Below are 57,671 nucleotides of genomic sequence, written 5' to 3'. Positions count from 1 at the left end.
GATTGGTCTGACCGTCTGCGATCACCGCCAGCATAAGGGGCTCAACAACCGCGCTGAGAATTCGCACCAGCCAATTCGACGACGAGAAAAGATCATGAAGCGATTGGAATCAACTCGGCAGCTTCAACGCTTCGTTTCCATTCATGATCCCATTGCCAATCTCCACCACTTTTCACGCAACAAGTTAACTTCATCCGACCATCGCGCTCGTCGCAACGCTGCGATGGATACGTGGCGCGAAATCGCATGCGTACAAGCGGCATGAGATCAGCTACAAAGTCGCAAATGCGCCCAAAGCAAAATATATCAGGTTAAGTTTACGGTGCCGTCGAGCGTATCGAACTGATGAGCGACCATCAGTGGCTGGAGGTGGATGACGTGATCGAAGTACGCTGGAACCGCAATCCGCCCTTCAAGGTGGACGATCCCAATGCGACACTTGCCGATGGCGTCGATACGCTAACCTGGAAGCCAAATTTCACGGCGGCGGCAAATGAAGATCCGAAGGGCTATCATTCGCTCTTGACCGACGTGGTTCCGGCGCTCGGCGGCGCGTCGACCGCTGCCCCGACAATTCATGATGGCGTGATTGCCATGGAATGGCTCGAGACATTGCGGCGGGAACTTGCTTTGTAGAATCGATGAATTGCTTCAGTTACAAATGCTCTCGGCAAACATCCCAGGATAGGTTCCTGGGATGTTTGCTGCTCGACTCTAGCGCGTAGGAAGTCTGAAGATTTTCAGCACAATGACTGTCATTCTGGTGTGTATGCGACATAGATCACACCAACCGAAGTGAGTAGCCGCGAACTCATCCATTAAGCTCGGGTTAGCGAGACGCACTTGGCGCATATTGCCAAGGGTCGACGCACACGACACCAAGCGGTTTGAAATGAGCGACATTGCGTGTGACAACCTGCAGGCCGTGTTCCAGGGCAGTCGCAGCAATCATCGCATCTGCGGATGGGCGCCTGTCCGCAGTGGGGAGCATGCCTGCTCGAATTGCGATATCAAGATCGAATGGGATGATGCGACCTGCGAAGCTGGTCAGAACGATTTCATTCAGCCATTTTTCCAGATCGGATGCGAAAGTTGGGTCCCTTTTTTGCTCACGCTGGATGCCAAATCTGATCTCCATGATTGTAACCGACGAAAGGGCTGCATCCTCCACATCGAATTCACGCATAAAATGCTGAAACGCCTCATCTTGTTTTTCTGGTCTTCTTGCTGCCGAAATGACGTTTGTATCCAGCAAAAATGGCATCAGAACTCAACGTCCCGACCATCGAAGTCTACGCGTGCGGGATCAAAATCTTTGTCGCTGACTGTACCAGGATCCCGCAGAGCCTCAAAAAGACTCTTGGGTTTCTTCCAGTGCGCTTCAAATTCGGCATAGCGCACGAGCACATAACTTGCCTCGCCATGGTCGGTTATAACCACGGGGCGCTCGTTTGCTTCCTTCTTCGCTCTGCTCGGATTCTGATTGAAGGATGCACTGGTCATATAGGACATTCGCATGAGAGACTCCATGTAGTATGTTTTCTAACAAATATACTACTCTCTGCGCGATTGCAAGACCAGAATGTCTACGAAGGTTTTGGGGCGCTGTCACCTTGTTTTTGGCTTAACGAATAATCGATATCGATCATGGGCATGCGCCAGCCCATTGCCAATTACAAGAACCACCGTTTGCCGCCAGAGATTATCGCCCGTGCGGTCTGGCTCTATTACCGGTTTCCGCTCAGCCTGCGCCACGTTGAAGAAATGCTGCTGGAACGCGGGATCGCTGTCTCCTATGAGACCATTCGCCGATGGGGCAGAAAACATGGCCCCGGCCATGCCCGGCGCATTCGCCGAAAGCCACCTTCCACCAATGATGTCTGGCACCTTGATGAAGTCGCGGTGCGCATTAATGGCAAGCGATGCTGGCTGTGGCGGGCGGTTGACCAGGACGGCTTTGTGCTCGACGAGATTGTCCAGAACCGCAGGAATACCAAGGCTGCCAAACGATTACTGACACGTCTGATGAAGAAGCAGGGCATGGCGCCGAAGCGGATAATCACCGACAAGTTGCGCTCCTATGGCGCAGCAAGGCGTCAGGTCATTCCAGACGTCGAGCATCGCTCTCACAAAGGTTTGAACAATCGCGCTGAGAACTCCCATGTACCGTTTCGAAAGCGGGAACGAATGCGACAGGGATTTCGATCCGTAGGCAGCTTGCAACATTTCGTTTCGCTGTTCTCTGCTGTCCGCAATCTCTTCGTTCCAGATCACACAAAACAATCTGCTACCCAAATCCGCAATCACAGACTGCAAGCCATGGCTCAGTGGAAAGCCGTCAGCGGCCAGATTGTCTGAAACAGTCAGCACGTGCCTTATTGCGCCTGTCCTGCAAACAAGGTGACAACGCCACGTTCGGAGCAGATTCCAATTGAGATGGGTCTGGATAGGTGGATGCGCCTTTGGCACTGTGAACTTCCTACTCCTGCTAACGACTGACATTCAAATTTTGCGCGTCGAACGAGTCAATCGCTATATTCATTATAGTCAGTCACAGTAATTCAACATACTTCTCCTTAGGCATTCACCAAAAATCATGCATAGTATCAACGTCCACTTATAATGTTGAATACATGCACCAATCAAATTAGGCTATTGTAAGAATTCTCAAAGGTACTTTTCTTGGTGCCATAGTGGCTACACAGGGCGGCTGCTGGATACAACATGTCTAAAAATTTAGGCCATGTGTGGACGACAACCTTGGATGGCAGTACACCCCCCAAATCTAGAGCAGCATCGACATCTGCTGGAGCAGAATAGCAGGGGAAGAGCAGGAATGGGGCCGAGCTTATAGAGACGCGCCCTGCCGTTCCGGATGCGGCCGTGGCGACGGCGAATGTGGGCACTTTGAAAATCGACAGATCAAGCAGTGGGTGTTTGGCGCCCGGAAAATGGCGTGCCGCGAGCACGGAGAGGATTGTACCGGCAACGAGGATGGCGACGGCAATATAGAATTCATAGATGCCGTGCGGAAAGACTCAAGGCTGGAGACGCTTCGCCAACATCTATCCATCAAGAACCAGGATGGTCGCATTGATTCAGTCAGCTTTGACGGTACTATATGGAAATGCTGAATCCGACTTCGATGTTCGCTGCTTGCGAAAAAAGCCCGATAGATGTCGATAGTCCACAGAATTTTTACAGCTGCAGCTGCGCCGAAAAACCCTGTAAAATCAACAGGCTAACTTTTTAACGGTCCCGTTAGCGGCGTATGAAGTGGAAAAATAAATTTTCGATAATAAAAACAAAAGCTTAGGGCAAAAAAAGTAATAGAGTGGGAGTAGAGGGAAATCGGCGGCAATAGCGTAGTTTCGGCAGGCTATCGCCGTCCGCTAGCGTTTCGCACCAATTGCCTTTGATCGTCTCCGGCGCTCCTTCCAAACAACTTGCAAGACTGAAACGCGGTTGACGTTGCAAGTAAAGCGCTTTCAATACGGCGTAGGGCTCGAGCGTATCACCGCGTGCAAATAGGCGGGTCTGCTCGCGCCTTCAGTCGATGACGTGGCGAGATTTCTTACGTTCATGGTTACACTCAGATCATTCAACGCAATTGTGCGAGCCGTCGTTGACTTTATCCAACCAACATACTGCGTAACCGAGCGAACATGCGCTGTCTCGCGATAAGTTTGCGGAGATAATGGGCGGCTGTCGCGGCGCTCACGGTCGCGCCGAAATGGCAATAACAGATAACTTTGTGTAACTGATTGTCAGTCAGTTGGAAGAACCGCCTTGCTTCGCCGTAACTGTCATTTTCCAAACCGGCTGCGCGAAGGAGGGTATCCTCGAAAGCAACCGAGATTGGTGAGCTGTCGGCCCGCATGACCCCGCGCGCTTTTGCCGAATGATACTCGGTCTGGTGCAGCGTCGCGAGACGCCGGATTGGGTTCTGTTCAAGGAGTTCAGCCCAGCGTTCAAGTCGTTTGCTGCGCGACATGACGTGGCGCGGGTAGTCCTGACCGACCTCGGCGATGACTTGCAATTGCTCGAGTGCATGGTGTTTCATTTTAGCCTCCTGTCGATGATGCGACATCAACCAACTGTGATGAAAAATGTTCCGGCTTCGCGCGGTGGACGATGAAATAATTCGGAGGACAAAACAGGTGACACAATCCATACGCCGCTCAAAGAGCGGCGTTGCCGCTCATGATTTCGCATCAGGCATCAATAGCGGCGTGGCGTGGACATCCCGAACCTGCTGCATTCCATCGCAATTCGCCGAGATCCAGGGGAACGTTGACCGCCGGGCCGCGTTTCTGCCGATGGGCTGAGTCATTTCGTATGCTTGGTCAAGGCCGCGCTACGTGAAAATCGCAAGGTCAGGGGCGGGGAGGCGATCGCTGAAAGGCCCGACGGAACGCCAAGCCGTAGCTTTTGGCATGTCTTAAGAACTCGATGGTTTCGCTCTGATCATGACATATCTTGTCGGCTTCCAGACCAGCTATTCGTGCCTGCGGGATCGTTATACGGGCCCGCCCTCGCCATTAGCTACCGCCTAGCTTTTCCTGTATTTCGGGATCTCCACGCCGGGATTTGATTTTTTCGATTTTGTCCCGCAGATCAGCGATCTTAACGCGCCGTCCCAGATCATTTTTGCGCGTGCGCTGGACGAACTCGAATATTCTTCGCCGTGCCTGCGGCTCATTGAATCAATCGCTGCGATAATGGGATCGGGGAATCCTTCGGACCGTAGATTATCCAGGCTCCATCCTGTCTTCTCGACGATGTCATGCAGAACACCAACTATTCTTTCATTGTTGTCGTGCAACGCAAGCATGACTCGCAAGGGATGCTGCATGCGACTTTGCAGCGATCAATGACTGGCACCGTGAAAAGATTTGGTCACAGGGCTCGCGCTGGTCGAGGGCGGAAGATGTCGATGGACGCAACGAAGAGTTGCACGTTGACCGGCCAACGTTAACACATGCCGAAAGCTACGCGCCGAAAATTATGATCAGTGCAAAGGTTTGCAACATAACCGTCTGGGACACCCTTGGCCCCAAAAACGCCTTAGCCGCGGCATGTCTCCACAAGTGTCCCAAAGCCCCCTATTTATAGGGGTTGGGACAATGGAACAGCGATAGGGCGGGGGCGGTGAAGCAGGAGAGAGGACACCCAAAAAATGGGAGTTCTCGGAATGAACTACATGCAGATGAAGACATTGAAGCTAGGCGATATTGTATATCAAAAAGCTGGCAAGGCGCATGGCTCGGATCAGGACATGGGGCCGCTCTGCGTCGTGTTGGCGATTACCGCTAGAGGTGGCGTCCTGCTGGCCGACACCCTGACCAACGCGCGGTACTGGAGCCCGTACCAGAGACTTTACCTCTACCCAGCAACGGAGGCCCATAAGGAGCTTTTGTGGCGGCGGGTGGGGTTCTCCCCGCCGTAAACTAGAGTTTCTCCTAGCCCGCCTTGCCGGCGGTTTTCTTTGCATGGCCTGTTTTGGTATATTAATCGACCGGAGGAAGTTAGATGCTACTGAAAAAGCTCACACTCTCGCATGATGAAAAGAAGGGTAACTGGGCGCTAAAGGAGGATGGAAAGGACAGGGCGCTACGGCGCTTCGATACAAAGGCTGATGCACTAAAACGCGGGGTTCTGGAAGGCGCTCTAGGTAAAGATGGCGGTTCCGTAAAAATCCAAAGGAAAGATGGTGTCTATCAAGAGGAACGCACCTATCCACGATCCGCTGACCCGCGCAGTTCGAAAGGATAGGTACTTATGACACCCTCAGCCGCATCGTAGTAGGTCGTGGCGCATCTGGCGTCCCGCAGACCAGACGACGCACCAGTGCCAGTTGTTACACCAGCCGCAACACCAGATAGGTCACGATCACGGCGAGGATGACGAACACGATGATTGCGTCCATTTGGGGCTGATCTCCAAAAAGGCGGGAGAAGACGCGCTGTGGGGGATTGCTGCTATCTTCCTCCCAAGGAAGCTGACTGCGAGCTTTGGGGCATGGATCAGTCAGCCTGAGCAGAATAAAGCCTCAGCGATGCGTCGTCTGTGTGGCAATTTGACTTCCCAATTTCCGTGGGCACGCCCCGGGCGTTTCACAAGGTCTCTGGAATGTGAAGGGAATCCTTTGCTCTCGCTCATCCGCCTGGCCTCCGAAGGGCTTCGGGAAGAACGCGGTCGCCGAAATCGACGGCGGACCGCTGGATGATCCGTCCGGTCTCGTCGTGGATGAGCTGGAAGCGTCGGTTTCCCAGAAAGAATGTCAGCCGTGAGCGCCCAGCATCTGCGCCCTCTCCACGCTCATGCCTGCTGGTTATCTTGCCGTCACGAATGAGAGGCTGGACGGTCGAAGGGTCAATACCAAGTCCCTTGCCTATGAGCGCCGCACCTACATGGACTTCGCTGTCTTCAAATTCAATTGTCGCCATTTTCAGTTACTGCTGCAGCCTTGTTTCAAGGATGCTTGTTCTACCACAATTTTCTGCAGGGCGGGCATTCGAGGCTCCGCTGGCAAATACTGATCACAATCGCGGACGATCTTTAGAGCGTCATGCTCACGCCTCAAAATAGAGGTTTCTCTTGGAGTATCGATGTTTTGTTCCCGAGGCCCATTGTTCAGCTGACGTGAGGCCACCATGGTTGAAGCAACTGTCCGCAATTTCACCATTAATTTTGGCCCGCAGCATCCGGCGGCGCATGGTGTGTTGCGTCTGGTGCTTGAGCTCGATGGCGAGGTGGTCAAGCGAGTCGACCCCCATATAGGACTGCTTCATCGTGGCACCGAAAAGCTGATCGAGCACAAGACATACCTGCAGGCGCTTCCCTATTTTGATCGGCTCGATTATGTCGCACCAATGAATCAGGAGCATGCCTTTTGCCTGGCGATAGAAAAGCTGCTCGATTTGGCGGTTCCCCGGCGCGGCCAGCTTATCCGCGTGCTCTTTAGCGAGATTGGGCGGCTGCTCTCGCATCTCCTCAATGTCACCACCCAGGCCATGGATGTAGGCGCCCTTACCCCACCCCTATGGGGTTTCGAGGAACGTGAAAAGTTGATGGTGTTCTATGAGCGTGCGTCAGGGGCCCGCATGCATGCCAATTATTTCCGGGTGGGCGGCGTGCATCAGGACCTGCCCCCTGAGCTCCTCGACGATATCTGGGCGTTTTGCGATCCATTTCTGAAGGTATGCAACGATCTCGAAGGGCTGTTGACCGAAAACCGCATTTTCAAGCAGCGTAATGTCGGCATTGCCGAGATCAAGCTCGATGACGCATGGGGATGGGGATTTTCGGGCGTCATGGTGCGCGGCTCGGGTGCGGTCTGGGACTTGCGCAAGGCGCAGCCCTACGAATGCTATGCCGAGCTCGATTTCGATATTCCCGTTGGCAAGAACGGAGACTGCTATGACCGCTATCTCGTTCGCATGGAAGAAATGCGCCAATCGGTTCGCATCATGCAGCAGTGCCTGGAGCAGCTGCGGCTGCCCGCAGGGCAGGGGCCGGTCGCGGCCCAGGATCACAAGATCGTGCCGCCGTTGCGACGCGACATGAAACGCTCGATGGAGGCCATCATCCAGCATTTCAAGCTCTACAGCGAGGGCTATCGCGTCCCTGCCGGTGAAGTCTATGCCGCCGTCGAAGCGCCAAAGGGTGAATTCGGTGTCTACCTCGTTTCCGATGGTTCTAACCGCCCCTACCGATGCAAGATACGCGCTCCCTCATTCGCCCATCTGCAGGCAATGGACTTTCTGAGCCGCGGCCACATGCTGGGCGATGTCTCGGCGATCATCGGCACGCTCGACATCGTGTTTGGGGAGATAGACCGATGATGGCGCTTTTATCCGGAACCAATCGCCGCGCAACAGGTTGATCAACCTGAAGCCGATGGAAGGAAAAAGCGATGGCCAGATGCGATCAATGCGGGAATGACTATGATAAGACTTTCGAAGTGAGGGTTGCCGACGAAACCTACACGTTCGACAGCTTCGAATGTGCGATCCAGAAACTTGCCCCCACATGTCCACATTGCGAATGCCGGATCATTGGACATGGCGTCGAACAGGACGAGATCATTTATTGCTGTGCACATTGCGCCGCGGAGGAAGGGCTGACCGGACTGACCGATCGCGTGCCCTGAGTGACGCGTTACCTTCCAAGATCTGAACGCTCAGATGGGGGACGAGATGACGGCCAAAAATCCGCATTTTCAACCGATCGTTTATTCCCAGCTTTCGACCTGTTTAAGGTGCGAATAGCGCGGAGTAAATTGGGCAAGCCGCTTCGCGGCTGCGCTCTACTCGTTGCGCTCGCGCAGCCTGCCGAGAAGCGGTATCCGCCCAGTCGGATGTCGATCGCACTTGCAATTATTTCTTAGACTAGGCCGCGCAGGTAGATGATATCCATGATATTGCCGAGCAACGTGTCCACGCTCGGCGCTTCAGAAATCGGATTCGGGACTACAAATGGACGCCGGCGATGTCCCTTTTTTTTCCTGTCATGGAAGAATTTTGCCCCGCCCCAACGCGGACAGGGACCTGGTGCCGTGTAACCGGCATTTCCGTGTCATTCGGCAGTTCGACCCCGGTATACGCATCCAATTACGACCCAATCACGCGGCTAATTCCTTAATTTAATCAATTATTAATGGTGGGGGCTATTGTTTAGTGTTTAATGGGGTTCAGACCCCACGCCGAATAACAACTATAATTGCAGCTGCTGCGGAAGATGGACCGATTTCGCGAAATTGCTAGGGTTTTGCAACCCTTGTCCGATGCTCGCGGAAAGCTGGCTATTTTGTTGCTATCGTAGCGAGCGCAGTGACAGGCTTTCCATCCACAAGGATCGGTTGGTGATGATCATTGGCCAGGAGGATGCCGATAACATGGGTGCCGACGGGTGATGGGCAATGGCCGAACCGAGCTTTGATTAGATCGCCGCCGAAATCACTGTTCATGCTGTTGTAGGGCCGACCGGGGATGTTGCAGGTGTCGCCGTCAGGGTCCATTTTCATGTGGATGTGACCGCATTGCTTGTCGTCGCCACATTGTCCTGCCGCAAGGATTTTGAAATTGCTTCTGACGACGACACCGATCGATTTTTCCGTGTCGTCACCAAGCACGATCACCGAATTTACTTTGGGCCAAACGATTTCGAGAGTCGGTTTATCTTGCGCAACAGCGGGTATTGCCGTTGCGAGCAAAAACAACGTGAGACCATATTTTAGAGCGGACCGAGGCATCAAAATCTCCATGAAAAATTAAGTAATCACTGCTTACATTGCGGCGATGTCATCGTCAACCCCGAAGTAACTGGTGATTACATTTGTTCTATATGATAGAGGTTAGGACATGACAGATGCTCACCCACGCGGCCACGACTCCCACGAACCCAAGCGGTATCACCACGGCAACCTAGTGGAGGCGTTGGTTTCCGCCACTGTCGCCATCATAGAAGAACGCGGCATCGAGCATGTGTCCGTTCGGGAAGCGGCAAAGCGCGCGGGCGTTTCGCCCGGTGCCCCGTTCCGGCATTTCAGAACTAAGACAGCATTGATGACGGCAGTTGCCGAACAGGCAATGACCCGGTTGAAAGAGGCGGTGGCTGAAGCAGTGGCCGAGACTGCCGAACAAGACCCGCTTGCGGCCTTCGAAGCAATTGGCCGAGGCTATCTGCGATGGGCGTTATCCAATACCACCCATTTCGAGATCATCAGCTCGCGTTCGCTCATTGATTTCGACGGCTCAGAAAGCCTGCGTCGGGACAATGAACAGATACGGACACTCATGATCGATCTTCTCGCCCAAGCCCGTGATCGGGGTCAGCTTCGCCAAGGTTTGGACTTCGATCATCTGGTGCTCGGGGCCAGAGCGCTTGTTTACGGGCTGGCGCGGATGGCGGTCGATGGCCACTTTCCCGAATGGCACGGGTCCGAGCCTCCCAAGAATGCGGTGCAGCACGCCTTGAGCACGTTTATTTCTCAAATGAGAAAAATTTGATCGCGCTAACAACCTGTTTGGTTCGGTCGCGAATTGTTGCACTATTTCTGAATTTCGTCTGACAGCATAAATCAGTCGCTGTGACCTTCATCGATAAGTGGCGTGAAATCTTCAGAGCTATGTGGCACCGCTGGCGGCATAGCTTGAAAGATCACTTTGCACACAGTCTCTAGGAATTTCCGCGACGACGGTAGGCCCAGTTGGGATGAACGCCGCCGTTGAAACCAAAACGATGGGACAATTATCCTTGGCCCCTAATCAGCAACCAAGAGCTTGGCTCTCGGTCGATGAACTCTCTTCGGACATGCGCCAGAACGTTTCTCTGTCCCGCGAATGGGACCATCCGAAGAGCCTCATCAAAAGTGACCCATCGAAATTCGCTATGTTCCGCGTTCAATTGAACTTCGTCTTCCGGCCGCGCAAAACCCACGAAAACTGGGAGAAGGCTAATCGTCACCAACGGCAAGATAGAATGCATTGGCGATCCGCTGTGGCTTTCGAACGGCGCAGTGAACCACGTGCGTGAAATGGCACTTGCGGAAATCTCACCTTCGCAGAATTCAGGTTGAAAAGAGAAGTGGGAACCACCCGATAACGGGCAAGGGTTAATCAGACGGGCGGTTGCGCGCAGAATGCCTTGATTACCGATGCAATACCCAAGACGATCGACACAGCAAGAAGAGAAATCCAGACGGGAATCCTTGAACCGCGTGGTTTGTCGCCGTCATGCATCACTACGCTCTTGATCTGGAAAACGAGTCCCGGCAGGGAAGGTTTCCTTGGGGGCGCCGGGACTCGTCATGCCTGATTTGGTGTGGGTAATCGGGCATCTTTTGTTAGTCGATTCGCATAGGTGAGGCGGTTCAAGAATTGTTCGATGCTTTAACAGTCAGGATGCATCCGTTGTTTTAGTTGTGAAAAGTCTGCTGATTTGCCGTGAAATTACGGCGGTCAATCTTGCCGGTCCCTTGGCCACATGCCAGGCCCGGTCGTTCTGGTCTATAAAACTACGCCGGGGCAGGTGGATCGGGCTTTGTTATGGCGCTATGCCATTAGGCCTAGTTGATCTATTTCACCAGCGTTGTTGATGATTTTCGGCGCGTTCTGGGTGTTTAGCTAAGCCATCAGCGATCCGACGCAGCATGTTTGCTGCCAGTTGCTCGCTCGCGGTCCTACCACAAATCCATTTGACTCGTATTGTCCGCGGGCAGACAATTGACCGTCGGGACTGATCCCGGCAGGTGATGCTCGGTCGTGTGTGTGGCACACCTAAAGGCCGAGCCTCACTGCCCTTTAGAGGATGCCAATGCCAGTAGGTGACAAAAAGCTCGACATCTATTTTAAGATGAGGCGCCGGAGATTGCTGCGGAGCCAAAAATTCCCACACGATTTTCTGACAAGTACCAAGGCGACCACATTTGCGCTGGGCTGGCAGCGGAACGTTCTTTCACCTTCATAGTTCGTAGCCGCTCGAAGAGCGTGGGCCCACAAAGCATTGTTTGGAACCATTGTTGCTGAAATGAGTTTTACCAATGTCGGGAAAGCGTTGAGCGAGTTCAACAGTCATCCCGATAAGGGGCTCAGTATCGTCCATGGGAAAAAACCGTGTGCAATCTGGGCCCCACTGGCTATGGCCTCCATTCTTAGCCCATCAAATCCATAGCCGCACTCAGAGGTTTGGTCAGTTTCTCAATTAGCCAAACCTCTTCATCTGTGAGGTGAGCGAGCTATGACAGATGATTTTGACGAAGACGAAGAAGAAGCGTGGGCGGTGTACAATTCCTTCGGGCCGTATGCGGGAATATTTCTCACTGGCGTAGCATTGGCAGCGCTGCTCAGTTATTTGGCGGCTTCTGTTTGACCCCAAAACGAATTATTGCAACCCGCGATTGATTGATGCTCGTAGGGAACTGCTGCAAAATACAGACGCTGGTACCGGCACGAGGCTCGGCGTTGCGCATTCCTGCTTTGTGCGTGCGTCGGGCCTCACCTTTTGCGCGCTGACGTGTGGCGGGAGATTCATGGAACGAAGATGGAACGAGCTTTTGGCGTTGTCCTCGCGTTCTTTCTCGTCGCTTTGATTATCTTCCTGGTGGTGCACTTCGTCGGCTGGGCTTTTTAGGGCGTTGTCACCTTATCCTGGCTTAAGGTTTGCAGGGTAGAAGTGGAGGTATGAAGCAAGCTCGCATCAGCTATAAGAACCATCGCTTTCCGCCACAGGTCATTGCGCATGCGGTTTGGCTCTATTTCCGGTTTCCCTTGAGCTTGCGTCTGGTCGAGGAAATGTTGCTGGAGCGTGGCATTGTCGTTTCCTACGAAACCATCCGACGCTGGGGGAAGAAGTTCGGTCCGGACTACGCACGTCGTCTTCGCCGCAAGCAACCGGGGCCTGCTGACATCTGGCATCTCGACGAGATGGTCGTCAGCCTCAATGGCAGAAAGTACTGGCTATGGCGTGCCGTTGATCAGGATGGTTATGTGCTTGACGAGATCGTCCAGAACCGCCGCAACACCAAGGCCGCGAAGCGCTTGCTCACACGGCTGCTGAAGAAACAGGGCATGGCGCTTAAGCGGATGATCACTGACAAGCTGCGGTCCTATGGAGCAGCAAAGCGCCAGGTCATGCCGGATGTCGAACATCGATCGCATAAGGGCCTTAACAATCGGGCGATCGATCAAGCCAAGCACCACACACTTTGAGTAAGAACCCTAATTAAATGGCTAGCGACAGCCGCTTGAGATTGAAAACGTCCGTCGCACCGATGCTTCATCGAAACTCTATGACAAACAGGGTAACGAACGGTCCTCCCCAAAGCGTGCCTAGTATGATGGCTGTTAGGAGATACCTGGCCAGGATACGACAAATAGATTTGAGGTAGATCATTGAGCTGCTCTATTGGCTGTTCGCCGAACGGCGCCTCGATCTTCAACATCAAATCTGAGATCAATATCTCCTTTGGGCATGTTCGCCCCTATGCCGAGGGATCGGGATGGATTTTCGTCCGAACGTGGCGTCTGCATCGTTCGAGAAAGCCAGCGCGTCAGACTATCGATGTACGACAAGGTGACAGGCACCACGATCAGGGTCAGGATCGTCGAACTGATGAGTCCGCCGATGACGGCATGCGCCATCGGCGCTCGTTGCGCGCCCCCGCCAGCAGCCGCCATGGCGAGCGGAATCATGCCGAAGATCATCGCGAGCGTTGTCATGATGATCGGGCGGAACCGCACGGCACCCGCATTAACCAATGCCTCGTCCAGGGAAACACCTCGTTGACGCTCCCGGTTGGCGAAGTCGACCAACAAGATGCCGTTCTTGGTGACAAGGCCCATGAGCATGATAAAGCCGATCATCGAGAACATGTTGATGGTGCTTCCGGCGACCAGCAGACCGATCAATACGCCCACCAGTGACAACGGAAGCGCAGCCATGATCGCGATCGGCTGGGTGAAGCTCCCGAACTGTGACGCCAGCACGACATAGATGAAGATTACTGCCATTGTCAGCGCCTTGAACATGTTGCCGGCCGTTTCCTGCATGTCTTCAGAATCCCCTCCGAACTTTATACGGTAGCCCGCTGGCAGATGTTGCTCTGCAATCACCGCCTCCAGTTCGGCCGTGACGTCCCCCACGGCGCGGCCCGAGACATCGGCCGAGACCAGAACTTCCCGGGACATGTCCAGGCGATGGATTTCGGAGACAGCCGGGACAACAGCGATGTCCGCGACCTGATCCAGCCTGACCATGCGCGGGCTGCCGCTCGCATCAGCATTCGGCACGGTCATCATCAACTCGCCAATGACCCCAGCGTTGGCGCGCTGGTCGGGTGGAAGCCGGACGACAACATCGTAGGTCTCTCCGAGCATGTCGGTCCAGTTGGAGATCGCTTCGCCGCCAACCAGCGGAGAGAGCATCCCGGCCAATTCAGACGCACCAATGCCCAGATCACTAGCCTGCTCACGCTTGAGTCGTACTGAAAGGATGGACTTCGCCTCTGAGGCACTTGAGATGACGTCGACCATCCCTGGAATCCGGCGCATACCGGAGACCAGATCCGCTGCAATCCTGTCCATCCCCGCTCGATCGTCGCCCAGCACGCTCAGTTGAATTGGACTGTCGCCGCCCCCGAAGCCTTCCTGGACGATAGCGATCTCGATGCCCGGTATGACAGAAAGGCGCTTCCGGATCGGATCCGCCAGCATGACCGGCGTTCGTTTGCGGTGCTCCTGAGGCACAAGCCTGACGAGAACAGCAGCTTTATGTTTGCCCACGGTGTTACCAGTATTGATGGCCGAATAGATCGAAGCAACTTCCGGAAACTCGCGTAGTGCGTTCTCGACCTGATGAACTTTGGCGGTAGTGTATTCCAGCGAGGAGCCGACTGGCGTCGTCACATTGACATGGAACCGTCCTTCATCCGCAATGGGGATAAACTCAGTGCCCATCAGGGGAACCATAAAGATGCTACCGACGAAGACGCCGACGGTCAGCATCAGGGTGATCAAGCGATAGCGCAGCGTCCAGCGGATGATCTGGCGATAGCGGTCGGCGAGCTTTTCGAAACCATGATCAAAGCGCGCAATAAGTCGTCCGATCGGTCCGCGCTTTGCATCGGGCTCAGCATCAGGGTCGTACCACACGCTGGAGAGCATCGGGTCGAGGGTAAAGGCGACGAAGAGCGAGATCAGCACAGCGGCAGAAACTGTCACGCCGAACTCGTAGAAGAAACGGCCGACAAGGCCTTCCATGAACGCGACAGGCAGGAAGACCGCCACGATGGTGGCGGTCGTCGCCATCACGGCCAGTCCTATTTCATTAGTGCCGTCGAGAGCCGCCTTAAGATGCGTCTTGCCCATGCGAAGATGGCGCGTGATGTTCTCGCGGACCACGATCGCATCATCCACCAGGATGCCGATGGAGAGCGTCAAGGCAATCAGGCTGAGTGTATTGAGTGTAAAGCCCAGGGCGTTGATGACAGCGAGTGTACCAATCATGGCGATCGGCAGCGTCAGCCCGGTGATCACCGTGCTTCGCCATGAATTAAGGAAAAGGAAAACGATGGCGACGGCCAGCGCCGCTCCTTCGATCAGTGTCGACTGCACCTGACTGAGCGATTCCCATATGGGTGTTGAGGCATCCGTGATGATTTCAAGCTGCACGTTTTCGGCGCGAAGGTCGGCGTTCAGTTGAACGAGCTTCTTCCGCACGTCCGTCACCACCTGCACGGTATTCTCACCCTGAACTTTGACGATGTCGATCGCGAGCGCTGTTTCGCCATTGTAGATGGCCCGGCTTTCAGGATCCGCTGAGCCGTCCTTCACGGTGGCAACATCGCGCAGATAGACCGGTCCGTCGCCGCGTCGGGCGACGATTATGTCCAGAAAGTCCTCAGGCTCTGCAATTCGACCCTGCACCTGAATGGTGCGCTCGGCGAAATCACTGATCACGCTTCCGGCAGGCCTGTTCTGGTTGGTGGTTCGCAAAACGTTGATGAGCTCGTCGACGCCGATGCCCAGCGCGCGCAGCCGTAGTTCATCGATATTGATGTGAACCTGCCGCTCCTGGCCGCCAACCAGCGTGGCCTGTCCAACCCCGGATACTGTCGTGAGCTGGCGTACCACGCGCTGGTCGGCAATCTTTGTGAGCTCCGGCACCCCAAGCGATGTTGAAGTGATGGCGACCGAAAGTATCGGTTCGTCCGATGGGTTGAAACGCGACACTATGGGCTTGTCAGCCTCTTTTGGAAGGTCCGCTCCAATGGCTGCTACCTTGTCGCGAACGTCTTGCGCCGCGGCTGCGCCCTTAACCTCGAGTTTAAACTGCGCGGTTACGACGGATCGACCCTCGTAAGAGGTGGACGTGATCTCATCAAGGCCGCTGATCGTGTTCAGCGCCTCCTCGAGCGGTCTGGTCACCTCCATCTCGACCGTTTCGGGGGTTGCGTCAGGATAAGTCGTCGTCACCACAACAATCGGGACGTCGACATTCGGAAACTGGTCGAGCCCAAGGCGTTGGTAAGAAAATGCACCGAGCACAAGCAACACCACCATCATCATGGTGGCGAAGACAGGGAAATTGACAGAAATGCGCGTGAGAAACATGTCAACCTGCCTTGGAGATCGTGATGGCAAGATTCGGCTGGAGCTCGTGCAGCGGTACAGTCACAATCGCATCGCCATCCGCTAAGCCTTCAGAAATCTCGAGGGTGTCTCCCCCATTCCACGTTGACGCGACTGTCACAGGCTGGCGAATGAGATGACCGTTTTCCAGCTTGAGGACATAGTCGCCCATCTCGTCCTTGCGGATTGAGATCGCTGGTATGACGATCGCATCCTGATTTTGGCGGACCAGAATCGAACCACTTGCGAACATCCCGCCGCGCAGACGGCCGTCATGGTTGGAGAGCTGGACATAGACTGGAACAAAGCGCGTGCCGTCGTCAGCGACTGGAGCAATCCGAGCCAGACGCCCAATGACCGATTGCCCATCAATCCCATCGATCTGCAGTTCTACCGTCTGTCCGACGGCAACACGCGGCACATCACGCGTGGAGACCAGGACCTTTGCTTCCAGAACGGTTGCATCGACGATGGTCATAAGTTCTGCGTCTGCGCCGACGCGTGAACCCTGATGAGCCGCGCGGGTTGAGACGGTTCCGTCGAACGGTGCCAGAACTTCGGCGTCATGCAATGCGGTACGCGCAATGTCCGTCTGGGCTGAAAGGCTCTGCAGCCGGGCGGTTGAGGCGGCAACCTCGCTTCTTGCCTTGTCGAGTTGCTCCTTAGGCGCGATGTTCTTATCTACAAGTTGTTCGATCCTGTTGAGTGACTGCATGGCGAGGTGCATCTGCGCCTTTGCAACATCGCGATCCCCTTCACGCTGTTTAAGAATGGATTGGAGATCGTCCGTGTCGAAGCGCACCACCACCTCTCCCGCCTTGACCGACTGCCCCTCGCTTGCACGGATCTCAATGATTTTACCTCCATCCTTTGCACGCAGGACGGCACGATTGGTCGGCTCAAGCTCCCCACTAACGCGCAACTGTTCCATCATTGAAGTGGGTTGGATTTTAGCTATCTCCGAGGGTGTCAATTCGAACGGTTTATGGACCTGGCTTGCCGCTGCTGCCTCCACAACGTTCTTCACACGTTCGTTGGCATCGACTGTTCCGCGTGCAGGATCGATATACACGACGGCAAGATAACAGCCTCCGAGAAACATCCCTGCTTTGGTCAATCTCATCGTCCATTTAAAAGCCATAGCTGCTATTCCTCGGATGTGGAGCTGGAACATGAACACCAGTTGGTGGTTGCATCGCATTTTCGCGATGGGATGCTCTCGTTGATAGGCGTCCACAATTGCAGCAGCATTACCTGGCCGCCTTTGAAGCTCCGCAATGCTGCGGCAATCTTGGTAGTGGACAAAGAGAGCGGAAAAAGCGGGAAGACAATGAGAATTCTACTGATCGAGGACGAGAAGGAACTGGCAGATGCGCTGTCGGTGGCACTGAGCAAGCATGGGATCGTCACCGACCACACGATGCATCTTGCTGATGCAATCGAATTGACGCGCCAGAATGTTTACGATGCGATCCTGCTGGATCGCCGCTTGCCCGACGGTGAGGGGTTGACGTTTATCCCCCAGTTGCGGCGGACAGGAACGGACACGCCGATCATCGTGCTGACCGCGCGTAATGAGCCGATGGAGCGGGTCGAAGGTCTCGACGTTGGTGCCGACGATTATCTGGGTAAGCCGTTTCTTGTCGAAGAGTTAATGGCTCGCTTGCGGGCCGTTTTGCGACGACCGGCAAGTCTGGCGGAACTTCAAATCACAGTGGGTCGAATGATGATCGATCCCTTGCATTTGAGCGTCACCGTCGAATCGATCCCGCTCGATCTGCCCAGACGTGAACTTCTGGTCCTGGCAGCGCTGGCCAAGCGGAAAGAAAAAACCGTCCTTCGATCGACGCTTGAAGCGGCGGTCTACAATTATGAAGAAGAAATCCAGTCAAACGCGCTCGATGCGCATATTTCCAGGCTGCGCAAACGACTGCTTGATGCAGGAGCCGGCATCGCGATCCACAACATCCGGGGTGTCGGATATCTGCTGAAGGAAGAATGATGCGCGCAGCAAACACGTCGAACCCGTCACTTTGGTGGAAGCTGAGCTGGCAGCTAAGTCTCGTTTTCGTGGCCGTGATTGCCGCAGTGATCATCGGGCTTTGCGTCTACGGTGCAATGATCCTCTCTCCGAACGTCGCCGTGGAGGACAAAATCAGCGCCGTATTGGCAAAGGCCGTGGAACGCGATCCACAAGGAAAGTTTCGACTACGCGATACGTCGGAGCTGAGGTCGCTAAAAGAGCAGAACAGCGGACTTTGGTACGTCGCGGCAACAATAGACGGTGCTTCGGTATCCTATGGTACCGTACCTGCTCCCTACGCTGAGCTCGCGCATCTGGCGCACCTATTCCAGGACGCAGACATTCGGGGATCGGCCGGTACAAATGAGATTGCATCGGTCGAAAACGTGGAGACTGCTGTGGGTGAGGTCCGAATTCTGTTTGGCGGCTTCGCTGACAAAGGCTGGCCCGTTCTTGCCATTCTTGCCGGTACTTACCCAATCTATGTCTCTTTGATCGTAGTTGCCTTGCCAGCGATCTTCCTTGCCGTTCCCCGAATTGTCAGGCACGCCCTTGCAAAGGTGAGCGACGTGGCTCGCAAAGCATCAGAGATCGAACCGCGCCGGCATGGAACACGCCTTCCGGTGGACGGTATTGCCAAAGAAGTCGCTCCGCTGGTGATTGCGTTCAACGGAACTCTTGAGCGGCTTGAGAGTGAGTTTCAGAAACGCCAGCGCTTCCTGATCGATGCAGCCCATGAGCTTCGAACACCCATCGCCATCATGCAGACGCGGATCGACGGGATGCCCGAGGGCCAGGATCGCAGGCGTCTGTTGGATGACGTTGCGCGTTTGGCTGAGACAGCCGAACAACTCCTCGATTTTGAGCGCAACGACCAGGCGACCGATCTACATGAAATGGTCGATCTCGTCGAAATCGCACGAACGGCCGTTGCCGACCTCGCGCCCCTGGCGATCGCGGCTGGCTACCAGATATCCTTTCAAAGTGAAGTGGAAAGCGTCGAACGCAAAGGCAGTCCTTTCGCTTTACCAAGAGCGATCAGCAATCTGGTTCGCAACGCAATCGACCATGGTGGTAATGCTGGAATGATCACGATTTCGGTCTCGGCGGACGGTCAGATCAACGTAGCCGACGAAGGTCCTGGCATACCGGCCGAACATCAAGACCTGGTTTTTGAACCATTCTATCGCGTTACCCCCAAAAGCAAAGGCGCAGGTCTCGGTCTGAGTTTGGTGAAGCAGGTCGTCACAAATCATGGGGGTCAAGTCAGCATCAAAAGCGGCTCGTCCGGAACGCAGGTAGTGATCCAACTCTGATAGAAATCCTGCGAAGCAAGTTGGACCGTCAGTAGAGTTTCCCCTAGAAGTCGTTGCCTCTCAGTGGCAAGTCCTTCGAACTTTCAACAGATGCTACGTATCGGCGATCCTCGCAATAATCTGTAATGCTGCGGCAATTCTTCGCTCGCACTGTCGCTCCAGAACATCCACAACGGAGCCCAGAAAACGTGCGCAGCAATCCATCAATTAAATCACCCTTCCGACTTGTCGGGTCCCCACCTTCGTTACCGTTGAAATTTATATGTCTAGCTTTGCCCATGGCCTTAGCAGTCACCGGATGTGCCTCGGTGCCTTTGAAGGAAGGCGGCACCCTGACCTCATACAGCAATCTTGGCGCGCCCAATGGAAAATTGTCCAAGAAACGCATTTACGTCGATGGGCAACATCTCGCCGCCGTGAAGACGGCAAGCATCGTTCCAACGACTTTCGCGTTCAGCGCCGCATCCCGGGTGAAATTGGAATCCGACCGCTCGCTAGTATCAAACGCACTGGACCGGGCGCTCTGTGTCAAACTCAGTGACAAGTATCAAATGGTCCCAACTGGCCAGCCGGCCGATCTGACGATCCGATCCGTCGTCACCGATATTGTTCCGACGAACAAGGCAATGGCGGGAGTCGCAACGGCCGTAACCGTAGGCAGCGGTTTTGTCTTGCCCGTCAGTGTACCACGCCTGCCCGTCGGCCTTGGAGGACTCGCCGTTGAAGCGGAGGCAGTTGATAGCGGCGGCGTCCAGCGCGCGGCAATGGTGTGGGCGCGCGGGGCAAATTCCATCCAGGACAACCCTCGCGTTTCGGAGGTCGGGGACGCATATAGCCTCGCTTCAAAGTTCGGGAGTGACTTTTCCCGAATGCTCATCGTCGGCAAGGAGCCGAAAGGACTGGACATCTCTCTTCCTTCGAGGCAGCGGATGCAATCCTGGCTTGGCGGTAAACCGAAGTACGCCGCGTGTGAGGAGTTTGGCCGAGCGCCTGGGTTAGCGGGGGTCGTCGCGGCCAAGTACGGTGCGCCGCCGCAATGGACCGACAAGAAGCCCAAACCGCTCGTGACACATTGACGTATTATACGCGCAGGTGGGTATAGTTTCTTCAGAGCGACTATGCTTTCACAAGTTGCCTGTGGAGGAACGGCGATCGCACCCTCCAGCCATCAGCCCGCTCAGCCAGGCTGATGAACGGACAGAGCAGTGCCGGCGGCACCGTAAAGTTAAAAGTCCGATTCTGATGTCATAGTGAGTGTGTGCACATTTATGGCTTTGGTGGTGATTTCAGGTGGCATTGACGCCGGCGATTTCGCGCCAAACCTTCATCGCCTGGTTGCGCAGATCGCGATGCTCAGACGATGAATATTGGTTGCGGGGAAAGCGGTGAAGGTTGGCAATGGGATCATGTTGGGTTGGACGGCTCCCAACGGCATCGACTGTGCCAGAATGAGTTCGTTGAAATCTCAATCGAAGGAGACCGTCCGTGAAACAGATTATCCGCATTGGTATAGATACGTCAAAGAGCGTTTTCCAATTGCATGGCGTGAATGCAAACGAGCAGCCGGTTCTTCGTAAGAAGCTGTCTCGCAGGGAGATGGTGAAGTTCTTCGAAAAGACGCCGCTGACCACCGTTGCGCTTGAGGCGTGCGGCGGTTCGCATCATTGGGCGAGGTTATTAAGCTCGCTCGGCCACGAGGTGAAGCTGATCGCGCCGCAGTTGGCAAAGCCGTATGTCAAACGGGGCAAGAACGATGCTGCAGATGCGGAGGCTTTGTGTGAGGCAATGAGCCGCCCGACTATACGCTTCGTGCCAGTGAAGACAGCGGACCAACAGGCAGCTTTGATGCTGATCGGCGTGCGAGAGAGGTTGATCCGCAGTCGCACACAGCTTGCCAATGCCATTCGCGGCTTTGCCATGGAGTTCGGCATCGTCGCCGCCAAAGGCATGTGCAAAATTGGGCCGTTGTTAGAGCGCATTGCCGCCGATCAATCGCTACCGGAACTAGCACGTGAACTCTTCGCCATGCAGGGCATTGAGTATCGAGAAATGCTTGCAAAAATCAAAACGGTCGATGAGAAACTCATGGTGCTGCATCGTGCTGACGAGTGTAGCAAACGTTTGACCGAGATCCCAGGCGTCGGCCCGATTGGCGCATCGCTTTTAATGATGAAGACCCCGGACCCGAGAATGTTTAAATCGGGCCGTGACTTTGCAGCCTGGATCGGGCTGACGCCGAAAGATCATTCGACCGCGGGCAAGGTCAGGCTTGGTATGATCACGCGTGCTGGCGATGAGATGTTGCGAAGCATATTGGTGGTTGGTGCTACTGCTCTTCTTCAGCATGTCAGAACAGGCCGAAGTCAACATGCGTCTCGATGGCTTCTCGAACTCCTTCAGCGGAAGAGACCAAAACTGGTTGCAGTGGCACTGGCTAACAAGATCGCCCGTGTTGCCTGGAAGCTTATGGTGAGCGGCGAGACGTACCGGCGGCCAGAAGGACAAACACAGGCAGTATAAGAGATTGGCCATCACGGTGAGCGGGAACCAAGTGCCACCGTGTTGAGCTGATGCTGTGAACTTGCAAGAGAAAAGCAGACGGTGCGATCGATCGATCCAAGATGCGGGAAACTCCGTTCCATCCATTGGCCTTCAAAGGTCGAGATCGTGTTTGGAACTCGCGTCGCGGAAACCATCTTGGCCAGTGGTCATGTGCAGCCACACACAAAGGCCGCACATATGGAAGCAAGCGATCTGATCAAAATATCTGCAGAAAACGCTTGCAAGTGGGAGCCGTCCACATATGGATGGAGACAAATCGCTGAAGCTGCCGTGATGATTTGAAGCGTTTCATGATCCTCTCGTTGTCGCATCGGCTGATGTGAATTCTCCGCGCGATTGTTCAAACCTTTATGCTGACGATGATCGCAAGATGTCAGGCAGATCTGCCTGTTGGCTGCTGCATAGGATCTGAGTTTATCCGTTACCATAACGCGTGGCGCGTGACCTTGTTTCTTGAGCAGTTTGCGGATCAAGCGTTTGGCTGCCTTGGTATTTCCTGCGGCTTTGCACCAAAACGTCGAGGACGAAACCATCCTGATCGACGGCCCGCCACAGCCAGTGCTTCTTGTCGTTGATCGTGATGACAACCTCGTCAAGGTGCCATATGTGGACGGCCCCCTCCTTGCAAGAACTCTTTGATGATTTGATCGGATCTCTTGCGTTCATATGTCCGGCCTTTTGGTGCGTTCACACATGAACGCTGGCCAAGATGGGTTCCGCGACGTGGGTTCCAAACACTTGATCGGCCACGTTGGGCCACTGGCACCTACGGAGTGTACCGCGTCTCGGATCGATCGATCACACCATCTACTCGTTTCCTGCAAGTTCACGCATCAGCTCAGCACGGTAGCGTCTGTATCCTGCTCACCGTGACCGACTGATCTCTTCACGCCGCGCAGGCCAGAGCCGGTCGCGCAGCATTGCCCTTGTAAGCCTCGCCGGTCACCATCATTTTCCAGGCGATCCTGGCGATCTTGTTGGCCAACGCGACAGCCGCGAGTTTTGGCGGCTTGCGCTTGAGCAACCCGATGAGCCAGAGCGAAGCGTTCCTGCCTCTTCCCGCTCTCACCTGTCGAAGCAACGAGGTCGCACCCACGACCAATGTTTTGCGCAATGCCTCATCGCCGGCCCTCGTAATGATACCGAGCCTGACTTTGCCAGCAGTCGAATGATCCTTGGGCGTCAGGCCCATCCAGGCGGCAAACTGCCTTCCGGATGTGAACTGTTCCGGTGCCGGCGCTTTCATCACCAGCAAGACCGCGCCGATCGGTCCGACGCCAGGAATCTTTGCAAGACGGCGACAACATTCATTGTTGCGATACCAGGCCATCAGCTTTGCCTCCACCTCTTTCAGGCGCTCACCCAACTGCGCAAATTCCTCAGCGAGGGACGCGAACAGCTCACGCGCCACAGCCGGAATGCTTTCATCAATCATGATGCGTTCCAGAAGGAGCGGAATATGAGACATGCCTTTGGCCGCGGTCAGCCCGAACTCAGCTGCATAGCCACGAATCGTATTGGCAAGCTGCGTCTGTGCGGCGACAGCGCGCTCGCGCATGCCCACCAGCATCAGCGCGGCTTGCTGATCCGCACTCTTCACCGGAACGAACCGCATCGTCGGGCGGCTCATCGCCTCGCATAGCGCTTCGGCATCGGCCGCATCATTCTTGCCGCGCTTGACGTAGGGCTTCGCCAGTTGTGGTGCGATCAGCTTTACCTCATGTCCGAGCCCCGTCAGCAACCGCGCCCAGTGATGCGAAGCGCCGCAGGCTTCGATCGCAATCACGGTCGGTGGGCATGTCGCAAAGAAATCCACCATCTCCTTGCGGCGCATCTTCTTGCGCAGGATCGGTTGCTCGGCGGCGTTGACGCCATGCAATTGAAAGACGTGCTTTGACGTATCCATGCCAATACGGATAATCTGATCCACGGACGGCTCCTTTGTTTGAGATCGTTAACGACTCACTCTGGCACATTTCGATGCCGTTCGGGGGCCGTCCACCCCAACACTTGTCGCCAAGGCGTGGTGTGCGCCGGCGGATCTTGTTGGCGCAGTCCCGCCCGAATTTCTCCGCCCATGTGCTGATTGTCTGGTGCGTGACGATGATGCCCTTATAGGCAAGTATATCTTCCACCATGCGAAGGCTGAGCGGGAAGCGGAAATACAGCCATACCGCCTCGGTGATGATTTCGACCGGAAAACGATGGCGATGATAGAGCGGAGCGCGCGTCAATTTCGACATATCCATTTATCGCGCTATCAAAACCTGCTTTCAATAACTTTACGGTGCCATTGCGGCACCTCCGCTGAATTGTCTTAACGTCAGCGAATAAATAATGGCAGTGGTTCGCGCAAAAAGAGCCGGACTAAAAAAGCGTCATTGAAAGGTTCACGACTTCCCGCAACGAAACCTATTCGCGAAATTCTAGATATTAACGGCCTCCAATTCGCTTTCAATTTTCTGTCGGTTGCCGCCATGTTTTGCGATCAGCTCAAGTGCACGGTTTTTGCTCAGGTCATATTTGGTCACGAGATATTGGACCTCGTAGTCTTCACTGGACGAGACTTTCGTGCGATCCTGATTATCCCTTTTTGATTTGTTGTCTGCCATTTGAGTACTCCTCAATTTGCTGGCTAACCTGCAAAACTGTGCTCAGTCATTTTCGTTCCATGCGGAGTGGTGAAGTGGTCATTGGCTAGCTCAAAACAAGCAGTTCGAATCCGACGTGCCGCAACCAACTCAACGATGCATCACCCAAGAAGGGTATTTGCACCTGGGTTACGTGAGTGCGGATCCCGCCCAGTAACCCCGCCTGGTGATCCTGTGCGAGAGCCTAGAACTGCAGCCAAGCTAATCGTAGATCATCATTAGGAGGTTTGTTACGATTATCAAGCCGATGGCTGTAAGCGACATAAAGGCAATGAGGTCATTCATTGACAGCACCCTCCGTGGATGCGGATACGATGCAATTATAGGCCTTAGGCTAATCTGGAGAAATGGTCTTTTGTCGCTGCGCCTTCGAGTCGCTGTTCCTGATAAAAAGAGCCGGACTAAAAGGCCCGGCGCAATTGCGAAGGTTGAAAGCCTCCGGAGGGGAACAGCCGACGCGGAAAAATGGGAGGCGTCCGAATCGGCTCAGTCAAGTGTAGTGCGTCATCAACGTACGACAATCACAAGTTGAAAAAGCTTCAATGCGCTGCACTCATTGGTCGGTTTCAAGGGTAAGGAATATCACTCAGCGGTAATGGCATTCGGCCCGCAGCATTTCACGCGGATGGCACTTCCAATTTAAGTTCGGGCATGGCTCCCGCAAACGTCGTCAGTAGGCCACCACCATTCAGCAGCCAAGGCACTCACCTCGGTTTTGGGCGCAAGAAAAAACGCCATAGCGTATAGAGCGAAATGATGTATGTGAGGCCGCCGACGAACGGCATGCCATAAACTGCAGCAACTATGTCGGGTTGTACTTAAACGTAAGAATGCGGCCGTTCGTGTGAATCGGTGCACGTAATTAGGGTCTTCCTCAAAGTGTGTGGCGGTTGGGCGGGTGGAACGGCAGCATTCTGGCTCGTAGCAGTTCAGCGCCTACGCGACCGTACATTGCGCGTTTGAGGGTCTTCAGCCTGTTAACCTGCCCTTCGATCTGGCCGTTGCTCCAGGGTTGCTCAACGGCATTCCTGACAGCTTCGAGATCTCGGTTCAGTGTTCGGACGAAGCGCTGCATGGCATAGATGCCCGTCTCAAATGCATCGTCCAGCCAGTCTTCCAGCTTCGAAACATCTTTGCTCCGGAGATTGCCCTGAAAGCGCATGGCAAGGGTGCGCATTACGGCAAAATCTCGCGAGGCTTTTTTCAGGGCATCGACCTTTGCCGCCTGATCTGCTGTCAGCAACCCTCGCGGCTTGACGCAAAGTGCAGCAGCGACACATGGCCGGTCGCTGAATCCAAGACGCGGGTCGGGGCCGGTGGCGCGACGATCGTGGGCGCGGAGGGAGCGATGTCCATTTTTGCACTGTTGGCGCGTCGCCACGTGGTCAGAAGCCGCTCCAGGTTCGAGAAGCTGCCGGTGTAGCCGCGACGTTTGATCTCGTCGAACAGATCGCGGCCTCGGACACAACCATCGTTCCAACGTCGCGATAGATACTCCTGGAAATACCGGGGCGAACTCGGTCGCAGAGCGGCTGGGCGTCGATCCGAAGTGCATCGAACTTGAGCCATTTTGCAATGCCGCGGTGATCTGGAGCACGACAACTTGGTCACATACTGATCAAATGGTCTAAAGATATCCGAAATACCTCGCCCACTGTTGAATGCACCAGAGGCCAAGTGTAGTGTTGAAAATCCTAACGGAGGTCCAAAGGTGTCGGCTCAGTCGTTCTGCCGTACCTTCGGTGGAGGTTATGGCTGACGAGACCCACCCGATCCGGCGGTTGCAACTCATGCTGCGCGACACATGCCGCACGGACGACGCACGTGCAGAGGCCAAGCGCGCGGCGCAGGAGGCGGGGATGAAGGTCAGCGGCGAGGGTAATGCGTCCTTATCAGCGCGCATGTCGGACGCCGAGTTCAGGAAGCTTTTTCCCGCTCCTTCCGGCTCCGGTGACACTCTGGCGGTGCCGGAACGGCTCAAACCTTTTGTCGAGTCGATCAGCGAAGCACCGGAGCATTTGTCATTCGAATAGCCGGGGGGCGAAGAGATGAAGGCGTATGATCCCAACGACTTGAATACCAAGCCTGCCCGCCGTGATGCCGTAGGGGAGCAACTCCGAGTTGCGATCACATTCAATCGGCCGGGCAGTCAGAGCGGCCCCACGAAATTCGGCGCGCGGATGTCGACCGACACGGTTGCAGCGTTCATACCCGATCCGGCCCAGGCCGACCTCGCTCTTGCCGACCTCGCGCGGCGGGGCTTCAAGCTTACCGGCCGTGGGTCGCTCTCCGCTTCAATGCGTTGCACCCGCTCCGAATTCGAGGCACTGTTCCAAACAAAGCTCGAACGCATGAGCGCGCCGGGCGGATCAGCGGCGCAGTTCGGCTCGGTGCTCTATCCGCCCGATGGAGCGCCGTGGAATCCGGACCCTGCGCTGCAGGCGCTACTTGACGACGTCTACATCCAATGGCCGCACATCTACATGGCGAAGGCGAAAGGCTCCGCCAGAACGTCCGGCAAGCGCAAGGCAGGTCCGCGGAGGCCTGGACCACTTAGCGGCACTCTCCCATCGGCGGTGCCGCCCGCGCTCCCCTATTTCCATCTCGCAGCCCCCGCCGACATCGCCCGTCACCTCAATGCGACGCCGGCACATCTCCAGGGGATTATCGGCAAGGGTGTCCGGGTCGCTATGATCGACAGCGGCTTTGCCCATGGTCACCCCTATTTCAAGGCGAACGGCTATTCCTCCTCGATCATCCTCGCCCCGGGCGCCGTTGATCGCAGCGTCGATGGCAATGGCCACGGCACCGGCGAGTCGGCGAACATCTTCGCTGTTGCGCCAGGCGCGACCTTTATCGGCGTGAAACTTGACAATGAAGTTGATCCGAGATCGGGCGCCTCGGTGCTCGAAGGTCTTCAGGAGGCGCTCAAGCATGATCCGCACGTGATCTCGGTGAGCCTGGGCTATGATCTGCGCGCGATGGGCAATGCGCCCTTGCCGAGCCTGCCGAATAGCCTGGTTGCGCTGGAGGCCGAGATCCAGGCTGCCGTCAAGCGTGGCATTGTAATCATCTTCTCCGCTGGCAATGGCCATTATTCATTTCCGGGCCAGATGCCCGACGTCATCTCGGCTGGCGGGGTTTTCGTCAATCAGGCCGGTGCCATGCGCGCGTCCGACTATGCCAGCGCCTTCACAAGCCAGATATACTCGGGACGAAGCGTTCCCGATGTCTGTGGCCTGGTCGGTCTCCTGCCCCATGCCAACTACCTAGCTCTCCCCATTCCACCGGGTTGCGAGATCGATCGCGATGGCGCCGCCTTTGACGGCACCCGGCCCGCCGACGGTTGGGGAGTGTTCAGCGGAACCTCGGCCGCCGCACCGCAACTGGCTGGCTTATGCGCGTTACTGCTCCAGGCCGACCCCAAGGTCTCTCCGCGCGACGTCAAAGCCATCCTGCGTCGCACTGCGCGCGACGTGACGACGGGCAACGCCAATCCCGCGAGCGACCCCAACGGGGCAGGGGTCGCGGCCGGCGTCGGGGAGGATGGTGCGACCGGTGCCGGCCTCGTCGATGCATTCGCGGCCGTGGAGCAGCTTCTCTGATCATGGCGGACTGGGCGCACGGTCCCCCGACCGCCTGAACAACAACCAACGTGGGGGCAAGCACATGACCAAACGGTTCTTCGAGGGGCCGGGGCAACGATGCAAGGGCGTGTTAAAATCGCCGCCGCCGGGCGACTCAGAGATGGTTGAACCGGCCCCACGTGTAGGCACCACACCGGTGATCCCGCCCGACTCGGTGCCCGACCAGCCACCGGTCCCTGATCATCCCTAACGGCACGTGTCGCCGATCAGAGGATCAGACAGATGAATCGCGGTAGTCCGAGCCCTGAACGAATTGTCACCGTCTTTGGCGGTACCGGCTTTTTGGGACGCAGGATCGTCAGACGGCTCCTGGAAAAAGACTTCACCGTCCGCGCTGCATCCCGACATCCGGAACGGGTGGCCGCGCTTTTCTCCTCGGATGCGAGAGGTCCGGAAGCCATACGGGCGGATATCCTGGATCCCGGCTCGGTGGCCCTGGCCGTCGCCGGTTCGCACACTGTCGTGAATGCCGTTAGCCTCTATGTCGAACGTGGAAATCTAACCTTTGAGCGCGTGCATGTGGACGCAGCGGCGGATCTCGCCGCAGCGTCCCGCAACAGCAAGGTTGAGCAATTCATCCAGATCTCGGGAATCGGCTCCGATCCTCGATCGGAATCGAGTTACATCCGTGCACGCGGGCGAGGGGAACACGCCGTGGTGAGCACATTTCCAAGCGTCATCATCCGTCCGTCCGTCATGACAGGACCGGACGACGCTTTCCTTATGGTCCTGGTCAGGCTGATACGCCTGCTGCCGGTCTATCCGCTGTTCGGCGATGGCGCAACGCGGCTTCAGCCGGTCTATGTGGGAGACGTCGCGGAAGCCATAAGCTGTCTGATCGATCGCAATGACCCCGGAGGTTCCTCCATCTTCGAATTCGGCGGCCCGCACGTCTACACCTATGAGGAACTGCTTCGGGAGATTGCCTTGCAACTCGATATCCGTATCAGGCTGACACCGATGCCGTTTGCCGTGTGGAACGTCTTGGCGCGCGTGGCGGAATTCTTTCCCGGCGCTCCCCTCACACGCAACCAGATCGATCTCATGCGCCATGACAACGTGGCAGCAGCCGACCTGCCTGGTTTGAGCGAACTCAACATCGTACCGCGCGCCATCCGCGAGGTGATCCGCATGATCGAGCAAGCGAACAGATCAGCTGCATGACACAGACAAGAACAGGTCACGGTCTCCGCACCTATATCGACGGTTGTCACGAGGACGATAAGCACACTGATCACCATCCCATTGATCCGATCACCGGCGTACCCGTCGCGTGAATTATGGAACTTGGCCCAATCGGCCCGAATTCCTATATGCCTAGCGGAAAGCAATTGGAGGAAGAATGTCATACCACGTGCAGTTCATGAAGGATGATACCGAAGTCGGTTCGACGCCGTGGCCCGGCAATTTGGAATCGGCCAAGAGGTTCGCCAAAGAGCAGTTGGGAATTAAGAACACAACATTGGGCGCGACATCGGCCCGCGTCTTTGATGTCTCTACGCAGACGGTCGTATACACGTTTCCGGAGAATTGCCCACTGGACCTAAAGGCCAGAAGCGCCCCGCCGACGTGATCGGCAATGCCGTGAAGGTCATGCGTATTGCTGCCAGCCAAGAAGCCGACAACGTGATTGACGATGGCAAAGACCCTGCCGCCAAGGCTCTCGGCGCGAAGGGCGGGAAGAAGCGCGCCGAAAATATGACGCCTGAGCGGCTCGCGGAGATCGCGCGGAAGGCGGCAGAAAAGCGATGGAAAAAAGATAGCTAAATCATACCCAGAATACCGCTGCCTTGTGCCGGCGACGTCATTCATGGAGTATACTGACGAGCCCAATCCCTCGACAGGCCGGAAGTTTCCGATATGGTTTGCGCGAGATGATGGTCGGCCTCTTTTCTGGACCCGCTGGCGCGGTGTGCGCAAGAAGGTCGACGATGAGCATGAGCTTTTCGGTTTCCTAACAACCAGGGCGCGTCCGAGGCCGAGCCGATCTGGACGGAATTCCTGCGCAAACTCACACGCCGGGGCTTGAGAGGCGTGAAGCTCGTCGTTTCCGATGCGCATGAAGGGCTGAAGGCCGCCGTCACCAAGGTCTTGAGCGCCACATGGCAAAGAGGTTCATTTCATGCACAATGTTCTGGCGGGCGCGGGAAAGAGCGGCAGACGCGTCGTCTCCGCCTTCATCGTAACCGCCTTTGCCCAGGATACACCGGAGGCTGCCAGCCATCAGTGGCGCAGCGTCGCCGACCAGATACGGCCAAAAGTGCCAAAGCTCGCCGCCATCATGGATGAGGCTGAGAACGACGTGCTCGCCTACATGACCTTCCCGAAAGAGCACCGGGCCAAACTCCACAGCACCAATCCGATCGAGCGCCTCAATGGCGGGATCAAGCGGCGTACCGAGGTTGTCGGTATCTTTCCCAATGACGAAGCGATCGTTCGTTTGGTCGGCGCGTTGTTGCTGGAACAGAACGACGAATGGGCCGTGCAACGATCGAGATACATGACGCTGGAAACAATCGCTCAGATGAGCGATGATCCGCAAATCAGCTTGCCCGCTGTAGCCCGCTGATCCCCTCCGGCCACGCCGGAAAGCACGGCCTCAGCCGAACGCTAGACCACGCCTCGGGACACGATCGCAGGCCCGGATGGTTTCGCCGGATGCAAGTCCGCCGACCATGTCGGAACACCGGGGATCAAAACCCTCCGGGGAAGCCGCCGCCGACAGGCGGCTCAGAAATTGTTAGACCGGCCCCCGGGGACAGGCACGACACCCGTGATTCCGCCCGACTCAGTGCCCGATCAGCCGCCCGACCCTGATCATCCCTGACGCCACATGCCGCCGATCGGAGTCGACGGGAAAGGTCTCCTCCGCTCCATGCTCCATCCGATAGTGATCTCCTCCCGTTCTTCAAAGTGCCGCCGAACGGGCGCAAAGAGGGACACAAAAAGAGGCAATTCTTCAACCGATTGGAACAGTCCCCTATGCCGAGGCCCTTCCGTTTGCCCATCATGAAACAAAATCGCAGCTTCCTGGTTTCCCTAGTATCCTAATGTTAGATCGCCTCGTTTCCCGTGGGGCAGGAGATACCCATCGCGGTGGGTCAGGGTGGTGAAAGGCTTTATGATGGCCAGACAGATGAATCGTGGCAGCCGGACCGCAGAACGAATTGTCACTGTTTTTGGCGGAACCGGCTTTCTGGGACGCAGGATCGTCACGCGGTTCCTGGACAAAGACTTCACCGTCCGTGCCGCATCCCGACACCCGGATCGCCTGGCCGCGCTGTTCTCCTCTGATGCAAGGTCTCCCGGAGCCGTCGGAGCGGATATACTGGATGCGTCCTCTGTCGCCTCGGCCATCGGCGACTCATATGCCGTCGTGAATGCTGTCAGCCTCTATGTCGAACATGGAAATCTGACGTTTGAGCGCGTGCATGTGAAAGCAGCTGCTGAGCTCGCCGTGGCGTCGCGCAATGCCAGGGTTCAGCAATTCATCCAGATTTCGGGGATCGGCTCCGATCTCCGATCGGATTCGAGTTACATCCGGGCACGGGACGGCGTGGCAGATCCATTGAAGGCAAGCAAAACCAAGGCAGAAACGACCGCCCCGGCAGCTCCGGCGAAATAACTACCTTGGGTAACGAAGCCCGGGTTCCCTTCCACACCAGTCAAAGCGAAAGGATAACAAAATGGGCGATCCGATCACGCCTCCAAGGCCGGAACCAGACCCCACGCAGCCGGATGAACCACTGCCGATGCCGGACGACGATCCGTTTCCCGCGCCCCTTAAACCGCCATCGAAAGAGCCTTTGCCCGACAGTCCGAAGATTGGCGGCAACACTGATGTCCCGCATCCGCGTGACGTATAGCTTGCTGCGGCGACAACAAGAACGCTGGCGCACCGCATTGAATGAGGCGCTGCGGCGCAGGTACGCCGACAGCTGGAGAGTCGTGGCGGGGGCGAGATTTCGCCATCGAAGGAAGCAGCCGATGACGTAGGTACACCCTCATGCAACCTGGCAACGAAACGTCCGGCGTGGCGTTCCGCCGCGCGCATCGGCCCATTTGCGTATGGCTTCATGATCAGTGGTTCATTGAGGCGGGGTGTCGGGCATCTTCTTTTCTCCTTTCATACAACGCACCGCGCACTAGTGCCGCCAGAAAAGGTTCCGCTCGCGGGAGCTGCAATTCAATAGGGGCTGATCAAACACGGAACTATCCCGTTCGTTCGGGGTTACGAAACAAAGATTCAGCGAAAGCAAATCGTCTGATGGTGAGGTCGCATAAGCGCGTGGTCATTGTTTCTGGTAGGTCTGCAGCTGATTTTTCCCGTGCCCGGCGGGAATCCATATCGCGTCGATATTAAAGGAGGTCCCAATGGCCCTGACGTTAATGAGTCCTGCATTTGCAGATGGCGAGCCAATCCCCAAAAAATATACCCGAAATGGTGAAAATCTGTTTCCGCCCTTGAAGTGGACCGGTGCCCCGGACGGGACGCGCAGTTTTGCTCTTGTGGTTGAAGATCCCGATGCGCCAAGCGGGCTCTTCCGACATTGCGGCATGTTCAATATCCCGCCAACGAAGGATGGTTTGCCTGAAAGCGTCGATACATCTCCGGACCAAGGACCGCGTTATTCAGAAAACGACTTCGGCAATGCGCGTTATGATGGTCCGCAACCGCCCAAAGGTCATGGGGTTCACCACTACCACTTCCGGTTGGCCGCTCTCGATGTTCCAAACTTGACGATTCCGGGGACGGCCGGTGTCAAGGTGATGTGGGTTGAAGCAAACAAACACATTCTCGCGAAGGCAGTTCTAACCGGGACGTTTGAAGCATAGTAATCCTGTAGCCGCTGATGAGCCCCTTTGTGAAAGGCGAGACGTTCCATTCGGAGTTCAAGGCCCATGGCATAAACTTGCTGCGTTCGATTCCGAGCGGAGCCTTTATCGGCATTTTCAAACGAACATGTGTCAACGGCAAATGAATTCGAACAAAACGCCCGATTCAGAGACTACATGAAGGACTAAGTGTCTTTGGCGGTTCGATTTCGTCCGATCTCCTAGGACAAGACTGATCATTTTGACGTTTGGCAGAATCTAAGGCGATTATGGAAACGATGAGTTGACCGGCAACGGTGGTGTCGATGCTGGGTGCGACGGCCGCTAACGAATGTCAGCCTGCAAAGTTGGCGGCGGCAGCCGTCAATAGCGAAGGGTCCCCCGTTCGGGCTGCCACAGACTCAGATCATCAATCAACACCACTATGCGTTCCATGCCGGGCCGCTTGCACATGTCGACGGCCACTTCGATTGCCAAAGGTATATGAACTAATTCACCAATGATTTCTGAAAAGGAATGTCCGGATATTTCTACTGGGCAAGTTACATAACCCTCCGGCTCACCGGCTCCCTCTACTATGGTAATGGTGACTGCCCCAGGTGTGCCGCTTTCATACACGCGATCAAAGATCATATTCGATTTCATTGGCTTCTCCTCAACCGAGGGTACCCAGTCATGTCCCGTGGTGGCAAGCCAGACTATCGCGGCCAAGAGGCGTTGGTCAGATGGACAGTTCCACTCAGATCGTTGAAGAAATCTGGCATGGCAGAGCCGACAACCGCAAACGCCTCTCGAAAAGTGACGCAGGCCTGGAGCAATTCGCCAAGCTTGACCAGGCGAGCAGTGGCCTCAGAGTTCTGCTGCAGTTCAAGGTTCAAAATTGCCAGTTCCTCGACGCGCTGGTTAACCGTGCGCTCCGCCCGTCGCAGTTCACTGACGTCACTGAAACTCAGCACCGTACCGCCGTCAGAGCGATTGAGTGGGCTGCAGCTCGCGATCACCAGCAGTTGCGAACCATCCGGCCTAACCAGGCGTATCTCGCTTTGGTGTCGACGGCCAGTGGCCAGAGTCATGTCGACAAGCGAAGTTCCCGGCGCGAACGTTTCTCCAGTCGTGCTTTGCATCTCGATGATCGATTGCCATTCTTGTCCTTCGATCCTGTCGTGTCGCCGCCCGAGGATTTCAGCTGCTGCAGGATTAACGGTTGCTATCTGTCCCTTGCCGTCGATGACTGTGATACCTTCAGCCACGGTCTGGACAATATCTTCGATGTAGGTTTTTTGATCGACAAGATGCGTGCGAGAAGATTCAAGCTCGACCGCCATGGTGTTGAATCCCTGTGCCAGTGGCCCGAACTCATCCTTGGAGGTGTGGTTTATGCGAGCCCCGACATCACCTCGCGCCAAGGATTGGATGCCTTGAGTGAGCCCGGCCAAGCCGGCGTTGAAGCCTCGTATCAGGAAGAAGGCGAAAGCTCCCGCGACCAGCACTGCAGCCGCGGTGCACAGGCCGATGAGCCACAGAATGTCGTTCGTGCGACGTTGCGCTTCGCGCAAGAGCGGCGTGTATTCGAGCAGTACGGCACCAATGATTTTATTCGGCGATTCCCCGACCGGCACCACAATGAGCTCAACCCCTTCGGGCGCATCATTACTAATTTCGGCAAACTCCCGCACAATGCCATCCTCGATCGTCCGGGTAACTTCGTTGCCGCGATCGTGATTGAAGAGTGTGCCAATGTTTTGCTCTTCGCCGCCGATGTCGGCCAAAATGACCTTGTGGCGATCAACCACGACGAAGTCGCGCCGCGAAAGACGATGTTGCGACGTCACGAATTCGCGCAGTGCATCGGGCCTTTCGAACAAAGAACGAGGCTCATCAGAGGCTTTGAAGACAATTGTTCCGGCCAATTGTCGCGCGACGTTTGTCGCCTCGGTCAGCGCGACAGATCGGGTCAATATTATCTGGGAATAAATCGCAATACCACCGACTAAACCGATCAAAACCGCGGCGAGTCCAACTGTAGTGATGATTTGGGTCTTGATATTCATTTGCTCAGCCTAGTGTGCCGGATGCGGTATTACGCGCTGAATTTATTCAATATGCTGAAAAAACCACAGTTATTTCTTACGACGTGCCGACAGGGGCGGCCGCTCATAGTATTCGACAACAGATTGGGGGAACTCCTCGCCTACAATGCCGAACGCTCCGCCCTGCGCCAAAATAAGCCGCGCGGTCTGGAACATAGACGGCATTTCGTAGATCGACGGAAAGCACCTTTGTGCGATCATTCAGAATGCTGATGACGGCATGTGTGGTCCCAGTCTTGGCCTAAGTGTCCATTCCTTGAACGTCGAAGTGTTGTCGACGCCAGCATTGGTCCTGGTATCGGGCGCGGTCTAGCGAATCCCGATTACCCTCTTTAATACCCCTATCGGGGATCCGCGTCTTCAGCGTCTACCGTTGGGTAGAGGCTGCTAATAGTGGTATCGCACAAGCTCTCACTTGCGATTTTGTATGCCAAGGGTTGGGGACATCCTGATCTCCGCGACGGTCAAGATGGCGGTCAAGGACGTCAACGTCGCCTGATTTTTGAGTGTCGTCATTGGGATCATTGGATCGGATAGCGACGATTTTCGCTTGCTCGAGGCCGACACCGTTCGAGGTCGACGTGAGCGCACTCTGAATTGAGGTCTCGAATACTGATATCGACCGGTATGTTACGTTTTGAAGGATCGTGTTCGCCCAAAAGCTCGTAGCAGCAGGCCGAGAGAAACAGCTGTTTTGTCGATTTCGGGTACGTCCTGCGAATAGTCACCCGTATAAAGCTTGAGAATGAGTTGATCGCGCGTCGACCCGTTTGGCTCAAAATGAAGGTGCAGATAGTCTTTAAGCTTGTCGCCAGGACGGCTTATGGCCCTTTTCCGCCGTGTAATTTGCCTGAGTTCCACCTGGAAAGCCTCAAACCCGTTGAGTGCAAGCGTGATCGCCTTCGAGGCGAAAAGCGTCCCATTGGGGACCGCAACGACGGCTTTGTCGAGCGCGAGACTGACCAAATGGCCAGGAACGCCATCGAGGCGAACGGTCTCTTCCACCTTGAACGCATGGAACAGCCGGCGCGGCTTTTCGAAACAGATCAGGGAAGCAATGACGAGTACAACAATGTTTATGACTGACCAGCACGCTGCAACGAGCGAAAACTGGTCGCCCCTATTTATCCATTCGGGCATGATGTTCAGCAATAGACCGATAGCGGTAATGGCGAGCAGGGCAGCAATCCAGGCGAAGCTGTATTTGTCAAACTGGTTTTCCTCATTGCCGGTGCCCTTGGGGGTAACCTTGAAGGGCTTGCCGAAGGGCCGAATGAGGCTGGAAACGACAGTCGGCAGCATGCGAAAGGTTGCAAATGTGCCGATAGCGCTTGATACGACAGGCAGATAGCGCGTCGGCGTAATCCATATCATCAGCAGAAAATAGGCGGCGAGAACTGGTAGCTGATGCGACAGATATTCCGAAACGCTGGTGAAATACAAGGGAAGGGCGCCGATCCAGAGATAGACCACCGGCACAATCAATATGGTCAAGCGCACGGGATACTGAACAATCCAGGACATTGGCAGAAACATGATCCGCTGAAACAGGGACAATCCCGGACCACGCAAGGGACCATTGTGAAGATAGAGAGTCTGGATACCTCCCTGGCACCAACGCTCGCGCTGAATGAAATAGCCTGTCAGATTCTCTGCGGCGAGTCCCATCGACAGGCGTTCGTTGAGATAGCGCGTCTTGTAGCCCTTGTTGAGCATGGAGAGTGTGCTCAGCAAATCCTCCGTAATCGATTCAGTTGGGAAGCCACCAATGGTGTCCAGGGCCTCACGTCGTGCAATTGAGCACGATCCGCAACAGAAGCTGACATCCCAGGCATCGCGGCTTGGCGCCATCTCATCGAAGAAGAGGCGTTGCTCGTCCGGCCAGATGTTCTCAAGGCCAAGATTTGATTGTACCGGATCGACATTGAAGAAGTGCTGTGGGGTTTGCACGATGCCAATGCCCGGATCGATAAATAGAGGCAATGTGCGCTGCAAAAAGTGACGGTAGGGGACGAAATCCGCATCGAATATTGCAACAAAATCACCTGAGCTGACCTTCAGGCCATTGTTCATGTTGCCGGCTTTGGCATGGGAGTTGTCAGGCCGTGTGACGTGAATAGCCCCCTTTTCCTCACAATAGACTTTCAGCCAGTCGCGGCGCATGTCGTCGAGGACGTAGACCCTCAGTTTGTCTTTGGGGTAGTCGAGGGCAAGCGCGCCAATGATCGTCCGTTCCAGGACGTCCAACGGTTCATTATACGTTGGAATGAAAACATCGACTGTCGGCAAATCCCGTTGATGTCCGCCAAAGAACGCTGGTGCAAGCGCGTCAGCTTCGGCACTTCGATCCACGTACCGGCTCATCAATATGAGGAACAGGATAACTTCGGAAAAAGCCAGAACTTCAATGACAAAGACAAACCAGACCCAGTAAAAATTGCCGCCATCGTTCGGGTAGGGCAGAACGGTTTCCGTAAAGCGCCACCACAAGTAACGGGCCGCCACGGCGAACACGAAAATACATGTGACTGTCCGGGTCCATGTATGGTGACGCGACCAGCTGAAAGGGCCGAGCAGGAAAAAAGCAACCACGAGAATGGTTGGTGCAAGGACTACGAGATGCTGAACCATAGGCCTTCCAACCAGCGTGTCCATTTGACACTGCGTTTGGCAAAACGCACCTGAACGGTTCGCCCCACCTGGCAGAAATTAGCCGAGTCGGTGTTGAGCGCCGAGGGCGTGAGGCCAACCCTGATACGAGCATTGCGCTCTTTGGTTGCCGGCAAATTCGCCGCCAGAGCATTTTCCTCGACGACCGCTGCACTGCCACGTACCGACAGAACCGTGCCCTTTAAGACATCGCCACGTCCAAGAAGCCGTATTTGCGCCTCCCGTCCGGGAAAAATCTCATCGTAGTCGATTTCAGGAACGAGGATGTCGACAAAGAGCTCACGGCAATCAAGGATTCGCATGAGTTCATTGTTGAGGATGACGTTGGAGCCGTTGATTACACTGCTACGCCAGACAACGCCGTCAAAGGGAACGGGGACGATTGCCGTTTCGAGGCTCTCAACGCGTTTTTCCTCCTCGACCATTTGTTTCTCAATCTGTACAGCCCGGGTTTCATTTTCCGTTATGCGCGTATCGATATCGCTGATGCGCACGATGACTTCGTCCTGCCGTTGACGCGAATACGGTACGTCGTTCTGACCGTCGCCCGAAACGAAAATGCCTTTCCGTAAGGCCTCCAGCTTCTGTTCGAGCTGCTCAACGCTCATGTTGCTAATTGTTACCAGTCCGGTTGCCGTGATTTCTGCCGCCTGTGCAAGTTCGACAATGTTGGACGAAACAATCCCCTGCGATCCGAGTTGCCGCCGACGTTTAAGATCGGATTGCGCTGCGATGTTCTGGGCCTCTGAGGTTTCGACGCGCTTGCGCAGGATCGAAATATCCTGCTGGATGCTCGCTATTGTCGCTTCTTTATAAATATTCAAGCGAGTGGACAATTCGTCCCGAAGCTGTGCCAACTCGCTGCGCTCACGGCGAAGAGCTGTTACCCGGTCGAGCGCGGTCTGGCGCTCGGCGCTCAACGACGCCAGAACCGCTCGGTTCACCCGCTCGTTGTGAATTAGTAAAAGGGGCTTTCCTTCGACCAGCGGTGTACCGACCTTCGGCGTTGCCTGGGCGATCGTGCCGTCAATAGGCGCGTTAATGATGGCAAAACGGGCATTCACAGTGCCATCGAGGCTTGTATAACCAGTCAGCCCAGGCAACAGAACAATAAGTGCGAGTCCTGCGAGCAATAGCCCGACCGCGATGCGCAGAAGACGGTGGTTCCAGATCATGCTCGATATCCAATGATCCCAGTTGCCAAGGTTATGGCGACTACCAAACTCTCTCTCAGTTCTCACTCTTTCGTAACAGTTGAATCACACTGAACCGTTAATCAGCGAATGATTTATTGGAATGAGGAATTCGCGTTCGGCGAACGCAGGTTTCTTTAGCAGCTATCCGTCACTCCCTCCTCAACCCTAAGTGGCTTCTCCGACGGTTTCTTCGTGGGCTGCCGTCGCGGGCTGCAAAATAAGGTCTGCTTGAGACCACACGATAGGTAGTATCTAAAAGCAAAACGCAGTGAACGGATCGCAAAGCAAATTATCTAAATCTTTCGATGTAAAAATGAGACGGAAAAATGGCTATTATGCGGCAGCAATGAGGCAGGCATGGGCAACTGGGCACCACGTGTGCAAGCGTTCCCAGTACGTTTTTCATCGTCCAGATCTTTCGAATCCGAACTCAGTGGTTATCCCACCGAATAGTATCGTGAGGTACCCCGGAAGGGGCGACGTGAGCAACGCGTAAATGGCTTTGTTGGAGTGGAACGTGGGGCGCCGCAAACTCTCAAACCCGAAGACCGCGAGGAGCTTCTCGGTATTCCCGATGACGAAACCAGCCTGATGCTGTATTACACTCTCACCTTGGCCGATCGGCTGGAAGTGAAGCTCCTGCGGCGAATCCATAGCAAACTTGGCTTCGCCCTGGTTGCGCACGGCGCCCGATGCACCAGGTGCGGACAACCTGCTCGGCCTCCAACTGTCGCCTTCATCTTATGGATGAGCGACCACGAAACTGGTTGTTGCTGCCTACTCGCAACATGCCGTCCGAACGTAGGTGTTCCCCACCGTCATGAATGCGTCCTCCGGCACGGTTCCGTTTGCCTTCATCTGCTTCAAAACCTCTGCAGCACGCTTTGCCGGATACGAATTCGGAAGCGTCACGGCGAACCAGTGGTTGGTCGCCAGATAAGCCATCAGAGGAACGGTTGCATTGCGAATGTAGTTTTGCGCTTCAGGGTAATTGTTGAAGCTCGCAATCTGAATGTATCGATCGCCGAAACGACCGTTGACGAACTGATCCACCTTCACCCAATTGTGGTGCAGATAGCCTACTCGGCCGCCGACGCTTACCATGTACCAGCGGTCACCTACGCTCAGAATCGTCACGGGGTCGCCATTGCGCACAAGCCCGCGCTTGGCGCTCGCCTGGCTGGCGTCGGCTCGCAAATACTCTGTCCCCTCTGGATGTCGCACCTTGCCCGTCTTGGCCAGAGGAATTTGAAATCGAGCATCGAGCGAGGGGAGGGAACTGTCCGGCAATGCCCGCGTACCGGGCTGCACCGCCACAGTCGATGGTGGTGGCAAATTTTCCTGCGCGGCCACGTTCGCTGACGCGTTGTCAATCGGTGTGGTGACACGGTATGCAGCCATTTCACTTTTGGACAGGTAACGAATGTCGTCACTATCATACTGGAGCGATAGTTGAAGCAAACTCGGGTCGACATCCATTTCCGTCATATAAGAGATTATTTCGGCCGTTATTTGCTGAACGTAGGACACGGCACTGTTAATATCCATGCCGCTGCTGTCAGAGAAGGACGATTTGTGAACACCGATAGCTCCTGGCGAAGCAAATCGCCAGGTTCCTCCCAAGAACGCCAGCGCACAAGCGGATGCGCACTCGACTTCCCTCGGCTGAAAGGTTGCAAGACCTAACATTCGGATTAACCGGCCCAGTTCCATCGCTTTTGGGATATTGCCGCCGGGTGAGTCGAATGAGACGAAGATTGGGTTGTGCTCTTTGGCCAGCAGGGTGAAGTCGGAGAGATCCTGGTTGTAGTCAAAATCTCCGGCAACGAGGACATAGTGAGTGCCGCTGGATAGTCGACCCGGTGTGAAAGTCAGAGCCGCAGACGCGCCGGATGCCCATGAAATTAGGATCAACGCACCATACGCGAACGTCTTCAGCCCCCAAGCCACCCTGCTGCATCTCATGATTTGACTAGCCCCAAAATACTTAAAGCATCTTCCACGGCCCCCAGTCTAGCACCTGATGAAAAACCACCAATACAGTTCATCGAACTATACGGATATGAGCGCCGGGAGGCCCACCATACCCCATAAGCCGGATGGATACCTCGAATAGACACCTTGTACGCGCGCTACACGAGCCTGAGAATTCCTTATAGCTCGGGTAAGGGTAAGGGGAGATGACACCAGTTCGTTTTGCATTCTTGACCGCGGCGGGTGTTGGGTTGCCATCCACCGGGCGAAACGGCAACGGCTGAGCCGAAGTAGTTGGGTTCGACCGGACGAGATTTGACAGCGTTTCGCAGTAGAGAGGAGGATGCGCAGGTTGCGTTTGCTGGCGCCATCTAGAATTGTGAGAGTAAGAAAACCGAATTCAGCGAGGCAACCGGCAATACTGCAGGCTTTTCTTGATATTTCGACACCTGCTCTATCTGCTGCATCGGATCATCAGTAGCCTCCCAGCCAGTGGATTGGAGTTTGGCCGAGCTTGCCATAAGGTCGGGGTATAGCCTCTGTTTCCGATCGCTTTTAGCGGTCAATTTTGCGGCGATATCCAAAAGCGCTTCCGGGACGGAAAACAACCGGGGACTGTGTCCCATTCCACGGCGCATGGCTGCCACCATTTCCCCTATGGTCAGAGGCGACTTGTCCGCAACAAGGAATGGCTCGCCATCCGTCTTTGGCTCTTTTAGACTGTGAATGATCGTCGCGCAGAGAGCGCCATGATCGAGAAGGGATCTTTTGCCCGGCAACCCTTTCAGCGGGAGCGAGCAAGCCGCGTGAGCTTGGCAAGATTGCCGGTCGCAGCCGGGCCATAGACCAGAACCGGCCTCAGGATCGTGTAGTTCCGGCGCGGCATGGCGGCGGCAATCTCAGCCTCTGCCGCGAGCTTTGCCCGACCGTAATCATCCGTTGGTTGCGGCGGGTCGCTTTCGCGCATGACGCCGTCGAACACGCTGCCGCACTGCGCCCGGATCGACGATGTGAAGACGAATTTCCCAGTGATCTTTCTATGGGCAGCCTTAGCCAATTTGGCCATGAGAATGCAATTGGCAGCATGGCACTCTTCGGCGGATACTGCCCGCTTGGCGTGGTGGACTGCTGCCAGATGCACGACATGGTCAACGTTTTCGAGAATGGCTTCGAAGGCGCTCAAGGGCTCGTCCGGAGAAGGGAGGCGAACGTACTATGAAGCGCCACCGACAGGGTGTCGCGACGTACTGATTACTTGGTTGCCTGCCGCCACCAGTTGTTTGACCAGTTCGGCGCCGATAAATCCCGATGCTCCGGTTACGAGAACCACTTCGTCGTGTTGCTCTCTGTAGTCGTGTTCGGTTTGGTTACCAACCGGATTTTCCAAAACGAGAGACTTGTTATCTTCAACCATTCCAGAGTTCCTTAACTGCTGAAATCAGTTCAGCAGTGTCTCTGGCCACCCCTTATCCCTAGGGCTCGTGAACTCGACGGTGAGATGGCCACTCACCGTCCTTGTATATCTGAACGGACCTCTGCGCGTGACGCGCGGTGTTACTTCTATGAAAACAGCGACTCGAAGCCCGCTGTTGGAAAGGTCTCTCAGCAGATCTTATTGACGAGCATCCAGCAATGCGTCGATGCGATCGACCTGCGCTGCGGTCAACGTGCGGCCAAAGGCGCTTTCGAGCTGTGCAACGGCATCATCAAGCGCTTGCTCGCGGAGTGCAGGATCGGTCAGCGCCAAGGCCTCTTCCCGGCTGCGCTCGTAGGTCGCAATCTTGCCAACCGCCGAGCTTGATGCGGCCCGTTCCCTCGCCCGCGCAGATGCATGGGCAGCATTCAAAGGACCCAAGCTATTGTTATCGTCGTCGGCGTCCAGAGAGGCCTTGTCGATCTTGGATTTATCGTGGGCATTGATAGAATTACCGCGGTCGGACGATTTGCCATGGTCTCCGCCATTGTTGCCGTTTCCACCACCCTTACCATTGCCACCACCATTGCCGCCGCCGTTTTTGGCGAGGGCCGGACCAATGGGATTGAAATGATCGGTGGTTGAAAAAACTGCGCCGATGACAAACAAGCCAAGACAGGCTGCTGCGATAAGACGACCCTTAAATCGAACCATGGTCCACCTCCTCAATAAACGCCTGGAAATTGGCACGCCGACACGGACGTGCCGACGCTCCACTAATTAATGTTTGATTAGGGAATGAGAAATCGGACTAAAGTCCTACCAGTAAAAATCAAAAGACCTATGCAAAGTCCGACGCCGGACAAAGTGAGGCCTGACACGGTGTGAAGGGGTCAAGGCTGGCGTCAGACCCCTACCGAAGAGGCCACGGCTCCCCGGCGCTTATGGACTATGATTGTTTGAAAAAGTTCCTCAGGGCGAGGGTCGGCCTGCGGCACCGCTGACTGGAGCTACCGAGGTGAATCCCCGTTGACCGCAGATACGCCAACTCAATTTGCCGGCAAATCCTGCTGTCCGTTTTTCACAAAGCCCAATAGAAGTTCCAAAAACATCCTATCGCGCATCGCCTGGGTCGATTGGGCTTCATCGACCATGCTTTCTGCTTTCACTTGGATCAATTGGTAGCGTTCGCCGCGCTCGATACTACTTATAGTGGCCTTGGCGTTGACTAGTTCCCGGTCAATCTAGGGTCAGGACCTATTAGTATGATCGAAATGGCGCCTGAAACGGCAAGAAGATGCGAGGAGAGACGGGAAGGGCGGGGTCTTCCCCCGTCCGAGCGGCTCGACATTGCAGCTTGCAGCCGTTTCGGCGTCCGGAGGATATGGTCTTTTCGCCGGGCAACATCGTCGCAAAGGACTTGAAAATGGATAGACATTTCCATCGCCTTTGCTCCTTGTATCCAAACAGATGGCCTCATACCATTTCGACCAGATTAACAGGGTCCTGACCCTAGTTCTCCGGTTGATGGGCTTTTTATGATAATAGAATGATCGGCATGTATGAAGATATCGAACCATGACCAACTATGAACTGCGAGCGATCAGGCACAGACTGGGGCTAACGCAGGCTGAGTTGGCTGACGTTGTCGGATACCGTTTGGGTGGATTGAACCATAAACAAAGCTCGAGCCTCGGGAACGCAAATTACCAGAGGTTCGAGCCGTTGTCGGCCTGATGTGAAACGAAGCATGCCCTCTTTCAGGCCATGTCGACGCGGGGGGTGCCGGCGCCGTTAAAATACTCTCACAGCAGGAATTACAACATGGACCAAAGACCCATTTTGTAACGGCAAAAGTCCTAGTGAAGATACCGAGGCCGACTAACCCGCATCATCAATATATCAACGGCACCCGGTCTCGGGTGCGTGGTCTTACCGCCATACGCCAAATGGACGCGATATCGGCCGTTCGGCAATCGGTCGATGGTCTGTCAGGGCGTGTAGACAGGATTTTGGAGAACCAGGCGAAGACGACGCCGACGCGCGCCTAAGTAATAAGGTCGGCCGGAGATCCACAAGCCTGAATGGTGAGGCCCGGCTGAGGAAAGGGGACGGGCCGAGCCTCCGTTGCAGTCGCTGCACATACAACGTAGCAGAAGACTGTAGTTCACGAGTGTCGCTGTCAAATCACATTGAGGCGAGAAACGAGAGATGAAGTGAGGCCCGGGTTGGCCACCGTCGGTGCCGGGCCTCACTGTCAGGTAGGCTACCGTCCCCTCCCGACAGGGGCAGAGTGTAGTTCGATAAATCAGATGTCAACCGCTAAGCCGGGGCCCGTTATTCATCGCCCGACTACAATTCTGGAACTTTTGTGCCTTTTGCATTGTTCAAAGTCGTGTACTTGCTGATGGAATAGGCTCCTTTTGACCGTTTGAGCACCTCGGATAACCTCTCCGGTTCACGCTTGGTCTTCTGTGTGTGTTTCTTAATGGATTCCATAAGATGGTCCGGCGCAGTCGACATTCTCCGGACAAAGTGCTGTGACGATCCTCCCATGGCGGTCACTCCTTCCAAAAACTCCCAATACTATGAAACGCTGGTGGCGTATGAAAAGTTGCTCGTAGGGCTAGTTTTCCTCATGTTCGCCGACGTGGTGCCACTTCTTCAACTTTCCTGCTGACGGCAACCGCATCGGTTCACCGACATAGTTGCCAGTTTCTTTGGCCGCTTCAAGCCCAAGTCTTATCGAGCTGCGGCTTGATCGACCTCTGTTTTACCAACTGAGGGGCATCCCCTCTGCCTTGCGATGCGTAGCTGCAGCGGTCAATATGATGACGCTGGGCAGCATTGCATTTGTGGGGCATGGCACGGATCAAGCTGATTTCGATCCCGACTGCCTATCCCGGAACCCTTGACAAAGTATCCACGCACCAACGCTCATCAGGGCTTCTTCATCAGTTTCCGCAGTTCGGTTTCAACCGACAGCAGAATGTTCTGATGCATTGCCAAGCTCGTATTGTCGGCCACCTCGATCATAGCGGCCAGAATCTCCTCCCTAGTCCATCCGGCTACCTGGGCATCGCCGAGCAATTCGAGCATTCGATCTTCTATTGCCCGCTGACATTCGCTGAAACGATCCGGATGACTGCGCGGATACTGTGGTTTTGGAATGGTCACTGCCTGAACTTCTCCAATGGGAATCTTTCCTCGTTGACCGGAGCGTCGCCAAAACTCTCGACACTATAAAGAGCGAGCACTTGTGGATCGCCATCGTCGGGCATGCCAGAGAAAATGTACACCTCGCCCATCTCAGGATGCTGTCCATGAGTGCCTACAAACGAGAATTCATCAGGATCGGTGGATTCGTGAAAAGTGATGTTTGCGACCCGTTCGTCGTGCTCGTGGAAGATGATTTCCACGGAACCTGAAAGCTCGCGCTTATCAGCCAACGCTTCACGGACTTCGTACTCAAACTCGGGATCAAAATACGGATCTAGCGTGAAATCCTTATCGCGGAACCTGACTTTCCATGGCATCGCCCAGTCCTCCGATCAGAGCAGTAGCGGCTCTTCTTCCTCTGCCTTAGGTTGTGGCAAAACAATCAGTTCATTATCGGGCAGGGGCCTTTGCAACTGCAGCGCTTCTTCGGCCGGCGCATTCATCCAGACGTCTATCTCTTCGGAGGTGCGCAAGATGACTTGATGCAAAACGTTAGGCGATTTCTGGAGGATTGAAATAAACTGCATCCTTGCTCGACAAACTCTGTTTGACCTGTTTGGTGAATTCATCGACGAGGACTTCATCACTATTCGTTTCGACGCCGATCAACGCAGCTTCGGCCACCTGATTTGGATGGATTTTTTTCATCTCAAATCCGTGGGTCATGTCGGTATCCATAAAACTGACGTGGACCCCGACAACTGCGGTTTTTTGACTTCTCAGTTCGATGCGCAAGGCATTTGTGAAGCTCCACGCCGCCGACTTTGAAGCGGAATATGCAGCGAGCAACGGGCGGGCGAACCACGTGGCATCGGACAAGACATTCACGATCGCACCACCGCCATTGGCGGCGAGGATGGGCGCAAATGCCTGGGTGACGGAAATCGTTCCGTAATAGTTGATTTCGAAGATTTCTCGCGCGTCTGTGATCATTTGAGGATCGAGGACGCTGCTTGTCAGACGAGTGATACCCGCGTTGTTGACGAGCAACGTCGTATCTGCGCAGCGCTTTGCTGCCGCCGATATTGAAGCGGAATCCGTAACGTCGAATTTAATCTGAATGATGCCTGGCGTGTCAGTATCAGCCGGGTTGCGCACGCCGGCATAAACTTTCTTTGCACCGAGCCTGAGCGCTTCTGTAGCAAAGGCCAAACCAAGACCTCGGTTAGCCCCTGTTACGAAAACGACGGAATCTTTGATGTTCATTTCTTGTCTCCTTGGCTTTTTAAGCTAGAACTCAGCACACGGCAAAAAAGCCGCAAGTCTGCTTTCATGTGAAGACAATTGGTCCCTTCCCCAACTACCCGAAACTTCAGAACCATAACACTGTTTTTGTGTATCGGTATTTTAAACATGGGTAATTGGGACGAAGCTTAGGAAACTCTCAATGTTATCAATAGTGCGGTAAAAAGGGTGGTGCGTCTCGACACGCACCGAGCTTTTTAGTTCTCATCGCGCATGAAAAGTCGAATTCCGGTGGTCGTTATCTGTAGTTTATGGCTGACGTCCTCCATGCAAGGCTACAAACCACACGAACACGCCAAGGCACAACACAAGCCCTACCCATGACACAGCTTGAATGATTTTGCCGAGCATGTCCGTCCCAGAAAAAAGGGAAATGAGAGAGAGGCGTTTGCGTCTCCACCTCTCTGCTCAATTAGGCTGACCGCTTAATCGGGGATATTGGGGTCAAGGTTGGGGTCACCTTGCGGTCAGTACGGGCAGTATATACCTGCTCCGGGGTGCCGTATGTGTGGCAAAATAGTCATTCACCGATGGGCTTTCCCAAAGAAGGCCGGAGACGAAGCACTCACGTTCGGGGGAGTGATGTGGGTGCGTTTTCGGCTGCTCCGGCCAATTTCTGACCAGCAATGGGGCAATTGCCAGTCAGTTTAGTGATGACAGAATACACCTGTTCCGGGTCGCGGTATGTGTGGCCATCCGGCTATACGCCTTTGGGCATATTCTCCCCCTTGGCACAAAAAAGGGGGCGGAGTGCGAAGCGCTCAGGGGGTGCAGAAGAAGGAGGAGAGCGAGACATACGAGCCCCCACGTGCTGCCCCTCTCCTCTCTCTCCCCCCAAGAACTGACCGCAGTAGCGGAGGAAACGTTTTTGATCCCGGACAGGCGTGCTACCTCGGTCAGGACCGGGGAAGATACACCCGATTTGGGGTGCCGTCTGGCTGGCAAAATAGTCAATCGCCTAAAGGCGTAGGATCGAAGTTGCGCCCGATCTAGGGATCAGATACCCCCGTATGAGGCGACAAACCACAAGAGCAGCCCACAGCAGAGCACAATCCCGACGCACGATGCGTCATCGATAATCTTGTAAAGCACTTAGCAAAACGCTCCTTACGTCGGGAGGGAGGACGCACGGGGGAGAGCAATCCTCCCTCCCATTTAGGCCCGACTGCGACCGGACCGGGGGGCGGACATGATGCAGTCGGTGGAGGGCATCGTACATCTTGAGGACTAGATGTCTAATTATTTTGATGTACGTTGTTGGGCTCATTTTGGGCCTCCGCCCTCTTATGGGGCATTTGCTCAATCTTCTCAAATGGTTAGGCCTTATTTAATCTCCATTAGCTATCGCCGCGTAGCGGCCACGTACTTGGGTGGTTAGGATTGCTTGAGGCCAGATACATCCGGTGCTGGACGAAAATGTGAGACCCGGCACCATAGATTGAAGAGATCGTTGACGTCGAGTCTCCGCTGGTCAGAAGGACTAACCAGCAAGCCAATAACCAGCCCGCGAGAATAACGTTCCATCGTAGGCCAAAGGCGAGGTCTGGCGCCGATCGGCGCTCCCAGTTGTTAAAGGTCCTGAAGCCGCATGCATCGTCGTGGAGATGTACAAGTCCGAATGGTGAGGCCCGGCTGAGGAAAGGGGACGGGCCGAGCCTCCGTTGCAGTAGCTGCACATACAACGAGATAGAAGACTGTCGTTCACGAGTGTCGCTGTCAAATCACATTGAGGCGAGAAAAGAGAGATGAAGTGAGGCCCGGGTTGGCCACCTGTCGGTACCGGGCCTCACTGTCAGGCAGCTATTCCGTCCCCTCCCGACAGACGCACAGTGTCTTTCGATAAATCGGATGTCAACCGCGCAGCCCGGCGCAACTTATCTGGTTGGCGGCCTTTTCAGGGCCCTTCCGATTGTACTGAGGTGTTGGTGCTACTCAGGCAACAATCCCGCTTCGTCTAATGGTAGGACACCGCCCTTTGACGGCGTGAATCGTGGTTCGAGTCCATGAGCCGGAACCATCATAAAGACTGGGGATCGTTGAAGCTGTGCTGCTGGGCTTTAGAGGGCGGTCACGTTCGTTCGTGGCAGCGAGGTAGACGTCAATCGCCCGCCCGACCCCATTCTAAATCTAATGGCAGTCGCGCCCGCGCTGCCAGTAGCTCATGTCGTGCTGGAGCGCTATACCCGACCTGCCAAAACGCAATACAAAGGCAGGCCGGGCTGCCGACGTGTGGCGACTGTCAGCTCTCAGAGCGTGCGCTTGTACGGTTAACAAAGGGTGAGGTTAGACCGCATCATAGCCCTGGTCTGGCGTAATGTTGAACGGAGCCAGAACCTCCGCTGACGGGGGCATCAGCAGTGCTAGTACATGAATTGAGGATGGTTGGATTACAGATGTGGCGGGCTGTAAGAGAAAAAGGAGGCTCGGCGAGATGTTCCCCAGGCTTCTGTAGTTCCGAACCTCCACTGTCGGGTCTTCGCTCGACACGCCAAACTGTCCTCCCGCGGACAGTTTGAGTCAATATAGTCAAAAGATGAGGCCCGAAAAAATGACGGCGAGGTATCTCACCGCCAATTCATGAGCCCTGACAATGGTAAGGGGGATGGTCAGGGACACAGCCGAACTGGTCTCGGCGATGTAAAACAACGATCTTCGAAAATAGTTCCCGTAAGTGAGGCTTGGCCTCATTGCGTCTTGGAAGAATACCCTTCAGCCAAGCCTCTGCTGCACCCGGGCAGGACTACAGCGCCTTCAGTATAGCTCCATTGCACGGATTACAAAACTAGCGTGCTTACGATAGACCCGATAAAGATGGGTATTTGCATGAGGCTGCGGGGTTGTAAAAAAAAGAGGCTCGGCGGAGAAAATTTGGTCGTCGCATACCTCGACGCCGAGCCCGTGCCACTTAGGGTATATGGCACAAGAACCTTTCGTCTGGGATTTACAACGTAAAGGATACTCTTTTTCCGACTGCCTACAACCATGTGTCTGCCAGCGGACGGATGGTTGGACCACGGTTGCGGCTGGGCTTTAGAAGCTACGTCCCGACCTGCCGTGGTACACAATACAAATGGCAGGCCGGGTGCCGACATGTAGGCGACTGTCAGCCTTTAGAGCGTGCGCCAGTATGGTTAACAAAAGGTGGTTGTGGAGGCCTAAAAGGCCCAGCCTATGAAGTGCACCACCAGGAAGATAATCAAAGCGACGAGAAAGAACGCGAGGACAACGCCAAAAGCTCTTTCCATCTCCGTTCCATGAATCTCCCGCCACACGTCAGCGTAGGCAAAAGGTCAGGCCCGACTCACGCACAAAGCAGGACTGCGCAACATCGAGCCTCGTGCCGGTACCAGCATCTGTATTTTGCAGCAGTTCCCTACGAGCATCAATCAATCGCGGGTTGCAATAATTGGTTATACAGAAGCCGCCAAATAACTGAGCAGCGCTGCCAATGCTACGCCAGTGAGAAATATTCCCGCATACGGCCCGAGGGAATTGTACACCGCCCACGCTTCTTCTTCGTCTTCGTCAAAATCATCTGTCATAGCTCGCTTACCTCACAGATGAAGAGGTTTGGCTCATTGAGAAACTGACCAAATCTCTGAGTGCTATGGATTTGATGGGCTAAGAACGGAGGCCATAGCTAGTGGGGCCCAGATTGCCCACGGTTTTTTTCCATGGACGATACTGAGCCCCTTATCGGGATGACTGTTGAACTCGCTCAACGCTTTCCCGACGTTGGTAAAACTCATTTCTGCAACAATGGTTCCAAACAATGCTTTGTGGGCCCACGCTCTTCGAGCGGTTACGAACTGTGAAGATGGAAGAATGCTGCGTTGACAGCCGCCCAGCGCAATAACCGCCGCCTCGGCAAGGGCCGTGACTTAGCAAGCCACTCGCCTCGCAGCAGGCGTCGCCGCCTCATCTTAAAATTGATGTCGAGCTTTTTGTCACCTACTGGCATTGGCATCCTCTAAAGGGCAGTGAGGCTCGGCCCTTTAGGTGTGCCACACACACGACCGAGCATCACCTGCCGGGATCATGCCCGACGTTGAATTGTCCTCCCGCGGACAATACGAGTCAAATGGATTTGTGGGGACACGGTCTCTCCGCGGTGCCGAATGGTGAGTGAGGCCCCGACGCCTTTCCATGGGCTCGGAAGATCGCGCCGAGACCACGGCCCTTCCACCGGAAAAGGCCTAAACTAATGATACGTGGCCAATAGACGATCCAACACGGCTTCACGATGGGCTGCTATCGACGCAATGATCTCGAAGTCACGCGCGCCCCCGTCGAAGAGATTCATTATGGTGCGCGCCAACCGATCCGCATTTCTATAGGACACAGGCGCTTGGCCGAGAAGCTCACACGCCTTAACGTGGGCCTCCTGCATAATGTACCAATCTTCCTCGCTATAGGTGAGTTTTTCAAAAAGATGCAGAGACATGATAAATCCTCCAACATCAATGGCTGGAGCGCTTACGGCTCTCAATCGCTAGTGCGCCGTTGACAGACCAAGCGACCCAAATATTAAAAAACTCACTTAGGCTGGCGTCAATAGTATGTCTGCCAGTGGACAATTAGCACTAGGCACGCCGCCACGCCTTAGCCTTACGCCACCTTGTCGGCTTACTTCTAACCGGCTCATTCTCAGGTGGTGCAATATAGATGTTAGCCTCTCTCGCCGCTTCTATAAACGCCACACGCGCAACAGCCGTTGAACATTCGCATGCCAGTCACTTCAACAGGATTGCCTTGCAGGTTTCAAGTTTCGGCCCGCCGCGTTCAGGTGGTCATTGTTCTAATATGAAAGTCGCTGCGTCATAGGCCGAATTGACGCCTATCATTTTGCCAGGCTGCCTGCTCATGACTGTGACGGGCGCGAATGCTCTGTAGTCTTCCATGCGGTCATTGCAGCACAATGGCTTTCGGGATTCCACTCCAGCAATTTCTTTATGGTTTACGCTCAATGCGCGGCGTCACGGTGTCGCCTCCGTGGGTACAGCAACCTTCTCATCGCGCGGCTGATGTGTCTCAGGGAACGTCCTAAACGCCTCCGGCGCTTCATTCTCAAGTAGTAGCGCAGACTCCCCGCCATTCTTCGCCATGTTCCCCCTCCTGTCAGTCTCCAGCACCACCTTCGCCGCAATACCATTCCAGCCCGTAGCGCTTGTCAAAGCCGAACGATTCCCACGACTTGCAGCCGGGGTGCATGCAGTAGTGCTCGAATAGGCCGGCTCGCGCCTTCTCCATATGTTCGGGATAGGTCGGCTTCGGTGGTGTTTCACTCATCTCGCTACCACCAACGTTGTGACCACTATGACGAGTGCTTCCGTTGTAAACACAAAGACCATCCGGTTAGCGCAGCTAGACGCGCTTTTACTCCACGATTTTCCAATATGAGTCCTTGCGGACTACCTGGCCGTTGCGAAACGTGTAGAAGTCACAACCCTGGACCTCCTTTCTCGTCCCGTCGAGGGTGGTGCCTGTGAGGGTCCATTTTGAGATGCCAGTCTCGGCAGCCGAATCTACAAAATGCTGCTCGTTGCCGTAGTGAACATCAGGCAGGCCTTCAAAGCGTGTTGCCAGCGCTTCGCGTACGCTCCGTTTGCCCTCGAAACGAGAACCCCAAGGCTTGTTTCCCCGCGGCATCTCCAAGACACAATCATCAGAAAAGAACGTCATGATGCGATCAAGATCATGCGCATTGAAGGCCTCACATAGCTCGTTCAGTGTCGGTCGAATGTCCATCGCCGCGTCTCCATTCAGTCGGCATCGCCGGCTAGAGAATCACAGTGGCCCGTAGGATTCTATTCGCTCATGTTCATTATGGGGCTACGCCTCTCGGATGACCTGCTCGTCCTCCATCCCGGGTAGGCCTCCTAACTCACCTTGCGCAACAAAGGACGTCTCAAGCTGGTACCACATCCCGAGTGGGGTATTGCATGAACTGCAATGGATGACGGTAGAATTGGTCACCCCGGTTGGAATGTAGAGGTATGTCACTCCGCACGTCGGGCAATCTGATTTGAAATTGAGTCGTTTTGGCATGGCGCCCCTCCACGTAATGCGAACCCAATAGCCTTCCAAAGCATCTGCCTTGGTTCCTCCGGCGGGCACTATACGGCCCATCCTTTGGAACCGCAAATCACCAACCTGCGTTTCTGGACATGCGCAAATATCCGTTCAGAGCCGTCACCGTTGCAACCAAGGAGGTCGGCCGCTATCGGACCATAACATCGGTAGAAGAGGCCGGAGATTTCCTTGCCCATGATTGGCCGACAGAGAAAGGCGCGACGCACTTGAAGGCCCGCATCGCCTGTCTGGATGCGATGGAGAGGGCAGTTGGCGTCAGCACTGCGCGCGAAGCTTTCATCGATGCAGCGAAAGAATCGGGAATCTATGTCGGGGAGGGGGAATTGGCGCGTTAACCGCCAAGGAACACAGCATTCCGATCCTGCGTTTATTGAGTATGCGCAACTTGCCATTCCCATATGTAACAGTCATGACCGAACATGTCGGCAAGGTGAGGAACATTTCGTCGGTACAAGAGGCTACCGAGTTCATGCTTCACGATTGGCCGATAAAGAACAGCAGGAAATTCACTGCGGCCCGCCAAGCCTGTCTTGATGCGCTGCACGGCAAAATCACCTGCACTAAGGCTCGGTACGCCTTTATCGAAGCTGCGCGGGAGGCTGATATCTACATTGGTCAGAAGCGATTGACGGGCTAGCCTTCGTTCTCACAATCCCGTTTGTGCTCGCTTCAATACCATTCGTGGCTGTACGGCTTTTCGAACCGCATCGCCAGGTTGGTGTTCTCGGCAACACGATCATCGCTGCCAAAACCTTTTCTTTGGTCCATCCCGCCACCTCGGCGTCGCCCAGGAGCTCGAGCATTCGATCTTCTACGGCCCGCTGACAGTCAAGGATGCGATCCGGATGGATTGCGGATATTGTGGCTCAGTGACTGGTGGGCGACTCATCTCGTTGCAGGACACCGGCGGTTGGTCGAGAAGCTCACATGCCTTAATGTGGGCGTCCTCCAAAATGCCATGTAATGTCCCTGCAGATGATATTATATGCGACCGATGCACTTGCAAGCTCGGGCCTGACTGGAAGGGAGCGATCAATGGCAGCAACTATAAAAATACTATATGCGATGGTTGGAATTGGCGTGGTCGCCGCCCTTTCAGGCGGTGCTCATGCTGCAAGCTACGCTGAAATCCTGTTTAAGGAAAAGTTCGAAGTTCACATCCGAGCGATGGTTGCAGGCGGCATTAGTCGTAAGAATGCTGATTACATTGCTTACGCTGCCCTGGCACGTGGTTCGTACGAACTGTGTGGCGATCACCTATTTCCGAAGAGTATGGCATATGGCAGCTATCAACAATCGCTCGACGAGACATCGCTACCGCAGACGGTTGTTGATCGGCACATCCGCGCTTTTGAGGCCATCATGAAGGCAGAGTTTCAGGATGAGCAGGCACTCATGCGATATTGCGGATCAAAGCCATAAGGCGCTGGGTGCCGGGAACTGCAATAGTGTTCGAACAGTCAGGCCGGAACTTTTTCCATGTGGGAAGGGTAGGTGGGTTTTTCAGGTGTTTCAGACATCGGCGTTCTGTACGTTTCGGCAACTCTTCATGACGTGCTCATCAGCATCAATAATAATTCCGGTCCAGCGCCAAAGATACTTCCGATGATAAGGCCGAGAAGACCTGCCCCAACAGCACCAAACCATCCATAGGCGATGTAGCCGGTATATGCTCCCGAAGTCGTTCCAACGATGACACATATGAGAAACCATGCGATGCGGGCGATATTCCACGCCTTGGTCAATTTCGGATTGCGGACCCATTTCTGCATTTCTGTTACAAGCGTGTCATTGGGTTCAGGCATTTCAGACATCGCGTTTCTTCGTCAGTTTACGCAGTTCGGTTTCGACCGACAGGAGAACGGCTGTATTGGCTACCGGGACCACCAAACTTCCCGGCCTACGGTCGTGTTCGGTTGCTTGTAGGTGGTGGCTCCAAGAAAGAGGAAGATTGCGAGCACTACTAGCCCGACAAAAACAATCGGGATGGCCTTCAATATCCCTTTCAGAAGTTTCCAATCTCTTGAGTCCATCCCCCGTACTATGCTCACTTCAAAGTAAATAAGGGTTAAAATGTAGCCGGTCAAAACGATCCGGATGATTCCTTGGTAAAGGTGGCTTGGGAACTGTCACAGCAGCAACGGCTCTTCTTCCTCTGCCTTCGGTTGTGGCAAAACAATCAGACCGTCGTCAGGCAATGGCCGTTGCAGCTGCAGCGCTTCCTCGGCTGGGGCATTCATCCAAAGGTCGATTTCTTCGGAGGTGCGCAAGATGACTGGCATTGCCTGCTCATGAATTGGCTTGACCACCGCGTTCGGGAAGGTCGTCAGAAACGCGAAGATATCAGCCTGCACCGGCCCTTCCTTTTTCTTCCGCACGCTGACCAGCTCGTCCAGATGCCAGCGAACCAGAACAGGGGTTTCTCCTCGTTGAGCGCAAACCAGTAGAGCGGCTTCTTCTTGGTGACTGGATCCGGTAGTTTGCCGTATTCCGAGAAGCTGGTCGCAGTTTGCCGGACCAAGCCAAGCCCGCCAGTGTGGTGATTTGACGTTGCGGATATTGGTTGCACCGTAATCGACTTCGCCTTTCAGAAACTGCGGCGGCGTCGGCATGCCCCATCGGGCTATTTGCCAGTTCACGGTCGCCATTGGAATCCTTGCGGCCAATCGGTGCGGGATAATCTGGAAAGACATCCATCTTATCCTGCGCAGGAACAAGAACGGCGCTGTCCTACTTGACGAAGCTCCTCGCCGACCAGATTCAAGGGCATTGAGGAGGAGTAAGGCCGGCACCTGGGACGGACCAGCCTTCTTATTCGCCTCGTTCTGTCATCGCAAACCGAGGGTGGACCGTTCGAAATCTGGATGTTACGTTTCTTCACGGGAGGACAGTCAGCATCCGATGAGGAGGTCGGATACGCAAGTTGGAGAGAATTCGATGAGCAGAACTGTCCTGAACGCCGTGGGCGTACCGTTGTATTATAGCGGAAGCTCGACGGCATGGTTTTCGGCAACTGATTCCAGCTCCAAGCTTTATGGAACGAACGGCAATGATTCGTTGTGGGGAGACACCGCGGTCGACGTCACCATGATGGGCGGGATGGGCGACGACATCTACTATCGCTATTCAAGCATCAATCGTGCCTATGAGGCAGCCGACCAAGGCGTTGATACCGTAAGTACATGGATGAGTTCCACCCTGCGGGAAAATTTTGAAAACCTGACCGTCACAGGCAACGGGCGTTACGCCTTCGGCAACAATGCCGATAACATCATTACAGGTGGTTCCGGCAGCCAGACCATCGATGGCGGCGAGGGAAACGACGTTCTGACCGGCGCCGGTGGTGCAGATATTTTCATCACGACGAAGGACAACGGGAGCGATCTCATCACCGATTTCGGTTCCGACGATGTTGTGCGCCTGGATGGTTACGGGCTGACCTCTTTCGAGCAGGTTCGCAATAGTCTCACACAGGAAGGGGCCGATCTCAGGCTCTCTCTCGGAACGGGTGAAAGCCTCGTCTTTAACGATACGACGGCTGACGAACTCCGGGCGAACCAGTTCGAACTGAGCCTTGACCGCTCCACTTTGACCCGCACCTTTTCCGACGATTTCAATTCACTACAGCTTCGTGATGGGGAAACCGGTATATGGGAGGCGAAATACTGGTGGGCGCCCGAGAACGGAGGGACCTTGTCAGGCAATGGTGAGCTTCAGTGGTATGTCAACCCTTCCTACCAGCCCACAGCCTCGGTCAATCCATTTTCCGTGAACAATGGTGTCTTGACTATCACCGCGGAACAGACGCCGGACGTGATCAAATCCGAAGTCGACGGTTACGACTATACGTCCGGCATGCTGACGACTCATCCCTCCTTTGCCCAGACCTACGGCTACTTCGAAATTCGCGCTGACATGCCGAACGATCAGGGTGCATGGCCTGCTTTCTGGCTGCTTCCAGAAGACGGTTCCTGGCCTCCTGAACTCGACATCGTGGAAATGATCGGACAGGATCCGAACACCGTCCACGTCACCGTCCATTCGAACGAGACTGGAGAACAGACCTCGGAGACAACCGCCGTGAAGGTCGGCGATACCGACGGATTTCACGACTACGGCGTGCTATGGCAGGAAGATGAGATTGTCTGGTATTTTGATGATGTTGCCGTGGCGCATGCGGATACCCCATCGGACATGCATGACCCCATGTACATGCTCGTCAACCTCGCCGTTGGCGGCATAGCAGGCACGCCAACGGACGGCCTGGCGGATGGTTCTGAAATGAAAATCGACTACATCAGGGCCTATTCCCTCGACGACCCGAGTGCTGACGCGGGCACCGACGTGCTGTCTTCGCAAAATTCCGACTGGTATATCTAAAACAGGTGTTTGCAAGGGATTTTTGCAAACACACCGTGATTGGTAATCGGTACGGGACGACCCCGAACTGCAGCGCTTACCAGCAAAACTTACATCAAACTTCGCGGTCGATACATGTGTCTCTACCGCGCTCTCGGCATGAGTATGACGCCTCAAAGCTGATTAGGTTTTGGGGCAGCAAATTATTCGTATTGTCTGCCGAGGTCAAACGGTGACGGTCTG

Annotated in this window: 51 protein-coding genes, 1 tRNA gene and 7 pseudogenes (1 of these 59 running past the window's edge); 28 read left to right on the top strand and 31 right to left on the bottom strand. The window is 55.1% G+C overall.

Going from position 1 to position 57,671, the window contains the following annotated elements; all coding sequences use genetic code 11:
- Both ACSQ3H_RS21515 and ACSQ3H_RS21510 read left to right on the top strand, forming a co-directional pair.
- Positions 1–265, top strand: the final stretch of a protein-coding gene (locus ACSQ3H_RS21515; protein WP_436118915.1) for an IS6 family transposase. The gene continues 449 nt to the left of window position 1, outside the view; the window shows 265 of its 714 coding nt (coding positions 450–714); its start codon lies off the left edge, out of view; it ends in the stop codon at positions 263–265.
- A gap of 80 nt (positions 266–345) precedes the next feature.
- Positions 346–636, top strand: a complete 291-nt coding sequence (locus tag ACSQ3H_RS21510; RefSeq protein WP_436118914.1) for a hypothetical protein — start codon at positions 346–348, stop codon at positions 634–636.
- Between the two features lie 193 nt (positions 637–829).
- Here ACSQ3H_RS21510 and ACSQ3H_RS21505 read toward each other — a convergent pair whose 3' ends face one another.
- Positions 830–1,264, bottom strand: coding sequence for a type II toxin-antitoxin system VapC family toxin (locus ACSQ3H_RS21505; RefSeq protein ID WP_436118913.1), 435 nt, complete (start codon positions 1,262–1,264; stop codon positions 830–832).
- Positions 1,264–1,512 (bottom strand): type II toxin-antitoxin system Phd/YefM family antitoxin, encoded by a 249-nt coding sequence (locus ACSQ3H_RS21500; RefSeq protein WP_436118912.1) that lies wholly within the window; start codon positions 1,510–1,512, stop codon positions 1,264–1,266. The genes ACSQ3H_RS21505 and ACSQ3H_RS21500 overlap by 1 nt, the downstream gene beginning before the upstream one ends.
- A 154-nt stretch (positions 1,513–1,666) precedes the next feature.
- Here ACSQ3H_RS21500 and ACSQ3H_RS21495 point away from each other — a divergent pair.
- Positions 1,667–2,358, top strand: a pseudogene (locus ACSQ3H_RS21495) (IS6 family transposase).
- A 1,273-nt stretch (positions 2,359–3,631) separates the two neighbouring features.
- Here the strand turns inward: ACSQ3H_RS21495 and ACSQ3H_RS21490 are convergent.
- Positions 3,632–4,063 (bottom strand): hypothetical protein, encoded by a 432-nt coding sequence (locus ACSQ3H_RS21490; RefSeq protein WP_436118911.1) that lies wholly within the window; start codon positions 4,061–4,063, stop codon positions 3,632–3,634.
- A gap of 97 nt (positions 4,064–4,160) precedes the next feature.
- Here ACSQ3H_RS21490 and ACSQ3H_RS21485 point away from each other — a divergent pair, with 97 nt between their 5' ends.
- On the top strand, positions 4,161–4,328 hold the full coding sequence (locus tag ACSQ3H_RS21485) for a hypothetical protein (protein WP_436118910.1): 168 nt from the start codon (positions 4,161–4,163) through the stop codon (positions 4,326–4,328).
- 224 nt (positions 4,329–4,552) lie between these two features.
- Here ACSQ3H_RS21485 and ACSQ3H_RS21480 read toward each other — a convergent pair whose 3' ends face one another.
- A complete protein-coding gene (locus tag ACSQ3H_RS21480; protein ID WP_436118909.1) occupies positions 4,553–4,855 on the bottom strand; it encodes a hypothetical protein in 303 nt (100 codons plus the stop codon).
- 324 nt (positions 4,856–5,179) lie between these two features.
- On the opposite strand from ACSQ3H_RS21480, the gene ACSQ3H_RS21475 reads away from it, so the two are divergent.
- Together ACSQ3H_RS21475 and ACSQ3H_RS21470 are read left to right on the top strand one after the other, a co-directional pair.
- Complete coding sequence (locus ACSQ3H_RS21475; RefSeq protein WP_436118908.1) at positions 5,180–5,449, top strand: hypothetical protein; 270 nt, start codon at positions 5,180–5,182, stop codon at positions 5,447–5,449.
- An 83-nt stretch (positions 5,450–5,532) separates the two neighbouring features.
- Positions 5,533–5,775 (top strand): DUF2188 domain-containing protein, encoded by a 243-nt coding sequence (locus ACSQ3H_RS21470; protein ID WP_436118907.1) that lies wholly within the window; start codon positions 5,533–5,535, stop codon positions 5,773–5,775.
- 383 nt (positions 5,776–6,158) lie between these two features.
- Here the strand turns inward: ACSQ3H_RS21470 and ACSQ3H_RS21465 are convergent, their stop codons facing one another.
- The gene (locus tag ACSQ3H_RS21465) at positions 6,159–6,449 is read right to left on the bottom strand and encodes a DUF6522 family protein (RefSeq protein WP_436118906.1); all 291 of its coding nucleotides are present in this window, start codon (positions 6,447–6,449) and stop codon (positions 6,159–6,161) included.
- Positions 6,450–6,656: 207 nt separating this feature from the next.
- Here ACSQ3H_RS21465 and ACSQ3H_RS21460 point away from each other — a divergent pair, with 207 nt between their 5' ends.
- Positions 6,657–7,847, top strand: coding sequence for an NADH-quinone oxidoreductase subunit D (locus tag ACSQ3H_RS21460; protein WP_436118905.1), 1,191 nt, complete (start codon positions 6,657–6,659; stop codon positions 7,845–7,847).
- A 71-nt stretch (positions 7,848–7,918) separates the two neighbouring features.
- A complete protein-coding gene (locus ACSQ3H_RS21455) occupies positions 7,919–8,155 on the top strand; it encodes a hypothetical protein (RefSeq protein WP_436118904.1) in 237 nt (78 codons plus the stop codon).
- Positions 8,156–8,806: 651 nt separating this feature from the next.
- Here the strand turns inward: ACSQ3H_RS21455 and ACSQ3H_RS21450 are convergent.
- On the bottom strand, positions 8,807–9,256 hold the full coding sequence (locus ACSQ3H_RS21450) for a hypothetical protein (protein ID WP_436118903.1): 450 nt from the start codon (positions 9,254–9,256) through the stop codon (positions 8,807–8,809).
- Positions 9,257–9,365: 109 nt separating this feature from the next.
- On the opposite strand from ACSQ3H_RS21450, the gene ACSQ3H_RS21445 reads away from it, so the two are divergent.
- From ACSQ3H_RS21445 to ACSQ3H_RS21435, 3 genes and pseudogenes are all read left to right on the top strand, one after another.
- A complete protein-coding gene (locus ACSQ3H_RS21445) occupies positions 9,366–10,013 on the top strand; it encodes a TetR/AcrR family transcriptional regulator (RefSeq protein ID WP_436118902.1) in 648 nt (215 codons plus the stop codon).
- Positions 10,014–11,742: 1,729 nt separating this feature from the next.
- Complete coding sequence (locus ACSQ3H_RS21440) at positions 11,743–11,874, top strand: hypothetical protein (protein WP_436118901.1); 132 nt, start codon at positions 11,743–11,745, stop codon at positions 11,872–11,874.
- 311 nt (positions 11,875–12,185) lie between these two features.
- Positions 12,186–12,683, top strand: a pseudogene (locus tag ACSQ3H_RS21435) (IS6 family transposase); the annotation flags it as partial.
- A 210-nt stretch (positions 12,684–12,893) separates the two neighbouring features.
- Here ACSQ3H_RS21435 and ACSQ3H_RS21430 read toward each other — a convergent pair.
- Complete coding sequence (locus ACSQ3H_RS21430; protein ID WP_436118900.1) at positions 12,894–16,115, bottom strand: efflux RND transporter permease subunit; 3,222 nt, start codon at positions 16,113–16,115, stop codon at positions 12,894–12,896.
- 1 nt (position 16,116) lies between these two features.
- Entirely contained in the window at positions 16,117–17,274 is a 1,158-nt protein-coding gene (locus ACSQ3H_RS21425) for an efflux RND transporter periplasmic adaptor subunit (protein ID WP_436118899.1), read from the bottom strand.
- A 189-nt stretch (positions 17,275–17,463) separates the two neighbouring features.
- Here ACSQ3H_RS21425 and ACSQ3H_RS21420 point away from each other — a divergent pair, with 189 nt between their 5' ends.
- The 4 genes from ACSQ3H_RS21420 (at position 17,464) to ACSQ3H_RS21405 (ending at position 21,992) form a co-directional block, all read left to right on the top strand.
- Entirely contained in the window at positions 17,464–18,135 is a 672-nt protein-coding gene (locus tag ACSQ3H_RS21420) for a response regulator transcription factor (protein ID WP_436118898.1), read from the top strand.
- Complete coding sequence (locus ACSQ3H_RS21415; protein ID WP_436119528.1) at positions 18,135–19,472, top strand: sensor histidine kinase; 1,338 nt, start codon at positions 18,135–18,137, stop codon at positions 19,470–19,472. Before ACSQ3H_RS21420 ends, ACSQ3H_RS21415 begins: the two co-directional genes overlap by 1 nt.
- A 278-nt stretch (positions 19,473–19,750) precedes the next feature.
- On the top strand, positions 19,751–20,548 hold the full coding sequence (locus tag ACSQ3H_RS21410; RefSeq protein WP_436118897.1) for a DUF3313 domain-containing protein: 798 nt from the start codon (positions 19,751–19,753) through the stop codon (positions 20,546–20,548).
- Between the two features lie 409 nt (positions 20,549–20,957).
- Positions 20,958–21,992: an IS110 family transposase gene (locus ACSQ3H_RS21405; protein WP_436118896.1), complete on the top strand. Its 1,035-nt coding sequence runs from the start codon at positions 20,958–20,960 to the stop codon at positions 21,990–21,992.
- 283 nt (positions 21,993–22,275) lie between these two features.
- Here the strand turns inward: ACSQ3H_RS21405 and ACSQ3H_RS21400 are convergent.
- The 5 genes and pseudogenes from ACSQ3H_RS21400 to ACSQ3H_RS21380 form a co-directional block, all read right to left on the bottom strand.
- A pseudogene (locus tag ACSQ3H_RS21400) lies at positions 22,276–22,637 on the bottom strand (IS6 family transposase); the annotation flags it as partial.
- Between the two features lie 283 nt (positions 22,638–22,920).
- The gene (locus ACSQ3H_RS21395; protein WP_436118895.1) at positions 22,921–23,964 is read right to left on the bottom strand and encodes an IS110 family transposase; all 1,044 of its coding nucleotides are present in this window, start codon (positions 23,962–23,964) and stop codon (positions 22,921–22,923) included.
- Between the two features lie 79 nt (positions 23,965–24,043).
- Positions 24,044–24,277 (bottom strand): annotated as a pseudogene (locus tag ACSQ3H_RS21390) (IS6 family transposase); the annotation flags it as partial.
- Between the two features lie 183 nt (positions 24,278–24,460).
- Complete coding sequence (locus ACSQ3H_RS21385) at positions 24,461–24,646, bottom strand: DUF3606 domain-containing protein (protein WP_436118894.1); 186 nt, start codon at positions 24,644–24,646, stop codon at positions 24,461–24,463.
- A gap of 913 nt (positions 24,647–25,559) precedes the next feature.
- A complete protein-coding gene (locus ACSQ3H_RS21380) occupies positions 25,560–26,066 on the bottom strand; it encodes a transposase (RefSeq protein ID WP_436118893.1) in 507 nt (168 codons plus the stop codon).
- A 370-nt stretch (positions 26,067–26,436) separates the two neighbouring features.
- Here ACSQ3H_RS21380 and ACSQ3H_RS21375 point away from each other — a divergent pair, with 370 nt between their 5' ends.
- From ACSQ3H_RS21375 to ACSQ3H_RS21340, 8 genes and pseudogenes are all read left to right on the top strand, one after another.
- Positions 26,437–26,718 (top strand): hypothetical protein, encoded by a 282-nt coding sequence (locus ACSQ3H_RS21375; RefSeq protein WP_436118892.1) that lies wholly within the window; start codon positions 26,437–26,439, stop codon positions 26,716–26,718.
- A gap of 15 nt (positions 26,719–26,733) precedes the next feature.
- Positions 26,734–28,290, top strand: coding sequence for a S8 family serine peptidase (locus ACSQ3H_RS21370; RefSeq protein WP_436118891.1), 1,557 nt, complete (start codon positions 26,734–26,736; stop codon positions 28,288–28,290).
- Between the two features lie 264 nt (positions 28,291–28,554).
- Positions 28,555–29,496 carry a complex I NDUFA9 subunit family protein gene (locus tag ACSQ3H_RS21365; protein WP_436118890.1) on the top strand — a complete coding sequence of 314 codons (942 nt, stop codon included), beginning with the start codon at positions 28,555–28,557 and terminating at the stop codon, positions 29,494–29,496.
- Positions 29,497–29,901: 405 nt separating this feature from the next.
- Positions 29,902–30,099, top strand: a complete 198-nt coding sequence (locus tag ACSQ3H_RS21360) for an RNA-binding protein (RefSeq protein WP_436118889.1) — start codon at positions 29,902–29,904, stop codon at positions 30,097–30,099.
- A 198-nt stretch (positions 30,100–30,297) separates the two neighbouring features.
- Positions 30,298–30,901: pseudogene (locus ACSQ3H_RS21355) on the top strand (transposase); the annotation flags it as partial.
- A gap of 552 nt (positions 30,902–31,453) precedes the next feature.
- A complete protein-coding gene (locus tag ACSQ3H_RS21350) occupies positions 31,454–31,957 on the top strand; it encodes an NAD(P)H-binding protein (RefSeq protein ID WP_436118888.1) in 504 nt (167 codons plus the stop codon).
- Positions 31,958–32,018: 61 nt separating this feature from the next.
- On the top strand, positions 32,019–32,198 hold the full coding sequence (locus ACSQ3H_RS21345) for a hypothetical protein (protein ID WP_436118887.1): 180 nt from the start codon (positions 32,019–32,021) through the stop codon (positions 32,196–32,198).
- A gap of 508 nt (positions 32,199–32,706) precedes the next feature.
- Complete coding sequence (locus tag ACSQ3H_RS21340; RefSeq protein WP_436118886.1) at positions 32,707–33,168, top strand: YbhB/YbcL family Raf kinase inhibitor-like protein; 462 nt, start codon at positions 32,707–32,709, stop codon at positions 33,166–33,168.
- A 363-nt stretch (positions 33,169–33,531) separates the two neighbouring features.
- Here ACSQ3H_RS21340 and ACSQ3H_RS21335 read toward each other — a convergent pair whose 3' ends face one another.
- From ACSQ3H_RS21335 to ACSQ3H_RS21285, 11 genes and pseudogenes are all read right to left on the bottom strand, one after another.
- A complete protein-coding gene (locus tag ACSQ3H_RS21335; protein ID WP_436118885.1) occupies positions 33,532–33,813 on the bottom strand; it encodes a hypothetical protein in 282 nt (93 codons plus the stop codon).
- A gap of 53 nt (positions 33,814–33,866) precedes the next feature.
- Positions 33,867–35,219, bottom strand: coding sequence for a PAS domain-containing protein (locus tag ACSQ3H_RS21330; protein ID WP_436118884.1), 1,353 nt, complete (start codon positions 35,217–35,219; stop codon positions 33,867–33,869).
- 669 nt (positions 35,220–35,888) lie between these two features.
- Complete coding sequence (locus tag ACSQ3H_RS21325) at positions 35,889–37,889, bottom strand: glycosyltransferase (protein WP_436118883.1); 2,001 nt, start codon at positions 37,887–37,889, stop codon at positions 35,889–35,891.
- The gene (locus ACSQ3H_RS21320; protein WP_436118882.1) at positions 37,871–39,103 is read right to left on the bottom strand and encodes an HlyD family secretion protein; all 1,233 of its coding nucleotides are present in this window, start codon (positions 39,101–39,103) and stop codon (positions 37,871–37,873) included. Before ACSQ3H_RS21320 ends, ACSQ3H_RS21325 begins: the two co-directional genes overlap by 19 nt.
- Positions 39,104–39,901: 798 nt before the next feature.
- Entirely contained in the window at positions 39,902–41,074 is a 1,173-nt protein-coding gene (locus ACSQ3H_RS21315; RefSeq protein ID WP_436118881.1) for an SH3 domain-containing protein, read from the bottom strand.
- A 395-nt stretch (positions 41,075–41,469) separates the two neighbouring features.
- Complete coding sequence (locus tag ACSQ3H_RS21310) at positions 41,470–41,682, bottom strand: hypothetical protein (RefSeq protein ID WP_436118880.1); 213 nt, start codon at positions 41,680–41,682, stop codon at positions 41,470–41,472.
- Between the two features lie 200 nt (positions 41,683–41,882).
- A pseudogene (locus tag ACSQ3H_RS21305) lies at positions 41,883–42,512 on the bottom strand (NAD-dependent epimerase/dehydratase family protein).
- A 198-nt stretch (positions 42,513–42,710) separates the two neighbouring features.
- Entirely contained in the window at positions 42,711–43,226 is a 516-nt protein-coding gene (locus tag ACSQ3H_RS21300; RefSeq protein ID WP_436118879.1) for a hypothetical protein, read from the bottom strand.
- A gap of 2,226 nt (positions 43,227–45,452) precedes the next feature.
- A complete protein-coding gene (locus tag ACSQ3H_RS21295) occupies positions 45,453–45,689 on the bottom strand; it encodes a hypothetical protein (protein WP_436118878.1) in 237 nt (78 codons plus the stop codon).
- Positions 45,686–46,048, bottom strand: a complete 363-nt coding sequence (locus tag ACSQ3H_RS21290; RefSeq protein ID WP_436118877.1) for a hypothetical protein — start codon at positions 46,046–46,048, stop codon at positions 45,686–45,688. Before ACSQ3H_RS21290 ends, ACSQ3H_RS21295 begins: the two co-directional genes overlap by 4 nt.
- 175 nt (positions 46,049–46,223) lie before the next feature.
- Positions 46,224–46,937 carry an SDR family oxidoreductase gene (locus ACSQ3H_RS21285; protein WP_436118876.1) on the bottom strand — a complete coding sequence of 238 codons (714 nt, stop codon included), beginning with the start codon at positions 46,935–46,937 and terminating at the stop codon, positions 46,224–46,226.
- A gap of 1,982 nt (positions 46,938–48,919) precedes the next feature.
- Here ACSQ3H_RS21285 and ACSQ3H_RS21280 point away from each other — a divergent pair.
- Positions 48,920–48,993, top strand: a tRNA-Gln gene (locus tag ACSQ3H_RS21280).
- Between the two features lie 1,393 nt (positions 48,994–50,386).
- On the opposite strand, the gene ACSQ3H_RS21275 is transcribed toward ACSQ3H_RS21280, so the two are convergent.
- The 5 genes from ACSQ3H_RS21275 to ACSQ3H_RS21255 form a co-directional block, all read right to left on the bottom strand.
- Complete coding sequence (locus ACSQ3H_RS21275) at positions 50,387–50,518, bottom strand: hypothetical protein (RefSeq protein WP_436118875.1); 132 nt, start codon at positions 50,516–50,518, stop codon at positions 50,387–50,389.
- Between the two features lie 659 nt (positions 50,519–51,177).
- Positions 51,178–51,420 (bottom strand): hypothetical protein, encoded by a 243-nt coding sequence (locus tag ACSQ3H_RS21270; protein WP_436118874.1) that lies wholly within the window; start codon positions 51,418–51,420, stop codon positions 51,178–51,180.
- A gap of 139 nt (positions 51,421–51,559) precedes the next feature.
- Positions 51,560–51,709, bottom strand: coding sequence for a DUF982 domain-containing protein (locus ACSQ3H_RS21265; protein WP_436119527.1), 150 nt, complete (start codon positions 51,707–51,709; stop codon positions 51,560–51,562).
- A gap of 385 nt (positions 51,710–52,094) precedes the next feature.
- A complete protein-coding gene (locus ACSQ3H_RS21260) occupies positions 52,095–52,265 on the bottom strand; it encodes a hypothetical protein (RefSeq protein WP_436118873.1) in 171 nt (56 codons plus the stop codon).
- A gap of 87 nt (positions 52,266–52,352) precedes the next feature.
- Positions 52,353–52,724: a nuclear transport factor 2 family protein gene (locus tag ACSQ3H_RS21255; RefSeq protein ID WP_436118872.1), complete on the bottom strand. Its 372-nt coding sequence runs from the start codon at positions 52,722–52,724 to the stop codon at positions 52,353–52,355.
- Between the two features lie 419 nt (positions 52,725–53,143).
- On the opposite strand from ACSQ3H_RS21255, the gene ACSQ3H_RS21250 reads away from it, so the two are divergent.
- From ACSQ3H_RS21250 to ACSQ3H_RS21240, 3 genes are all read left to right on the top strand, one after another.
- Entirely contained in the window at positions 53,144–53,404 is a 261-nt protein-coding gene (locus ACSQ3H_RS21250; RefSeq protein ID WP_436118871.1) for a DUF982 domain-containing protein, read from the top strand.
- A gap of 74 nt (positions 53,405–53,478) precedes the next feature.
- Positions 53,479–53,706: a DUF982 domain-containing protein gene (locus ACSQ3H_RS21245; RefSeq protein ID WP_436118870.1), complete on the top strand. Its 228-nt coding sequence runs from the start codon at positions 53,479–53,481 to the stop codon at positions 53,704–53,706.
- Positions 53,707–54,104: 398 nt separating this feature from the next.
- The gene (locus ACSQ3H_RS21240) at positions 54,105–54,491 is read left to right on the top strand and encodes a hypothetical protein (RefSeq protein ID WP_436118869.1); all 387 of its coding nucleotides are present in this window, start codon (positions 54,105–54,107) and stop codon (positions 54,489–54,491) included.
- Between the two features lie 125 nt (positions 54,492–54,616).
- On the opposite strand, the gene ACSQ3H_RS21235 is transcribed toward ACSQ3H_RS21240, so the two are convergent.
- Both ACSQ3H_RS21235 and ACSQ3H_RS21230 read right to left on the bottom strand, forming a co-directional pair.
- The gene (locus ACSQ3H_RS21235; RefSeq protein ID WP_436118868.1) at positions 54,617–54,883 is read right to left on the bottom strand and encodes a hypothetical protein; all 267 of its coding nucleotides are present in this window, start codon (positions 54,881–54,883) and stop codon (positions 54,617–54,619) included.
- A 315-nt stretch (positions 54,884–55,198) separates the two neighbouring features.
- Positions 55,199–55,769, bottom strand: a pseudogene (locus ACSQ3H_RS21230) (SOS response-associated peptidase family protein); the annotation flags it as partial.
- 237 nt (positions 55,770–56,006) lie between these two features.
- On the opposite strand from ACSQ3H_RS21230, the gene ACSQ3H_RS21225 reads away from it, so the two are divergent.
- Positions 56,007–57,449: a family 16 glycosylhydrolase gene (locus tag ACSQ3H_RS21225; protein WP_436118867.1), complete on the top strand. Its 1,443-nt coding sequence runs from the start codon at positions 56,007–56,009 to the stop codon at positions 57,447–57,449.
- Positions 57,450–57,671: the final 222 nt, after the last annotated feature.

This window comes from Phyllobacterium sp. LjRoot231 (assembly GCF_964253365.1).
GTDB lineage: Bacteria > Pseudomonadota > Alphaproteobacteria > Rhizobiales > Rhizobiaceae > Phyllobacterium.
This window is presented reverse-complemented; position numbering and strand designations above follow the sequence as displayed.

Coding starts and splice junctions, on each gene's coding strand:
- ACSQ3H_RS21510 (WP_436118914.1), top strand. CDS start 346: ATGAGCGACCATCAGTGGCTGGAGGTGGATGACGTGATCGAAGTACGC.
- ACSQ3H_RS21505 (WP_436118913.1), bottom strand. CDS start 1,264: ATGCCATTTTTGCTGGATACAAACGTCATTTCGGCAGCAAGAAGACCA.
- ACSQ3H_RS21500 (WP_436118912.1), bottom strand. CDS start 1,512: ATGTCCTATATGACCAGTGCATCCTTCAATCAGAATCCGAGCAGAGCG.
- ACSQ3H_RS21490 (WP_436118911.1), bottom strand. CDS start 4,063: ATGAAACACCATGCACTCGAGCAATTGCAAGTCATCGCCGAGGTCGGT.
- ACSQ3H_RS21480 (WP_436118909.1), bottom strand. CDS start 4,855: ATGCAGCATCCCTTGCGAGTCATGCTTGCGTTGCACGACAACAATGAA.
- ACSQ3H_RS21475 (WP_436118908.1), top strand. CDS start 5,180: ATGGGAGTTCTCGGAATGAACTACATGCAGATGAAGACATTGAAGCTA.
- ACSQ3H_RS21470 (WP_436118907.1), top strand. CDS start 5,533: ATGCTACTGAAAAAGCTCACACTCTCGCATGATGAAAAGAAGGGTAAC.
- ACSQ3H_RS21465 (WP_436118906.1), bottom strand. CDS start 6,449: ATGGCGACAATTGAATTTGAAGACAGCGAAGTCCATGTAGGTGCGGCG.
- ACSQ3H_RS21460 (WP_436118905.1), top strand. CDS start 6,657: ATGGTTGAAGCAACTGTCCGCAATTTCACCATTAATTTTGGCCCGCAG.
- ACSQ3H_RS21455 (WP_436118904.1), top strand. CDS start 7,919: ATGGCCAGATGCGATCAATGCGGGAATGACTATGATAAGACTTTCGAA.
- ACSQ3H_RS21450 (WP_436118903.1), bottom strand. CDS start 9,256: ATGCCTCGGTCCGCTCTAAAATATGGTCTCACGTTGTTTTTGCTCGCA.
- ACSQ3H_RS21445 (WP_436118902.1), top strand. CDS start 9,366: ATGACAGATGCTCACCCACGCGGCCACGACTCCCACGAACCCAAGCGG.
- ACSQ3H_RS21440 (WP_436118901.1), top strand. CDS start 11,743: ATGACAGATGATTTTGACGAAGACGAAGAAGAAGCGTGGGCGGTGTAC.
- ACSQ3H_RS21430 (WP_436118900.1), bottom strand. CDS start 16,115: ATGTTTCTCACGCGCATTTCTGTCAATTTCCCTGTCTTCGCCACCATG.
- ACSQ3H_RS21425 (WP_436118899.1), bottom strand. CDS start 17,274: ATGGCTTTTAAATGGACGATGAGATTGACCAAAGCAGGGATGTTTCTC.
- ACSQ3H_RS21420 (WP_436118898.1), top strand. CDS start 17,464: ATGAGAATTCTACTGATCGAGGACGAGAAGGAACTGGCAGATGCGCTG.
- ACSQ3H_RS21415 (WP_436119528.1), top strand. CDS start 18,135: ATGCGCGCAGCAAACACGTCGAACCCGTCACTTTGGTGGAAGCTGAGC.
- ACSQ3H_RS21410 (WP_436118897.1), top strand. CDS start 19,751: ATGGCCTTAGCAGTCACCGGATGTGCCTCGGTGCCTTTGAAGGAAGGC.
- ACSQ3H_RS21385 (WP_436118894.1), bottom strand. CDS start 24,646: ATGGCAGACAACAAATCAAAAAGGGATAATCAGGATCGCACGAAAGTC.
- ACSQ3H_RS21375 (WP_436118892.1), top strand. CDS start 26,437: ATGGCTGACGAGACCCACCCGATCCGGCGGTTGCAACTCATGCTGCGC.
- ACSQ3H_RS21370 (WP_436118891.1), top strand. CDS start 26,734: ATGAAGGCGTATGATCCCAACGACTTGAATACCAAGCCTGCCCGCCGT.
- ACSQ3H_RS21365 (WP_436118890.1), top strand. CDS start 28,555: ATGAATCGCGGTAGTCCGAGCCCTGAACGAATTGTCACCGTCTTTGGC.
- ACSQ3H_RS21350 (WP_436118888.1), top strand. CDS start 31,454: ATGATGGCCAGACAGATGAATCGTGGCAGCCGGACCGCAGAACGAATT.
- ACSQ3H_RS21345 (WP_436118887.1), top strand. CDS start 32,019: ATGGGCGATCCGATCACGCCTCCAAGGCCGGAACCAGACCCCACGCAG.
- ACSQ3H_RS21340 (WP_436118886.1), top strand. CDS start 32,707: ATGGCCCTGACGTTAATGAGTCCTGCATTTGCAGATGGCGAGCCAATC.
- ACSQ3H_RS21335 (WP_436118885.1), bottom strand. CDS start 33,813: ATGAAATCGAATATGATCTTTGATCGCGTGTATGAAAGCGGCACACCT.
- ACSQ3H_RS21330 (WP_436118884.1), bottom strand. CDS start 35,219: ATGAATATCAAGACCCAAATCATCACTACAGTTGGACTCGCCGCGGTT.
- ACSQ3H_RS21325 (WP_436118883.1), bottom strand. CDS start 37,889: ATGGTTCAGCATCTCGTAGTCCTTGCACCAACCATTCTCGTGGTTGCT.
- ACSQ3H_RS21320 (WP_436118882.1), bottom strand. CDS start 39,103: ATGATCTGGAACCACCGTCTTCTGCGCATCGCGGTCGGGCTATTGCTC.
- ACSQ3H_RS21300 (WP_436118879.1), bottom strand. CDS start 43,226: ATGGTTCGATTTAAGGGTCGTCTTATCGCAGCAGCCTGTCTTGGCTTG.
- ACSQ3H_RS21290 (WP_436118877.1), bottom strand. CDS start 46,048: ATGCCATGGAAAGTCAGGTTCCGCGATAAGGATTTCACGCTAGATCCG.
- ACSQ3H_RS21285 (WP_436118876.1), bottom strand. CDS start 46,937: ATGAACATCAAAGATTCCGTCGTTTTCGTAACAGGGGCTAACCGAGGT.
- ACSQ3H_RS21275 (WP_436118875.1), bottom strand. CDS start 50,518: ATGACAGATGATTTTGACGAAGACGAAGAAGAAGCGTGGGCGGTGTAC.
- ACSQ3H_RS21270 (WP_436118874.1), bottom strand. CDS start 51,420: ATGTCTCTGCATCTTTTTGAAAAACTCACCTATAGCGAGGAAGATTGG.
- ACSQ3H_RS21260 (WP_436118873.1), bottom strand. CDS start 52,265: ATGAGTGAAACACCACCGAAGCCGACCTATCCCGAACATATGGAGAAG.
- ACSQ3H_RS21255 (WP_436118872.1), bottom strand. CDS start 52,724: ATGGACATTCGACCGACACTGAACGAGCTATGTGAGGCCTTCAATGCG.
- ACSQ3H_RS21250 (WP_436118871.1), top strand. CDS start 53,144: ATGCGCAAATATCCGTTCAGAGCCGTCACCGTTGCAACCAAGGAGGTC.
- ACSQ3H_RS21245 (WP_436118870.1), top strand. CDS start 53,479: ATGACCGAACATGTCGGCAAGGTGAGGAACATTTCGTCGGTACAAGAG.
- ACSQ3H_RS21240 (WP_436118869.1), top strand. CDS start 54,105: ATGGCAGCAACTATAAAAATACTATATGCGATGGTTGGAATTGGCGTG.
- ACSQ3H_RS21235 (WP_436118868.1), bottom strand. CDS start 54,883: ATGTCTGAAATGCCTGAACCCAATGACACGCTTGTAACAGAAATGCAG.
- ACSQ3H_RS21225 (WP_436118867.1), top strand. CDS start 56,007: ATGAGCAGAACTGTCCTGAACGCCGTGGGCGTACCGTTGTATTATAGC.